This window comes from Micromonospora avicenniae (assembly GCF_900156065.1).
In the GTDB taxonomy this organism is placed as follows: domain Bacteria; phylum Actinomycetota; class Actinomycetes; order Mycobacteriales; family Micromonosporaceae; genus Micromonospora; species Micromonospora avicenniae.
Map to the genome: position 1 here is coordinate 1 of NZ_FTNF01000011.1, position 55458 is coordinate 55458.

Below are 55458 nucleotides of genomic sequence, written 5' to 3' on the forward strand. Positions count from 1 at the left end.
CGCCCGCATCCGCAGCGAACGACAACGACGATGGGGCCAACCCACTACCCGAGCGGCCTGACCAACACCGTCAACGTTCGTGGTCACGGCACTAGCCCGTTGTCGGGAGAGTCAGTCGAGCGAGCTAGCTGATGAGCCATCATCAGCGAGACCGAACCGTCGCAGAGCTTCCGCGCTGGCTCGGTCGCCAGCTGCTTCCCGCATCCTGGCCAGCTCCGGCAGCGCGCGGGTGTCGCCGTGGTCGGCTGCCTGGATGGCCAGTGCCTCGGCGCCGGCTCGATCGCCGGCCTGCTCCCGCAGCAAGGCCAGGTGGACCACGTCACGCAGCTCACGGGCCGGCCCGGCCGGCAGGTCAACCTTCGCGACCTGCCGCGGTCTCCGCTTCCGGCGCGTCTCGTCGGCATTCATCGCCGCTCAGCATCCCGCATCCGGTCCAGACCGTGCATCCGTCGGCACTCACCGCGACTGAAGTGGATCTTCCCGAGCTGCCTCAGGTTCAAGGAAGCCGGCGCCGGCCCACAAGACGTTCCGGGATTGAGGAGCATCCGATGCCAGAGCGGCAGCGCAACCCCGACGACAACCTCGCACCAACCTGACCGCCGCCGTCGTCGGCGGCGTGATCTCCGGCATCGTCCGGGCCATCACCGACCGGCTCATCCAACTCATCGACTACACCGGCGATTGATCGCCGCGGGCGACCACTCGGAGCCCGCCCAAGTGCCCACCGGTGCCGAGCGGTTGACAGTACAAGCTGTCGACCGCTGGCGGGCGCTTTGGGCTCAGGGCAACAAGCAGCCCTGCAGATGTGCGTACTGAAAAGTTGAGCGGCGAGGACCCCGGCGGAACGGCCCGTCCGAGAGATTTCACAGCCCAGGTCAGAGGCGCTGGCTACTGAAAACCTCAGAGAGAACCGACACCAGTACAGCCAACACGACATCTATGGACAGAAGATTATCAATGTCTTGCGGCGATTAGGGCGATCGCGGTCGGGAACGCCGCCGTCACGCACGGCAGGCCGTCCTGCTCTCCCGCGACCACCCATCTACACCTCGGGCAGCCCCACGTAGTTCTCGGCGAGGCTCGTGGCGTAGGCGGGGGAGGCGACCACATATCGCAACGTCGCGGCCTGCAGCTTCGTCTCGTACGGGTCGTCCTTCTCCAGCCGGTGCAGCATCGAGGTCATCCACCAGGAGAAGTGCTGCGCCCGCCACACGCGGCGCAACGCGGCGGCCGAGTAGTCCTCCAGCAGGTCGGTCCGGTGTTGTGCGTACCAGGCGGCGAAGGCGTCGCCGAGCAGCGCGACGTCGGCGAGGGCCAGGTTCATGCCCTTCGCCCCGGTCGGCGGGACGATGTGCACGGCGTCGCCGGCCAGGAACAGCCGTTCCCACTGCATCGGCTCGACCACGAAGCTGCGCATCGGGGTGATCGACTTCTCCAGGATGGGCCCCTCGTTGAGCGACCAGCCCGCGACGGTCTCCAGCCGCGTACGCAGCTCCGCCCAGATCCGCTCGTCCGGCCACGCGGCGATGTCCTCGTCGGGAGCGACCTGGAGATACAGGCGGGAGATCTCGGGCGATCGGAGGCTGTAGAGGGCGAAGCCCCGCTCGTGATTGGCGTAGACGAGTTCGTCCACCGCAGGGGGAGCGGCGGCGAGCACGCCCAGCCAGGCGAACGGGTACGTCCGCTCGTAGGTCCGTAGCACCCCGTCCGGCACCGCACCGCGGCTGACGCCGTGGAACCCGTCGCAGCCGGCCACGAAGTCGCACTCCAACTGCTCGTCGCGTCCGTCGCGCCGGAAGTGGATGACCGGCGAATCCGAGTCGAGACCGGCCAGGCGTACGGCCTCGGCCTCGAAGAGGATCGAACCGCCGGCCGCGAGGCGGGCCGCGATGAGGTCCTTGACCACCTCCTGCTGCCCGTAGACGGTGATCGCGCGCCCGGTGAGCTCCGTCATCGGCACCCGGTGTGACTCCCCGTCGAAGCGCAGCTCGATGCCCTCGTGCCGCATCCCCTCCCGCTGGAGTCGCTCGCCGACCCCGGCGCGGCGGAGCAGGTCCACCGAACCCTGTTCGAGAACTCCCGCGCGAACCCGGTGCTCGACGTACTCCCGGCTGCGGCACTCCAGCACCACGGACTCGATGCCGTGCAGGTGCAGCAGGTGCGACAGCATGAGTCCCGCCGGTCCCGCTCCCACGATGCCGACCTGGGTACGCATCCTTCGTGTCCTCCTCGTCCGATGTTCCGGTGCCGTCGTCGGCCGCGTGCCGTCGTTGATCGCGTGCCGTCGGGTCGCGTCCGCAACCGCGTCACACCTGCCGGTCGCGTCCGGCGGTGAGCGCCGCCACCGCCATCACCACCACCGCGACGCACAGGGCACCGAGCGGCAGCACCCAACCGCCGGAGCCGTCCCGCAGCAGCCCGACGAGCAGCGGCCCGGTCGCGCCCAGCAGGTAGCCGACGGACTGCACCGTGCCGGACAGGTCGCGGGCCGATTCCGGCGTACGGGCCCGCAGCACGAGCAGCGCCAGCGCCAGGCCGATCCCCGCGCCCTGCGCCAGCCCGCCCATCGTGGCCCAGAGCAGGTACAACGAGGGCACGCCGAGCAGCCCGAGCAGGCAGACCGCCCAGGTGGCGCAGACCAGCAGCCCGAGCCCGCGCTGGTCGCGCAATCGGGTCGCGAGCGCCGGGGCGAGCACCGCGGTGGCGATGCCGAGCAGGTTGAACAGGGCGAGGGCCCAGCCGGCGTCGGCGGCGGAGACGCCCTCGTCGCGCAGCAGCGTGGGCAGCCAGGCGAGCATCGCGTAGTAGGTAAGCGACTGCATCCCCATGAACGCGGCGAGTGCCCAGGTGACCGGGGACCGCAGCAGTGCCGTCACGTTGCGCGCGAGCGTGGGCGCGACGTGCCGCCGGCGCAGCTGAGGTAGCCAGAGGGCCGCCGCGACCGCTGCGGGCGCGCCGACCACGAGCAGGGCCCCCCGCCAGCCCCACCCGCCGTGGGCCAGTGGTGCGGTGACGGCTGCCGCGAGGGCGGCACCACCGGTCAGGGCGGCCGTCGTCAGAGCGGTCACCGAGCCCTGCCGCTGCGGGAAGTCCTGTTTGACGACGCTGGGGACCAGCACGTTCCCGACCGTGATGCCGGCGCCGATCAGCACGGTGCCGGTGATCATCGACCAGATCCCCGGTGCCGTCCGCACCAGACTGCCGACGACGATGCCGAGCATCGCCACCAGCAGCGCACGCTCGACGCCGATCCGGCCGCCGAGCAGCGCGGCGGCCGGGGAGAGCAGCCCGAAGCACAGCACCGGCAGCGTGGTGAGCAGTCCGGCCGTGGCGCCGCCCAGCCCGAGGTCGAGCCGTACGTCCGGCAGGAGCGGGGCGAGGCCGGCGATCGCCGCACGCAGGTTGAGCGCCAGCAGCACGATGCCGAGCAGGGTGAGCGGCCCGGCCGGCCGACCCGTCGGGCCGGTCCTGGCCGGGTGGTCGCCCACGTGCGACTGGCTGCGTGCCATCGTCAGGCGCCCGCCCCGCCGGCCACGGTCGTCTCCCCGTCGCCCGGCATCAGAACGGGTACCGGGTGACGTCACCCTGCACGGTCAGCCACTGGGTCTCGGTGAACGCCTCGATGTTGGCCGCCGCCCCGCCGAACCGGGAACCGGTGCCGGACGCCCCGACACCGCCGAACGGGGCCACCGCCTCATCGCCGACCGTCTGGTCGTTGATGTGCACGATCCCGCTGGGGATCCGTTCGGCCAGTGCCATCGCCTTCATCACGTCGCGGCCGAGGATGCCCAGCGACAACCCGTACTCGGTCTGCCCGGCCAGGGTCGCCGCCTCGTCCAGATCGGAGAAGGAGAGCACCGGTGCGACCGGGCCGAAGACCTCCTGGGCGTACGCCGGGGAGTCGGGGGTGACCTCGGCGAGCACCGTCGGGCGGTAGAACAGCCCGTCGTACCTGCCGCCGGCGGCGAGGCGGGCACCCGCCTCGACGCTCGCCGTGACCAGCGTGTGGATCTTGTCGCGTTGCCGCTCATCGATGATCGGTCCGAGCGCCACCTGCTCCTTGGCCGGGTCACCAACCGGCAGCCGGTCCGCCTTCTCGGCCAACTGTTCGACGTACCTCTGGGCGAGGCTCTCGTGTACCAGGTGCCGGCCGGTGGTCATGCAGATCTGCCCCTGGTGCAGGAACGACCCCCAGGCACCGGCTGAGACGGCGAGGTCCAGATCGGCGTCATCGAGCACGATCAGCGCCGAGTTGCCGCCGAGTTCCAGGTGCGCCCGCTTGAGGTTACGGGCGGCGGCCTCGCCGACCCGGCGGCCGGCGGCGGTCGAACCGGTGAAGCTCACCACCCGTACGTGGGGGTCCGCCACCAGCGCCTCGCCCGCGTCGGCCGCGCCGGGCAGGACGTGCAGCAACCCCGCGGGCAGGCCCGCCTCCTCGAAGACACGCGCGATCGAGACACCCCCGGAGACGGCGGTACGGGCGTCCGGCTTGAGCACCACGGCATTGCCAAGGGCCAGCGCCGGGGCGACGGAACGGATCGCCAGCACCAGCGGGAAGTTGAACGGCGCGATGACGCCGACCACACCGACCGGCAACCGGCGCGCCAGGCTCAGCCGCGGCTGCGCACTGGCGAGGATCTCGCCCAGCGGCCGCGACGCGAGCGCGGCCGCCTCGTAGCACTCCTGCGCCGCGGTGTCGGTCTCGACGCCGGCCTTCGGCGGGATGGACCCGGCCTCGCGCACGAGCCAGTCGACGATCCCGGCGGCGTGCTGTGCGAACAACTGGCCGGCCCGGCGCAGCACGGCGGCGCGCTCCAGATAGCTGGTCGCGGCCCAGCCGCGTTGCGCCTCAGCTGCCCGGGCGCAGGCCCGCGCCACGTCGCCGGCGTTCGCCACACCGATCCGGCCGATCTCCTCCCGATTCGCGGGCGCGAGCACGGCCCGGGTGCCGCCGGCCGCCTCCACCCAGCCGTCGCTGTAGAGCATGCCCTGCCACGTCGCCGTGTCGAGCAGTGTCATGGCGGTCCTCTCGGGTAGGGCGCGCTGCGGCGCCGAAGGGGTCAGGGTTCGAAACCTCGTTCGATGCGGACCGGCACGTCGAGCAGGAGCGGCTCGATGCGATCCGGAAGCGTCGGGACGACCTCGTCGAGGACCGCCAGGAGGTCCGCGTGATCGCTCACCCGACGGGCCGGGCAGCCGAGGGCCTGAGCCAGGCCGTGCACCGACACGTCGTCGAAGGCGGGCCAGGGGGCCTTCCCGCCGGCCCGATCGGCGAGCCGGTCCATGACCGCGTACCGGCCGTTGGAGAGCACCACGAAGAGCGCCCCGCAGCCGTACCGTGCGGCACTCCACAGGCCCTGGATGCCGTAGAGCGACGACCCGTCGCCGAGGACGGCGACGACCGGCCGAGTCGGGTCACCCATGCGCAGTCCCGCGGCGGCCGGCAGCCCGAAGCCCAGCCCGCCCATGGCCGCGCTCACGAACCCGCGCGGCTCCCGGGCGGGCAGCAGCCGGTGCAGCTCCGGCCGGGTCGAGGGGGTCTCCTCGACCAGCACGACGTCGCGGGGCAGCCGCTCGGCGAGCGCGGCGAACACGTGCCGGGCCCGCATCGGCTCGCCGGGAGCGGGCGGATCGACAGGCTCGGGACGTGCCGCGGCCACCACTTCGCCCGCCGCCCGCCGGGACGTGATCCGGTCGGCGACAGCGGCGCAGAGCGCCGCCGGGTCGGCGAGTACGGCGAGGTCAGCTCGGCTGTGGTGCAACTCGTCCGGGTCGTCGGAGACCACCGCGACGGTGAGTCCGTCCGGCACCAGCGGGCCCGGCTCGTACGGGTACTGCCGGAACGCGCCGGTGCCGACGACGAGCGCCACGTCGTGCCCGGTGAGCACGGACCGCAGCCGGGACCGGCCGGCGGGCAGATGCCCCGCGAACCGCGGATGGTCCTGGGGGAAGCCGGCGCGGGCGCCGAACGCCTCCTGCCAGACCGGTGCGCCGAGCCGCTCCACCAGCGAGACCAGCGCGTGCCAGGTAGCCCGGTCGTCGGCCCCGGCACCGACCACCACCACCGGATTCGCGGCGTCGTCGAGCAGGCCGGCCAGCTCGTCGGCGGCCGGCCCGGGCGCCGACCCGGCACGCCGTACCGTCATCGGTGCGGCCAGCCCGAGCGCCGGGTCGACAAGCGCCGACCAGTCGTCCATCGGCACCACCACGATCGCGGGGCCGCGATGCTGGACCGCCTCGTGCCACGCCCGGCGCACCGCCGCCGGCACGTCCTGCGGCAGGACCGGCTGGTTCACCCAGACCGGGTACGCCCCGGCGAGCCCGTCGAGGCGGCCGGCGAGGAACGGTTCCAGCGCCAGGTGGCGACGGTCCTGCTGGCCGACCACGACGACCAGGGGAGCCCGGTTGACCCGCGCGGTGGCGAGCGCGCCGACGGCGTTGCCGAGCCCGGCGGTGGTGTGCAGGTTGACGAACGCCGGTCGCCCCGTCGCGATCGCGTGGCCGGTGGCCATACCGACCACCGATCCCTCGTGCAGGGCGAGGACGAACTCCAGATCGTCCGGCAGGTCGGCGAGGAAGGCCACCTCCGTGGAGCCCGGGTTGGCGAAGATGCGGTGCATTCCGCACTGCCGCAGGACGTCGAGGGTGGCCTCGCGGACGCTGCTCATTCGACCACCGACGCTCCGCTGCGCTGCTTGGCCCGTTGGATCTGCTCGAACACGTGCCCGCGCAGCTCGGTGAAGCGGGTCGACGAGCGGGTGGTGAGCTGGTCCCGTTGTGCCGGCAGGTCGATGGTGACGTCGTCGAGCACCACTGTCGGCGACGACGAGAGCACTAGCACCCGCTGGCCCAGGTAGACGGCCTCGTCGATGTCGTGCGTGACGAACAGCGTGGTGACGCCGAGCCGCTGCCAAAGCGAGCGGACGAGGTCCTCCAGGTCGGCCCGGGTCTGCGCGTCGACGGCGGCGAACGGTTCGTCCATCAGCAGGATGTGCGGCTCGTACGCGATGGCCCGGGCGATGGCGACCCGCTGCTGCATGCCCCCGGAGAGCTGCCACGGGTACGCGCCGTGCACGTCGTCGAGCCCGACGGCGCTCAGCGCCTGGTGGACCAGTTCCGCCCGGCGTGCCTTCGGCAGCTTCTTCTGCTTGAGCGGTAACTCGACGTTCTTCCGGACGGTCATCCAGGGGAAGAGGCTGCGGCCGTACTCCTGGAATACCACAGCCATGCCCGGCGGCGGCCCGTCGACCGACTCGCCTTCGAGGACCACCTCGCCGGAGGTCGGCGCCAGCAGGCCGGCGATGCACTTGAGCAGCGTGGTCTTGCCGGCGCCGGACGGGCCGACCACGCAGACGAGGTCACCTCTGGCGACGGTGAAGGTCAGGTCGCGTACGGCCTCCACCGAGCGGCCGCGTCCCTCGTACACCTTGCGTACGCCGCGGACGTCCAGCAGGACGTCGGTACGCGGGCCGGCCGCTGTCCGCGTCTGGCTCATGGCACTCATCGACTCCCCCCTCGCTGCGCTTGGCGCAGGCCGAAATACCAGCTGAGGACGCGTCTTTCGAACACCCGCATGAGCGTTGCGAGCAGGAAACCGAGCAGGCCGAGCAGGAGAATGCCGGTCCACATCTCGGTGACGGCGAACGTGCGCTGGAACTGGATGATGCTGAAGCCGAGGCCGTTGCTGGCGGCGAACATCTCGCTGATGACCATGAGGATGATCCCGATCGACAGGCCCTGCCGCAGGCCGGTGACGATCTGTGGGCTCGCCGACCGGATGACCAGGTGCCACAGCCGGGCCGGCCCGCGTAGCGCGTAGCAGCGCGACGTCTCCACGAGCACCTCGTCGACGGCGCGCACGCCCTCGACGGTGTTCAGCAGGATCGGCCAGAGGCAACCGGAGAGGATGACCAGCACCTTCATGGTGTCGCCGATCCCGGCGAAGAGCATCAGCACCGGCACGAGCACCGGTGGCGGGATCGCCCGGAGGAACTCCAGCACCGGTTCGCAGAAGGCGCGCAGCCGGCGGGACGACCCGATCGCGACCCCGAGCGACACACCCAGGGCCACCGCCAGCAGGAAACCACCGAACAGGCGCAGCAGGCTCGGCAGGACGTCCACGCTCAGCCGGTCGGTGCGCAGCCACACGTCGTCGACGGCGGCGAGGATCTCCGACAGCGGTGGCAGGTAGTAGCTCTCGCTGTCGGCGGTGAGGATCCACCAGAGGGCGAGCAGGGCGGCGGGCAGCGCGAGGGCTGCCGCGACGGCGCGGGTGACGCGGCCGGCGAGTCTCAAGCGGCCACCTCCCGCCGCAGCGACGGGTGCCAGGACAGCAGCCATCGTTCCAGCCGCCGGGCCAGTAGGTTGACCGCGACGCCGAGCAGCCCGGTCACGACGACCAGCGCGTACATCCGGGCGACGGCGCCGCCGGACTGCGCCACGCCGATCTCGTTGCCCAGGCCCGGGGCGCCGATGACGAGTTCGGCGGTGATGGCCAGGATCAGCGCGACGGCGGCGGCGAGGCGGACCCCGGTGAGCACGTACGGCAGGGCGGTCGGCCAGGTGACGTGCCGGGTGCGGGCCCAGCGGCCCAGCCCGAAGGTGCGGGCGGTCTCGGTCGCGACGGGGTCGACGTCCTGCACGCCGTAGAGCACCTGGACCAGGATCTGCCAGAACGACGCGTACACGACCAGCAGCAGCACGGACCGCAGGTCGGTGCCGAAGACCAGGACCGCCAGCGGGATGAGCGCCACCGACGGGATGGGCCGGAGGAACTCGATGGTCGAGGCCGTGAACTCGCGCAGCACGGGTAGCGTGCCGATGACGAACCCGACGGTGATCCCGAGGATCACCGCGATGGACAGACCGACGAACCAGCCGCGGACGGTGTCGCCGAGGGCCGTCCAGAATCCGGCCTCCCCGGCCAGTTCGACGAGGGCCGTGCCGATCCGGCTGATCGGCGGCAGGTAGTCCGGTGAGACCAGGCCGATGCGCGGCACCGCTTCGAGCGACGCGAGGAACGCGGCGAAGCCGGCGACGCCCGGCAGGGCGTTGCCCGCGGTCAGCCGACCGGCCTTGCCGGCCCGGGAACTCCGGGCCGGCGCGGCGCGGGTGGCCGCCGACGTCACGGAAGCAGCTCCGCCACGTCGACCTTCTCGGTGACCAGACCGTCGGTGAGCATCAGGTCGGCCAGCGTCTGGACGGACTCCCGGTTGATCTGCCCCGACCAGGCCGGAAGCGTCATCTTCTCGGCGACCGCCGGGTCGATCTTCGTGTACGTCAGCAGCACCTTCCGTGCCTCGTCCGGGTGCTCCTGGGCGTACTTCAGCGACTTCTCGATCGCGGCGGTGAAGCGCTTGGTGAGGTCCGCCTTCTGCTGGATCGTCTTCTCGGTGGTGAAGTAGGCGGCGATGGTCAGGTTCGGCGCGGCGTCGACGAAGTTGGACGCGACGACCCGGGCGCCCTGGTCCTGAGCCACGGTGAAGAACGGCTCGACGATCCAGGCGGCGTCCACGCGCTTCGCGTCGACGGCCGCCGGCATGTCCGGGAACGGCAGCTCGACGAACTTGACCGACGACGGGTCGCCGCCGGCCTTGCGGATCGAGGCGCGGACCGTCGTGTCACCGATGTTCTTGAGGTTGTTGACGGCGACGGTCTTGCCGGTGAGCTGGGCCGCGGTCGTGATGGGGCTGTCCTTCGGCACCACGATCCCGCCGAAGTCCTTGCCCTGCTGGCCCGTCGAGGAGTTGCCTTCCGCGATCGCCTTGAGCGGTAGCTTCTGCGAGCGGGCGACGATGAGCGACACCACGTTGCCGAAGGCGAAGTCGAACTCGCCGCTGACCACGCCCGGTACCGCGGCGGCGCCGCCGGTGGTGTTGACCACCTCGACCTCGATGTTCTGCTCGGCGAAGAAGCCCTTCTCGATGCCGAGATGCAGGGGCGCCACGTCCACGATCGGGATGGCGCCGACCTTGACCTTGGTGGTGCCCCCGGCCTGTGCGCCGGAGCCGGCGTCGTCGGAGGTACCGCAGGCGGCGGTGGCCGTGAGCAGGGCCGCGGCGGTGATGGCGCTGATGACATGACGGCGCATGCAGGTACTCCCGCGTCCGGCGGTCCAGGTTGGACCGGGGGGTGGTGGGCCTCCGTTGCGGGGAGACCTCCGAGGGGATGTTCGCTAGCCGAACGGCTGTTCTCATCTGGAACGTTGGCACGTGACCTGCCTCACGTCAACGGGTCGTCGCGACATTTCTGTCGCCGTCCGCACGACTCGAGTCGGGTGTGGACGGTCATCGTTGACGGGAGCCGCCGGCGGGCATTACGTTCGATATAAGTACGGCAGTCCGCATAGCGAACAGCCCGGCTGTGCCCCGGATTCGCAGGAGGCGGTGAGGCCAATGGCGAAGCTCGTTTCGCTCTCCGACGGCGTCGCGGACCTGGTCCGCGACGGTGACGTGGTGGCCCTGGAAGGTTTCACGCACCTCATCCCGTTCGCCGCCGGACACGAGATCATCCGCCAGGGGCGACGCGACCTGACCCTGGTACGGATGACCCCGGACGTCATCTACGACCAGCTCATCGGCGCCGGCTGCGCCCGGCGTCTGGTCTTCTCCTGGGGCGGCAACCCCGGCGTCGGATCACTGCACCGCTTCCGGGACGCGGTGCAGAACTCCTGGCCGGGACCGCTCGAACTCGAGGAACACAGCCACGCCGGCATGGCGAACCGCTACGTGGCCGGAGCCTCCGGGCTGCCGTTCGCCGTCCTCCGCGGCTACACCGGCACCGACCTGCCCCGGCACACCACCAACATCCGCACCATCACCTGCCCCTTCACCGGGCAGACCCTCACCGCCGTTGCCGCACTGCGTCCCGACGTGACAGTCGTGCACGCGCAGCGCGCCGACCGCGCCGGCAACGTGCAGATGTGGGGCATCACCGGAGTCCAGAAGGAGGCCGTGCTCGCCGCGCACCGGTCGCTGGTCACCGTCGAGGAGATCGTCGACGAACTCGACCCCGTACCCGGGCAGGTCGTCCTGCCCGGCTGGGCGGTCACCGCGGTGGCCGAGGTGCCCGGCGGCGCCCACCCCTCCTACGCCCAGGGCTACTCCGTCCGGGACAACGCCTTCTACATCGAGTGGGACGAGATAGGCCGGGACCGGGACACCTTCCGGACCTGGATCGCACGGCACGTGCTGAAGGCCGAGGCGAGCGCGTGAGCGCCGACTACACCGCCGACGAGATGATGACCGTCGCCGCCGCCCGGCAGCTACGCGACGGCACCGCCTGCTTCGTCGGGATCGGACTACCCAGCACCGCGGCGAACCTCGCCCGCGCCAGCCACGCCCCGAACCTCGTCCTCATCTACGAATCCGGTTGCCTGGGCGCGAAACCGGACCGGTTACCGCTGTCCATCGGCGACGGCGTCCTGGCCGACACCGCCGACGCCGTGGTCTCCGTGCCGGAGGTGTTCAACTACTGGTTGCAGCCCGGGCGGATCGACGTCGGGTTCCTCGGCGCCGCGCAGCTCGACCGGTACGGCAACCTCAACACCACGGTCATCGGCGGCGACTACGACGACCCGGGGGTCCGGCTCCCCGGCGCCGGCGGTGCCCCGGAGATCGCCGCCTCCTGCGGTGAGGTCGTCGTGATCGTCCGACAGAACCCGCGGACGTTCGTCGAACGCGTCGACTTCGTCACCTCCTTCGGCTACGGCAGCGGGCCGGGGGAGCGGAGACGACTCGGGTTGCCCGGCGCGGGCCCCCGCGTCGTCATCACCGACCTCGGCGTACTCGAACCCGATCCGGTCACCTGCGAGCTGACCCTGACCCGCCTGCACCCCGGCGTGACCGTGGAGCAGGTACGGGCGGCCACCGGCTGGGACCTCGCCGTCGCCGAGCGGTTGACCACGGGCGAGCCGCCGACCCGGCGCGAACTGACAGTGCTGCGGGCGCTGGAGGCGACCAAGCGGGCAGCCGGATGAGGAGGAACATGACCCAGGACACCGCCGACCAGACCGGCAACGGCCTGGTCCTGCCGCGGTACCGGCGCGACGACGTCGACGCGCACCCGCCCCTGCTCAGCCCCGGCTACAAGTCGACGGCCGTGCGCGCGCCCCGGCAGCCGCTGATCTACCTGCCGCACCGGCTGACCGAGATCACCGGTCCGCTGCTCGGCGAGGGGCGGCTCGGCGAGCTCGACCACGACCTGACCCGCCAGCACGACGGCGAGCCGCAGGGCCAGCGGATCATCGTGCACGGCCGGGTCCTCGACGGCGACGGCCGACCGGTGCCACACACACTGGTCGAGATCTGGCAGACGAACGCCGCCGGCCGTTACCGCCACGCGGTGGACAACTGGCCGGCGCCGCTCGACCCCAACTTCGACGGGGTCGGCCGGGCCCTGACCGATGAGCGGGGGCACTACCGGTTCGTCACCGTGCAACCGGGCGCCTACCCGTGGAAGAACCACGACAACGCCTGGCGGCCGGCCCACATCCACTTCTCGCTGTTCGGCCGCGCGTTCACCCAACGACTGGTGACCCAGATGTACTTCCCGGGTGACCCGCTCTTCTTCCAGGACCCGATCTTCAACTCGGTCCGCGACCCGAAGGCCCGCGAGCGGATGATCGCCCGGTACGACCACGCCGGCACCGTACCCGAGTGGGCGCTGGCGTACGAGTTCGACATCGTGCTGCGTGGCCGGGAGAGCACCCCCTTCGAGGACGAGGACGACGATGAGTGAACGGCTGGGCGTCACCCCCGCGCAGACGGTAGGGCCGTTCCTGCACCTCGGCCTGCGCTGGCCGGACGGCCCGTACGTCGTACCCGAGGGCACGCCTGGCGCGTTCTGGATCCGCGGCCAGGTCTTCGACGGCGCCGGAGCACCGGTGGTCGACGCGCTGGTGGAGAGCTGGCAGGCCGATCCCGACGGCCGCTTCGACCACCCCGACGACCCCCGCGGCGCCCGGCCGCCCGCGGTGCCGGGCTTCCGCGGATTCGGACGCAGCGAGACCGACGCGCACGGCAGGTACGCCCTGCTGACCGTCAAGCCGGGACCGCTGCCCGACCCGGACGGAGCGATCGAGGCACCGCACCTGACGCTGTCCGTCTTCGCGCGTGGACTCCTGCACCGCGTCGTCACCCGGCTGTACTTTCCGCATGATCCGGCGAACGCCGGCGACCCGGTGCTGCGCAGCGTCGACGCGGAACGGCGCGGCACGCTGCTCGCCGGCCCCGCGCCGGACGGGTTCCGGTTCGACATCCGTTTGCAGGGCGAGAATGAAACAGTCTTCTTCGCGGTCTGACACGCTGCTCGGCGGGCTCTCCGGCGCACCGGACGTCGACACGGAACTCACCGACACGTCCCTGCTGCAGGCGATGCTCGACGCGGAGGCCGCGCTCGCCCGCGCCGCGGCCGACTGCGGCGTCCTGCCCGCGCCGGCCGCCCAGGCGATCGTCGCCCACTGCCGCGCCGACCGGTACGACCCCACGTCGCTCGGCCGGGCGGCCGACGCCACCGGCAACCCGGTGGTGCCGCTGGTACGCGAGCTGACCGCCGCCGTGCCCGAGCACGCCCGACCCTGGGTGCATCTCGGGGCGACGAGCCAGGACATCCTCGACACCGCACTGGTCCTGGTCACCAGGCGGGCGACCGAGCCGCTGCTGCGTCACCTCGACGCCGCCGCCGACGCAGCGGCCCGGCTCGCCGACACCCACCGCGCCACGGTGCTGGTCGCCCGGACGCTCGGGCAGCAGGCGGCGCCCACCACGTTCGGGCTCAAGGCCGCCGGCTGGCTGGTCGAGCTGCTCGAGGTGCGGGCCGGGTTGCTCCGCGCCCGGGCGACGCTGCCGGCGCAGCTAGGCGGCGCGGTCGGCACGCTGGCAGCGCTGGGATCCGCCGGTCCGGCGGTGTCCGAGCGGTACGCGGAGCACCTCGGTCTCGCCGCGAGCCCGCTGCCCTGGCACACCCGCCGCCAGCCCATCCTCGACCAGGCCGCCGCCATCGGTGGGCTCCTCGCGGGCACCGGCAAGGTCGCGGTGGACGTCGGCCTGCTCGCCCGGACCGAGGTGGGTGAGGTGGCCGAGGGCGGGCCCGGACGGGGCGGCTCGTCGGCGATGCCGCACAAGCGCAACCCGGTCGACTCGGTCCTCGTCACCGCCGCGGCGCGGCGCGGCCCGGGGCTCGTCGCGACCCTGTTCACCGCCGCGCTTCAGGAACACGAACGGGCGGCGGGCGACTGGCACGCCGAGTGGGAACCGCTGCTGGACCTGCTGCACCTGGCCGGCGGCGCCGCCGCCCGGTGCGCCCGGATGCTGGACGGGCTGCAGGTTCGCCCCGAGCGGATGCGGGCGAACCTCGACGCGACCGGCGGCCTCGTGCTGGCCGAGGCCGTCGCCGCGCGCCTGGCGCCCACCCTCGGCCGCGGTGCGGCGCGTGACCTCGTCGCCCGCGCCGCGACCCGGCCCGGGTTCCGCGACGCGCTGCTCACCGATCCGGACATCCGCGCCCACCTGTCCCGGCCGGAGATCGACGAGGCCCTCGACCCGTACGGTTGGCTCGGGTCGGCCGACCGCTTCGTCGACCGCGCCCTCGCGGCCCACCGCGGGACGCTGCCGTGAGCAGCCGACTGAACATCACAGTGGACGGACCGGCCGATGCCCCCGCGCTCCTGCTCGGCGGCTCGCTCGGCACCACCTGCGCCATGTGGGCGCCGCAGCTGGCCGCGCTCGCCGAGCGGTTCCGGGTCATCCGTTACGACCACCTGGGCCACGGCCGCTCGGCGGTGCCGGCCGGTCCGTACACGATGGACCTGCTCGGCCGGGAGCTGCTGCGCCTCCTGGACGACCTCGGAGCCGCGCGCGTCGACTACGCGGGTCTGTCCCTCGGCGGCATGGTCGGCATGTGGTTCGCCGCGCACGCGCCCGACCGGCTGCGGCGGCTGGTGCTGCTCTGCACGTCCGCGTCGCTCGGCCCGGCTCGGGGATGGCGTGACCGGGCGGCGACGGTACGCGCCGAAGGCGTCGCGGCGATCGCCGACGTGGTGGTCGCCCGCTGGTTCACGCCCGCCTACGCGGCGACCCGACCGGACGTCGTCGCCGCGCATCGGGCGATGCTCGCCGCCACGCCCGCCGACGGCTACGCGGCGTGCTGCGAGGCGATCGCCGCGATGGACCTACGGGACGACCTGCACAAGATCGAGGCGCCGACGTTGGTGCTCGCCGGAGCCGACGACCCGGCCACGCCGGTCGAACACGCCCGCGTGATCGTCGAGCGGATCCCTCAGGCGCGGCTGGCCATTGTCGAACGCGCGGCGCACCTGGCCAACGTCGAGCAACCCGAGCAGGTGTCCCGGCTGATGTTGGAGCACTTCGACGAGGAGTGGTGAACTGTGGACGACCGCGATCGGCACGAGGCAGGCATGACGGTACGCCGGCAGGTGCTGGGCGACGCGCACGTCGACCGGGCGATCGCCGGCACCGACGAGTTCACCGCCGACTTCCAGGACCTCATCACCCGCTACGCCTGGGGGGAGATCTGGACCCGGCCCGGCCTCGACCGGCGTACCCGCAGCTGCGTCACGCTCGCCGTGCTCGCGACCCTGCACCACGACGAGGAACTCGCCATGCACGTACGTGCCGCGCTGCGGAACGGGTTGACGCCGGAGGAGGTCAGTGAGGTCCTGCTCCAGGTCGGTGTTTACGCTGGCGTACCAGCGGCGAACCGGGCTTTCAAGGTTGCCCGGGAGACCCTGCGGCAGGAGGAAAAGTGAGCGCTTCTCGACCTCCCCTCGCCGCCCGTCCGACCGCGAGTGCGGAAGCGGTGCGCGCGGTCCAGGCCGAAGCGGGGGCGGTGTCCGAGGAGACGGCACGATCTCCGGAGTTCGTCCAGTCGCTGGAACGAGGGCTCGCCGTCATCCGGGCCTTCGACGCCGAGCATCCCCAGCTCACGCTCAGCGATGTGGCCCGCACGACCGGGCTGACCCGGGCCGCCGCGCGCCGGTTCCTGCTCACCCTCGTCGAGTTGGGGTACGTGCACACCGACGGCCGGCTCTTCTCGCTGCGGCCCCGGATCCTCGAACTCGGGTACGCCTACCTGTCGAGCCTGAGTCTTCCCGAGGTCGCGCAGCCCCACATGGAGGCGCTGGTCGCGCAGGTCCACGAATCCTGCTCGGTGTCCGTGCTCGACGGCGGCGAGGTGGTCTACGTCGCCCGCGTCCCCACGAAGCGGATCATGACGGTGGGGATCAACGTCGGCACGCGTTTTCCCGCGTACGCCACGTCCATGGGGCGGGTACTGCTCGCCGCCCAACCGGCGGACTGGCTGGACGACTACCTCGCCGAGGCGGAACTGCGGCCGCTGACCCGCCGTACCGTCACCGACCCGGCGAAGCTGCGCACCGTGCTGAAGAAGATCGCCGCGCAGGGGTACGCGATCGTCGACCAGGAACTCGAGGAGGGCCTTCGTTCCCTGGCCGCGCCGATCCGCGGTGACAACGGGTCGGTGATCGCCGCCGTGAACGTCTCGGCCCACGCCAGCCGCGGCTCGTCCGAGACGATCCGCAAGGAGTTGCTGCCGCCGCTGCTCGCGACCGCCGAGCGCATCGAGGAGGACCTGCGCGCCGGGCCCAACCGGTAGGAGCTGATGGTCCGACCTCGGCCGCCTCTACTGATCCGACCGGTGTCACCGGCCGGACTGTTCGGTGCCCGGCGTCCGCGACGCCGTGTGGTACGCGGTCAGGGCCTCGCGATTGTCCGGCAGGCCGTACTCCGCGACGAGCATGGCGACATTGCCGAAGTCCTGCCCGTCGATGAGCCATGGCTCGGGGGAGTGGCTCAGCACCTCGACGAGCCGACGTTGCCGGGAGGTCAGGGCCGCGGCCGGTGTCCCCGGCGGCAACGTTCCGTCCGGGAACGCCAGTCGCAGTGCCTCGCCCAGCACGGTCAGCGACTGGTCGCCGCTGACGGCGGGCAGCCGGGCGGTCAGCGCGTCGAAGGCGCGGTCGGCGTGCCGGGGGCCGAGGTGCCGCAGGGCGAGGCCCGCGTACCCGCTGAGGTCGCCGCCGAGGAACGGCACCCAACCGCCGTCCGTCGGGTCCTCCCCGGCTGCAGCCGGCGGCGCGGCGGTCCACGTCATCAACTCCTCGACCGTCGTGGGGTCGGCCTTCGGGCCCAGCACCCGGGCCCGTCCGATCGCGGTGGCCCAGCGGATCAACGGGCTCGGGTCGGTCAGCAACCGGTCGTCGGGCGCGGCGCCGAGCAGCCCGGAGGCGACGAGCATGGTGGCCAGCTCGGCCGGCCGTGTCCCCGCGCCGGCTGTCCGTGCGGCTTCCGTGGCGCGGGCCAGTGGGGGCAGGCTGCCGGCGGCCTCCTCTGGGAACCAGGCGACGGCGTACGCCGCCGCGACCCGCAACCACGGATCGGGGTCGCCCAGCAGGCGGCGGAAGAGTGGCACCCCGGCCCGCGCTGCGTCGTAGACCGCCAGGTCGATGTACGCCCACAGCCGGCCCCGGTCGGCCGGGTCGAGGGACTCGACGTACGCGTACTTGACGTACTCCTTGGCGGCCTCGTCCGCGCCGGTCCAGGGTGCGGGCTTGGCAGCGAGCAGTTCCCGCCCGCCCTCGGCGGCGCGGCGGTACGAATCGACCGGGAAGCCGTCCGGCAGGACGTTCTCGTCGTGTCCGATGGCGAGTGAGGTCACCAGGGCGAGCACCGAGGGCCGGTCCGGGGTGGCCGGGTCGGCGAGCAGTTCCAGCAGGAACGGCACCGCGTAGGCGCTCGCCTCGTACCGGCTGCCCTGGTGGAAGACGTTGGTGTAGAGGGTGCCGAGAGCGTCGTCGCGGGTCGCCGGGTCGCTCGATCGCAGGGCGCGGAGCAGGTCGGGTACGTCGTCGGCCGCCCCGTAGGCGTGCCCGAGCCGCTGCCACCGGATGTCGTCGAGTCCGTCGAGCATGTTCCATGTTCTCCCACCGCCTCCGGCCGGGCGGCGGCAGGATGGGTCGAACCGGAACCGGCCGGTCGGCGACCAGCTCTGGACTTGCCGGTCCAATTTTGTCGCGCCACAGTTTGCTCCGGCGGTCCGGACCGGGCCGACCACGAATCTGGCGGACAAGGCAACTGGAGTACCAGACGATGCACTACTACCTGCTCGGCCGGTCCGGGCTGCGCGTCAGCCGGCTCGCCCTCGGCACCATGAACTTCGGCACCGCGGGCTTCCATGCCGCGTACGGCAAGACCGAGGCCGAGGCCGAGCCGATCTTCCGGCGCTACCTGGAGGCGGGCGGCAACTTCGTCGACACGGCCGACTTCTACACCGCCGGTGAGAGCGAGCGGATCCTCGGCCGACTGATCACCTCCGCCGGGGTGCGGGACCGACTGGTGCTGACCAGCAAGTTCACCAACAGCACCGATCCCGGCGACCCCAACGCCAGCGGCAACGGCCGCAAACACATGATCCGTGCCCTGGAGGCGTCGCTGCGCCGACTCGGCACCGACTACCTGGACCTGTACCTGCTGCACACCTGGGACCGGATCACCCCGGTCGAGGAGGTCGTGCGGACCTTCGACGACCTGGTACGCGCCGGCAAGATCCGCTACGCCGGCCTGTCCGACGTACCGGCGTGGTACGCCGCCCGGGCGCAGAGCTACGCCGATGCGCACGGCCTGACCCCGATGATCAACCTGCAACTGCCGTACTCCCTGATCTCGCGCGGGATCGAGCCGGAATACCTGCCGATGGCGCAGTCCCTGGGCCTGGGCCTCACGGCGTGGAGCCCCATCGGCGGCGGGCTGCTCACCGGCAAGTACCGGCGGACGGCGGACGGCCTGGCGGGCGCGGGACGACTCGGCACGGACGGTGCGAACGGCCGCCCGGTCAGCGACCGCGACTGGCGGGTGATCGACGCGCTCGACGGCGTCGCCACCGAGCTGGGCCGGAGCATGGCCCAGGTGGCCATCAACTGGGTGGCCACCCAGCCCGCCGTCGGCTCGGTGATCATCGGGGCGAGCAGCCCGGAGCAGGTGGACGGCAACGTGGCCGCGCTCGACTTCGAGATTCCGCGGGAGTTGCGCGACCGGCTCGAGCAGGCCAGTGCCGAGCCGCTGCCGGCGCCGTACTCGATGTTCACGCCGGAGTACCAGTCCTGGGTTGTGAGCCCGGGTCTGGGCATCGGTGACAAACCGGCCGGGTACGCCCCGCCGATCATCAACGGCGCCGCCCTGCCGGTCGGCTGACGACCCGTCCCGCGGTGGGTGCCGCCCAGCGCGGGACGGCACCCACCGCCGTGGGCGATACCGTTGAACCGCACGACCCGAGGAGGCCTCATGACGCGCTCGCTGACCAGCAAGGGCGAGGCGACCCGAGCACGGATCGTCGCCGGCGCGGCCATCGAGGTACGTGAGCGCGGGGTGGACGAGGTCCGCCTCGAGGATGTGATGGCCCGCACCGCCACCAGTAAGAGCCAGCTCTTCCACTACTTCCCGGGCGGTAAGGAGGAACTCCTGCTCGCGGTGGCCGAGCATGAGGCCGACCAGGTGCTCGCCGACCAGCAGCCGATGCTCGGAGACCTGACGTCCTGGGCGGCCTGGCAGGCGTGGCGTGATCGGGTGATCTCGCGCTACCAGGAGCAGGGCGACACCTGCCCGCTCAACGGTCTGCTCGGCCAGGCGGGTCGCCGCGCACCGGCCGCCCGGGCGGTGCTCGTCGGGCTGATGCAGCGTTGGCAGGATGCGATCGCCGCCGGGATCCGGCACATGCAGTCGACCGGCGAGATGACCGCGGACGTGGACGCCGGACGCGCGGCTGCAGCCATGTTGGCCGGCGTCCAGGGTGGCGTCGTGCTGTTGCTCTCGACCGGAAGGGTCGACCATCTCGAGGCCGCCCTCGACCTCGCCATCGACGGTCTCCGGCGGCCGCAGTCCCCCGGGTGACCGCACCCCGCCCACCCGAGACGATCAGTCGCCCTGCTGCTGGTCGGGAGCGACGGACGGCCACAGCGTGGCCACCACGCGTTCGGGGAGTCCCTCGATCGACTCTCCGGCATAGAACGCGGCGAAGTAGCTACCGAAGCACATCAACGCGATGGCGCGGGTGTCGATGTCGGCTCTGACCGCGCGTCGCTCCCGCAGCTGCATCAGTACCTCCTCGACAAGGGCGACGCGGGGTTCGACGGCGTGCTCGCGCAGGATCTCCAGCAGGTCCGGAGTGCGGCGCGCCTCGCCGGCGAAGTTGCCCATCAGCACCATCGCGTCCGGGTTGAAGTCGCCGGGATCGAGCCGGCGGACAGCCTCCACGAGCGCGTCGCGCGGCGCCAGCTCCGTGAGGTCGACGGTGTGCATGTCGCGCTGCTTGCGGAAGCCGTAGTCGAGCGCGTCGACCACCAGGTCGAACTTGTTCTTCCAGCGGCGATAGAGCGTGGGTCGGGTCACCTTGGCGTCGGCGACGATGTCACCGATCGTCATCCTCGAGTAGCCGTCCCGCACGAGGCGCTCCCGGGTGGCCAGGATGATCGCCTCGTCGATGGCGGCGTCCCGGGGCCGGCCGCCGGGGTGCGCGCGATCGCCCCGGCTCGTTGCACTGTCCCGGTCCGGTTCGCCCTCTGGTCGGGTTCGAGCCATGGTTCACCTCGTGGGCAGCGACTGCCGTCGCGCGGCGCAGATTACGTTACAGGTGGTGACTGTAACACAAAGCACCAGCGCGGCGGGGTCGCCGGAGTGGGCGTGCGGATCATGGCAAGTTACAGTCAAGTGCTGTAACGAAACGTGTTGAGCCGCATCGACCGGCTCCCCAAGGCAAGGGGCTGACGTGGAACCGAGCAATTCCGTCCTGCACTGGTTCGACTTCATCTGCCCGTTCTGCTACGTGGGGCAACAGCGCAACGAGATCCTCGAACGACGCGGCCTGGAGGTCGTACACCTGCCGTTCCAGATCCACCCCGAGATCCCCGACGGGGGCGTCGAGGCCGGGCCGCGAACCGGACCGATGTATGAGGCGCTCGAACGTGAAGCAGCGGAAGCCGGCCTGCCGTTGAACTGGCCGCGACGGCTGCCCAACACCCGGAAGGCGCTGACGGCGGCCGAATGGATCCGCCGCAGCCGGCCGGACGTGTCGGGGGACTTCAACCGGGCGTTGTTCGCCGCGCGCTTCGAGCTCGGCGAGGACATCGGTGACCGGGCGGTCGTGGAGCGGCACGCCGCCGAGGTCGGAGTCGATCTCGACGCGCTGCGGTCCGCGTTGGACGACGGCAGCGCACTGGCCTTCCTCGCGGAGTCCGAGTCCTTGGGCGCGCGCCTCGGCGTTCGAGCGACACCGACCTGGCTCATCGCGGGCGAGTTGGTGTCCGGCCTTCTCCCGCGGGAGGAGTTCGAACGGCTCGCCGAGAAGGCGACGCCCCGTGGATGACGCCGCCAACCCGGTCACCTGACCGGACGGGCTACGCGGAAGACCTGGTGAAGGAGAGGAGACGTCGATGGACGTGAACAATGCGCCCGAGTTGAAGGTGGTGCCACCCGGCGGTGGTGAGTCGGTCGACATCCCGGGGTTCGGCGCTGTCTTCAAGCTCTACAGCCGCGACAACGGTGGCCGGGTGGCCATCGTGGAGCATCCGTTCGCCGTGGGCACGATCACCATGCCGCACCGCCACACGCGCGAGGACGAGCACTCCATCGTCCTCGAAGGTGAGATCGGGTTCCGGTCCGACGGCGACGAGGTCGTCCTCGGGCCTGGGGGCTACATCACCAAACCACGCGGCCAGATGCACGCGATGTGGAACGCGGGCGGCGTGCCCGGACGCATCATCGAGGTGATCACACCAGGCGGCTTCGAGAGCTACTTCCGGGAACTCAGCGAGCTGTTCACCTCCGTGAAACCGGCGGCCGGCGTGAGCATCCGCGAGACGCCCGAGTTCGGCGAACTCGCCACGAAGTACGGCCTGACCTACGGCACGCCCGACTGGCTCGACGGCATCGTCGCGCGGTACGGACTGCGCCACCCGCTCGGGCGGGCCGGCTGACCGACGCACCCCAGCGGGGGTGGCGCACGCAGTCCGTGCCGCGCGAGGTCGCGACGGGCCGGGCGATCGACACCGCCGGGGTGGTTTCGGGGCAGTGGGCCGGTGTGCCGCCGGGGAACGTGGGTACCAAGCCGCGTTGGCTGTGAGCAGCGGGGAGGACACCATGGCAGGCGCGGCTTCTTCTGATCAACCCGCCCGGGGCGGCCGGACAGGCAACCCCGCCGGGCGCTTCGCGGACGAGATCGCCGAGGTCGTCCGCGACGAGATGGGCGCTGTGCGCCGCCAGCTCACCGAGGCCGCCCGGCCGGCCGGCACCGGCATCGCCCTGCTCGCGGCGGCCGGCGGCTGTCTCATCCTGGGGGTGGGCGCCGCGTCGACCACCGTGCTGCGCATGCTGGAGACGTTCCTGCCCCGGCGTCTGGCCGTCGCCGGGCTGGCATCCGGCTACCTCGCCGCGGCCGCCGTACTGGGGCGGCTCGGACTGCAGCAGTTGAGCGCGGCGGGCGACAACTCGGCCCGGGTCGCCGACGAGGTGCGCGAAGCCGTCTCCGCGACGGCCGGTGCGGTGGTGCCCGCCGGTTCCGCGGCCGCCCGCCAGGCGCTGGGAGGCGGGCGCGGCCCCGAGTCCGACGGACGGAACGAGGTGTGACGTTGCCGGACAAACATGAGCAGGCCGAACAGATGCGTGACGACGTGCCGTCGACTGTCGCCCGCAGCGACGACAAGGCGGTGCGCACGTACAAGAAGACGCTGGAGTCGGCCGAGGAGACCTACGGCGACGGGGAGCGGGCGCACCGTACGGCGTACGCCTCGCTGAAGCACACCCACGAGAAGGTGGGCGACCACTGGGAGCCCAAGGAGCGCCCCGGGCCCTCGGATCCGCAGGCGGAGCTGGGCACGCCGGCGTCCCGGGAGCGCGGTCGCCCGACCGCCGGGGGTGTGAACGCCAACGCGAGCAAGGCGCATCTCGAGGACGTCGCTCGCCGGGTGGGCATCGAGGACCCGCAGGACCTGGAGAAGGACGACCTGGTCCAGGCGATCGAGAAGGCAAACGCCCGGGCCACCGCGCGCGCCCGGAAGCGGTGAGAACGTCCGGGCCTCGCCCGGTCAGGCCGGTGGCCAGTTCCGCAACGCGGTGTCGGCCACTTGCTGCAGCTCCTCGCAGGTCGCGCCGCTGGCTGCCTGGACTGCGACGCCGTTGGCGATGGTCATGACGTAGCGGGCGATCTTCTCCGGATCGGCGCCGGCGGGCAGGTCGCCCTCCGCGACGGCCTGCCGGAACCGGTCACGCAGTAGCGCCTGGCCGTGGGCGCGCCACTCCGCGAGGAAGTCACGGGCGGTGCGCCCGGTCTCGCCGGCGGCCAGCGCGCCCTGGACGCCGAGGCAGCCCGCCGGGAGTCCGGGCAGGGTGTTGGCGCGGGCGGCGCCGGCGAGGAAGGCCATGGCCACCTCGCGGGCGGTTGGCGCTCGTAGTGCTTCGGCGACGTAGCCGCCGGGGCCCTGCTCGTAGTGCTTCAGCGCCTTGCGGAACAGCTCCTCCTTGTTTCCGTAGGCCGCGTACAGGCTCTTGCGGGAGATGCCCATGGCCTCGGTCAGGTCGGTGAGGCTGCACCGGCACCCCCACGAAGGAGTGGCTCGGCGTTCCGCCGTCCGGTGCCTCGTTCAAGATCGTCGAGTACGCCATCTACAAGGTTCGTGACGGTCGGTTCTCCCAGATGACGAACCTGCACGACTCGGCCGAGATGCTCCGGCAGTTGACTGCCTGACCGCTGAGGGGATCTGGGGTAGATCGGCAGAAACCACGAGCGGGGGCACCGGCGGCGGTGTCCCAGCTGGTGGTGGCGCCGAGCATCGTCGGCGGTCGGTCTGACGCTCGTCGTCGCCGGTCGCGCGGCGTACTGTTGGTCGCCACGAATACGTGCATTCTTGCATGTTTCGCTGCGGGGGAGGGGTGGGGAGCCGTGAAGCGAGGCGCTGCCCGCTGGGCGCGTCGAGGGCTGGTGGCCCTCGCCATGATCGTCGTTACTCTCGCCGGGGTGACCGGCGGCACCATGCTCGGCGGCCGGGTCACCGGGGACGTCGGACCACTGCGAGTGCAGTTCCAGCTCAGCCCGTCGACCAACGGCGGCAGCGAGATCGCCGTGCCACCGCTCGGCTCGCTCTTCCTGGACAGCCACTCCGGACCGGCCCGGCTCACCGCCCGCCTCGACTCGCTCGACCAGAAGCGCGCCGAGGCGCTGATCCACGAACCGGGCGGGCTGGCCGCGGCCGGGGCCTCCGCGCCGGCCGACATCCGCGACGCCCTGCTCCGGCTGGGCCTGCGCACGATCGCGGTGTCCGTCCTGGTCACCATGCTGCTCGCGGCACTGACCTTCCGTTCCACCCGCCGGACGGCCTGGGCGGGGACCCTCGCGCTCGCCGTCACCGGCGGCGCCCTCGGCGCGGCCGCGCTCACCGTACGACCCAGCGCCGTCGCCGAGCCACGCTACGAAGGACTCCTGGTCAACGCGCCCGCGCTGGTCGGCGACGCCCGCCGGATCGCCGACGACTACACCCGCTACGCCGACCAACTGCAACGACTCGTCGGAAACGTCAGCAAGCTCTACGGCACCATGTCCAGCCTGCCCGTGTACGAGGCGGCGCCGGACACCATCCGGATCCTGCACGTCTCCGACCTGCACCTCAACCCGTCCGTCTGGCCCGTGATCAAGACCGTGGTCGAGCAGTTCGACATCGACCTCGTGATCGACACCGGCGACATCACCGACTGGGGCAGCGAGCCGGAGACGTCGTACGTGTCGATGATCGGCCAGCTCAAGGTGCCCTACGTCTACATCCGCGGCAACCACGACTCGCCCCGTACCGCGCAGGCCGTCGCCGGGCAGCCGAACGCCGTGGTCCTGGACGACTCGATCACCAGTGTCTCGGGCGTACGCATCGCCGGGATCGGCGATCCCCGGTTCACGCCGGACAAGCAGGACCAGGAAGCCGGCCCGTGGGAGGAGGGGCCGACGAGCCTGCCGGGCTCCGGCCTGCGACTCGCCGACACCATCCGGGCCGCCGGCGTCCCGGTCGACATCGCCCTGGTGCACGACCCGGCGTCCGCCGAGCCGCTCGCCGGGACGGCGCCGCTGATCCTCGCCGGGCACACCCACCAGCGGGAGGTCCGCATGCTGCCCGGCCCCGGCGGCGGACCCGGCAGCCGGCTCGCGGTGCAGGGCTCCACCGGCGGAGCGGGCCTGCGTGGCCTGGAGGGCGAGGAGCCCACACCGCTGGCCATGTCCGTGCTCTACCTGGGTCAGAACCACCGTCTCGAGGCGTACGACGACATCCGGGTCGGTGGCACCGGCCTGGCTCAGGTGAGCCTGAACCGGCAGGTGATCGACCCGGACGTCGCGGCGGACACGGGTGGCGCCGGCGCCGGCGAAGCGACCCCGGCCGCACCCCCGCCGTCGCCGGATCGCCCGAGCCCGGTGCCCGTCGGCCGCTGACCACGTGTCCGCCGCGCCCAGTTGAATCGGGTGCGGCGGCGCGGGCACCCGCGCCAGGGCGGTCCCCGCTGCGCGGTCAGGCGCCGAGCAGCCGCCGGATCTCCGGGGCAGCCGGATGGCGCGGCGCCACGGCGAGGAACCGGCGCAGCGTTTCCGGCGCGTCCCCCGGGCGGGTGCTGCGTTGCGCGAGCCCGAGCACCAGCAGCCCGTCCGGCGAGTCGGGCGAGCGCGCCAGTACCTCCCGTACCGTCCGTTCCGCACCGGCGGCGTCGCCCGCGCGTAGCAGCGCGAAGGCGAGCCGGAGTTGAACGCCGTCGTCCGGGCGGTCCCGCAACGCCTCCCGGTACAGCTCGGCGGCGGCGTCGTACCGCTGGTCACGCTCAAGATCGCGGGCCAGCTGGAGGGTGACGGCGACCGGGTCCGCAGGGCGCCCCTGCGGCTGCGCGTCGTCCAGGCGGTCGGCGGCGAGCGCCACCGCGGCCACCAGCACCATCACCCCGGCGCAGGACACCCACCAGACACGTTGGGCGGCCGTGCCGCCCCGAGCGCGGCCGGCCGCGGCCGCGACGGGTCGCCGGTGCCGCGACGGACGCAGCGTGCGTACGGCGGCGGCGCCGGCGCCCAGCAGAGCCAGCGCCGGTACGGCCCAGAGCAGCAGCGACAGCCCCCGGGCCGGCGGATCGGCGAGCACGTCGTCGCCGTAGCGCTCGACGAACCAACGGCGAATCTCCGCCGGGCTGCGTCCCTGGGCCAGTTGCTCGGCCACCGCCTCTCGCATCGCCGCAGCGATCGGCGACTGCGAGTCGGCCACCGACTCGCCCTGGCAGGCCGGGCAGCGCAGCCCTTGCGTCACCGTGCGGACCGGGTCGGCGTCCCGGGCCGGCGCCGACGAGCGGAGCAGTCCCGCGACCGCTGCGGCGACCAGTGCCGCGACCACCAGCGCGCCGAGCAGCCGCCGCCAGCTCATGCCGGCTCCAGCAGCGGTGCCACCCGCTGATCGAGCCAGCGCCGGGTGACCACTCCCTGCTGACGGGCGACGATCCGCCCGTCCCGGTCCACCACGAAGGTCTCGGGGACTCCGCGTACGCCCCACCTGACGGCCTGGGTGCCGTCCGGGTCCGGCAGCACGGTGAGGCCCGTCGTCCCGGTCTCGGCCAGCAGCGTCCGCACCGCCTCCGGTCCGTCGCGCAGGTTCAGCCCGACGACCCGCAGCCCGTGCGGGGACCAGCGACGCGCGGTGTCGGCGAGCAGCGGCAGCTCGTCGCGGCACGGCCCGCACCAGGAGGCGAAGACGTTCACCAGGACCACCTCTCCGCGTGCCTCGGTGAGGTCGAACCGTCCGCCGTCGAGCGTGGCGCCGTCCAGCGCCGGCGCCGAGGTCGGGCCGCCGGCCGCTCCGCTGGGCGGGGCCGTGCCGGTGTGCAGCCCGGCCGCCAGCACGACGGCGACCGCGACCACCAGCAGCAGCACGGTCGCCCTGCCGACCGGCAGCCGGCGCAGTCGGCCGGCCGTCATGCCGTGACCTGCACGGCGGCGGGCGGGGCGGCCGGAGCCGACGGTGGTGTCCGCCGCCGGATCCGCCGCACGCTCGTGGCGAACCCCAGGAGTCCACCGCCGACGATCAGCGCCGCGCCGCACCAGAGGACGCCCACCAGCGGGTTCACCGCGAGCCGCACTGTCGCGGTGCTGCCGTCCGCCGCGACGGAGAGCAGCGTGACGTAGGTGTCACGCCGAAGGCCCGTGGCTATCCACGGAACGGTGACCGCGGTGTCCCGCGCGGTGTCGTACCAGAGTCGCGGAGCGACGCTGTGCTCGGCGCCGTCGCCGGTCAGTGCCAGCCGGGCCTGCACCGCCATCCGCCCGTTGCCCGCCGACCGCTCGACCGCCAGCAGCCGTACCGACACGTCCGACACCCGTACCACCTCTCCGGTGCGCACGGTCCGCTCCTGGGCCCGGCCGTACGCCGAGGATCCCGCGACGCCCAGCGCGACCAGTGCGAGGCCGGCGTGCGCCAGCAGGGCCGCCAGGCGTACCGTCCGCGCGCCCCGGCGGCGGCGCAAGAGCGATCCGAGTTGTCCGGCCAGACCGGTCAGGGTGAACGCCGCCGCCCCGAACGCGACAAGTGCGGGCACACCCGGCCGGCTGAGCAGGCCCACCGCCGCCGCGGTCACCGACCCGGCGACCGCGGGCAGTACCAGCTGCCGGGCCGCCGCCCGGTCACCGGCCCGCCGCACGGCCGGGGCGACTCCGGCGAGCAGAAGCACCACGATCGCCAGCGGGACCGCCGTGCGGTGGTAGTAGCCGGGACCGACGCTCGAGCGGGCACCGGTCAGCGGCTCGGTGAGCAGTGGGAGGACGGTGCCGATCAGCACGACCGCGGCGATCGTCACCAGCAGCACGCCGTTGACCAGGACGGCCGTGGCGCGGGACAGCAGGGGAGTGCGGCCCGGAGCGGGCGGCAACGGGTCGCGCCGGCCGGCGAGCAGCGTCGATGCCAGGACCGCCAGCAGCACGAGACCGAGCAGCAGCGGGCCGAGTGGGGATTCGGTGAACGCGTGCACGCTGGCGACCGCGCCGGAGCGGGTGAGGAACGTGCCCAGCAGCACCAGCAGGAAGCTGGCGCAGGCGAGGACGGAATTCCACCGAGCACGCCGGAGGGCACCCGACAGCATGGTGTGCAGGAATGCAGTCGCGGTCAGCCAGGGCATCAGGGAGGCGTTCTCCACCGGGTCCCACGCCCAGTAGCCACCCCAGCCGAGCACCGCGTACGACCACCAGGCGCCCATCGCGATCCCGGCGGTCAGCGCCGACCAGGCGGCCAGGGTCCACGGGCGGGCGATGCGGAGCCAGTCCCGGCCTTCGGGCCCGGCCAGCGGGGCGGCCAGGGCGAGGGCGAACGGCACGACCAGGCCGAGGTAGCCGAGGTAGAGCAGGGGCGGGTGCACGCCCATCGCCGGGTGCTGCTGGAGCAGGGGGTTCGGTCCGGGGCCGTCGACCGGCGCCGGGTGCACCGACCGGAACGGGTTCGCCGCGAGCGCCGACAGGGCGAAGAAGAACGTCGTCACCACGCCGACGACCGCCATCGCGTACGCGTGCAGCCGGGGCGGGTGTCGCCGGCGGGCCAGCAGCGCGGCGTATCCGCAGAGCACCAGCAACCACAGCAGCAGCGAACCGTCGAGTGCCGACCAGAGACTGGTGACCGTGTCGTAGCCGGACACGTGCCGCCCGCCGTTCTCGGCGACGAAGCGGACGCTGAAGTCGTGTCGGAGCAGGGCCGTCTCCAGCACCGCGCACGCCAGGGCGGCGGCCAGCAGGGTCACCCCGGTGGCCACCCGCGCCTGCCGCGCGGATCTGCCGAGCAGCGCGACCCGCAGCCAGAGCGGAACGGTGAGCGAGGCGCTGATCAGCCCGGCGGTCAGGCTGGCGGTGCCCAGGTCACCGAGCATCCGACGACTCCGCCTCGGCCGGCCGGTACTCGTTGCCGTGCCGGACCTCCACGTGGTCCGCGCGAAACACGCCGTCGGTGGAGAGGTGGCCTTCGACGACGGCGCTCTCACCCTCGCGGAACGTCTCCGGTGGGACACCGCGCTGGTACACCATGATCTCGTGTCCCGCCTCGGCCAAGTTGAACACCACCAGGTCGCCCTCGCGACGCAGCGAGCCGGGCACCACATCGCCGCCGAGCCGTACGCGCTCCCGCGCCACCTCCGGATCGGCCAGCACCTCGCCCGGCGTCCGGTAGTAGGTGAGGGTGTCCTGTAAGGCGCTGGTGACCAGCAGGCCCCCACCGGCGAGCAGCACGCCGATCAGCGCGATTCGGCCGGGTCGCCGGATCATCCGACCCGGGCCGGGGCGCGCCGGGCCGGGTCGGCGGGCGCGGCCGCCGGCACGGACCGCCGGCGTTCCAGCCGGACCACCCGGTGTAGCAGGACGCAGAGCGCGACGACGCTGGCCGCCGCCACGGCGAGCAGCAGCGCGAGGCCCATCCGTGGATCGATCGGCGGGCGTTCCGGGGCGAGCATCGTGGCCTGCTGGTGCAGCGACCGCCACCAGAGCACCGAGAAGTGCACCACGGGGACCAGCAGGAAGCCGGCCACGCCGAGCACGGCCGCCGGCCGGGCCACCGCACGGTCTCCGTCGTGGCCGCCGGTGTGTTCGGTCAGCATCCTTCGCAGCGCCAGGTAGCCGGTGTAGGTCAGCAGCAGGAGCGCCGTGCTGACCAACCGGGGATCCCAGGCCCACCAGGTGCCCCAGACCAGGTGCCCCCAGTAGGACCCGGTGCCGATGGCGAGGGCGGTCAGCACGACACCGATCTCGGCGCCGGCCCGGGCGAAGTGGTCCCAGCGCGGGTCGGCGCCGATCAGGTACGCCACGCTGGCCGCCAGCACGACTCCGAACGCGAGGTACGCCACCCACGCGGCCGGCACGTGCAGGTACATGAGTCGTTGTGCCGGACCCTGCGCGGCGTCGGCCGGGGCCAGGAACCCACCGGCGAGAGCTGCGGCCGCGGACAGCCCGCCGCCCGTCCACGCCAGCGTGCGCCGGCCGGCAGCTCCGCCGCGAGTGTCGAGGGCGAGGTCCACGGTGGTCGCTCGCATGATCTCCCTGTCCGCGCCGTCGGCGCTTGCCCCGTTCCTGCGTGCCGACTCTATTCCGGGCAAATGGTCTATTCATCGTATTTGCCTATATGAGGCGTAAGAGGGGATGAGCTGATTAGGGTCGGTGCCGGTGGACAGAGCGCACGACCTCGAGCATCCCGGGCGACGCCGGCCGAGCCGGCGCGTCGGCCCGGCGCTGGTGGTCGCCGCAGTGCTGACACTCGCCGGATGTTCGGGCGGCTCGCCCTCCACGCTCGACCCGGGCGGTACGGGCGCCGCCCGGATCGCCGACCTGTGGTGGGTCCTCTTCTGGATCTCCGCAGCGGTCTTCGCCGAGGTCATGGTGCTCCTGGTGTGGGCGCTGGTGTTCCGCCGGGGCCGCGACACCCGGGTGCGGCACGGTCAACCGCTTCGGTTCGTCGCGATCGCCGGCGCCGGGGTGCCGCTGGTGATCCTGGTGGTGGTCTACGCCCTCGGGCTCCGCGACCTGGCCGCGCTCGGCGCCGGACCCGGACGGGACGCACCCACCATCGAGGTCACCGGCCACAAGTGGTGGTGGGAGGTACGAGTGCCGGGCATCGACGGCGCCACCGCGAACGAGCTGCACATTCCGGTCGGGGAACGGGTCCGGGTGCGGCTGCGCACAGCGGACGTCCTGCACAGCTTCTGGGTGCCGCAACTGATGCCGAAGACCGACCTGATCGCGGGCGAGATGCGTGAGACCTGGCTGCACGCCGAGCGGGCGGGCACCTACCGCGGGCAGTGCGCCGAGTACTGCGGTACCCAGCACGCGCACATGGCGCTCCAGGTGATCGCCGAACCGCGCTCACAGTTCGAGGCCTGGTTGGCCCGCCTCGCGGCGCCGGCGCGCCAACCGACTACCGAAGCGGAGCGGCGCGGGCAGCAGGCCTTCGTCCAGGGCAGTTGCGCCGGCTGTCACGCGATCCGCGGCACCGGCGCCGACGCCCGGGTCGGGCCGGACCTGTCCGACGTCGGCTCGCGCTGGAGCATCGGCGCCGGTGCCGTGCCCAACGACGCCGGACACCTGGGCGGGTGGATCGTGAACCCGCAGACCGTCAAGCCCGGCAGCTACATGCCGCCGCAACCGGTCGACGCGCAACGACTGCCCGACCTCATCGCCTACCTGCGGTCACTCGAGTAGAGCGGGAGGTAGGACATGTCCACGACCACCGCGCCGTCACCCGGCGCCGGCCAGGAGGACCTGGCCCGCCTCGAAGCGCACTGGGGGGAGCGGGCCTCGCTGCGCTCCTGGTTCAGCACGGTCGACCACAAGCGGATCGGGCGGCGCTACCTGGTCACCGCCTCGCTGTTCTTCGTCCTGGCCGGGACAAGCGCGCTGGCCATGCGCACCCAGCTCGCCCGGCCCGAGTCGAACCTGCTCTCCCCGGAGGAGTACAACCAGCTGTTCACCATGCACGGCACGGCGATGATCTTCCTGTTCGCCACCCCGATGTTGTTCGGCTTCGGCAACTACCTCGTCCCGCTGATGATCGGTTCGCGGGACATGGCGTTCCCGAAGTTGAACGCGTTCGGCTACTGGGTGTTCCTCTTCGCCGGGCTGTTCATGTGGGCGAGTCTGCCCTTCGGCGCGGCGCCCAACGGGGGGTGGTTCGCGTACGTGCCGTTGACCGACGACCGGAACACCCCTGGGCTGCACATGGACGTGTACACCCTGGGATTGCTCTTCCTCGGCATCGCCACCACCGCGGGCTCGATCAACTTCATCGTCACCGCGCTCAAGCTGCGGGCGCCCGGCATGTCCCTCAACCGCGTCCCGCTCTTCGTCTGGGCGATCGTCGCGACCGCCTTCATGGTGATCTTCGCGTTGCCGGCGCTGAATCTCGACAACGCCATGCTCTTCCTCGACCGCCGGTTCGGCACCCACTTCTTCGACCCGGAGGCCGCCGGCAACGTGCTGCTCTGGCAGCACCTGTTCTGGATCTTCGGCCACCCGGACGTGTACATCATCGTCATGCCGGCGCTCGGGATCGTCTCGGCGGTGCTGCCCGCCTTCACCCGCCGCGGCGTGGTCGGCTACGTCCTGATCGTGCTCGCCATCGTGTCCATCGCGATCATCTCGTTCGGCGTCTGGGTGCACCACATGTTCGCCACCGGCCTGCCGCACCTGTCCTACAGCTTCTTCAGCGCCGCCAGCACGATCATCACGATCCCCTCGGGCATCCAGATATTCGCCTGGCTGGCTACCATGATGCTCGGCCGCCTGGTCGTGCGGGTGCCGCTGCTGTTCCTCGTCGGGTTCATCGTGACCTTCGTGCTCGGCGGTCTCACCGGCGCCATGTTCGCGCTGACCGCCTTCGACCAGCAGGTCACCGACTCGTACTTCGTGGTCGCCCACTTCCACTACGTGCTCATCGGCGGCGCGGTGTTCCCGATCCTCGCCGCCATCTACTACTGGCTGCCGAAGATGACCGGACGGATGTACCACGAAGGGCTCGGCAAGTGGGCGTTCTGGCTGTTCTTCACGGGCATGCAGGTCGCCTTCTTCCCGATGCACCTATCCGGCCTGTTCGGCATGCCCCGCCGGGTCTACACCTACCGCGACGAGCCCGGCTGGGACGTGTGGAACATGGTGAGCACCATCGGGGCGTACATCCTGGCCGTCGGCCTGCTGCTCGTGCTGATCGGCGTGGTGCACGCCATCCGTCGTGGCCGTCCCGCACCACCCGACCCGTGGTGCGGCGACACCCTGGAATGGTCCACCGAGTCACCGCCGAGACCGTACAACTTCCCGGTCCTGCCGCAGGTGCACAGCCTGCACCCCACCTGGGACCAGCCGAGCCGGTCCTCCATGGCCGAGGATGCCACCCCGGACCGGATCCTCGCCGACGGCCGCCGGACGTTGTTCACCAGCGAACTCGACGGCCGCCGCGAACGCGTGGTGGAGATGCCCGAGGCGTCCCTGCAACCACTGCTGCTCGCCCTGGCCATGCTCGTGTTCTTCACCGCGATGCTGTTCGCCTGGTACCCGTTCGCCGTGGCGGCGGCCGTCGCGGTGGCCGTGATCATCGCTTGGTGGCTGTGGCCGCCGCGGCGTCCCGAAGAGGAACTGGGGGTGGCCCGATGAGCGGGCACCGCGCGGGTGAGCCACGTGCCGGCACCGATCGCGGGGAGTGGCCCGGATGAGCAGTCGCAACCTCGCCGCGGCCACCAGCACCGAGGCGCTGACCACCGAACTGCCGGTCGGCCGCTCCACCGGGTGGTGGGGCATGGTCATGTTCGTCACCACCGAGGCGACCCTGTTCGCGTGCCTGCTCGGCAGCTACTTCTACCTGCGCTTCCAGCACGGCGGCGAATGGCCACCCGGCGGCATCGCGCAACCCAAGCTGCTACGCCCGTTGGTGATGACCGCCGTGCTGTTGCCCAGCAGCCTGCCGATGATCTGGGCGGATCGCGGCATCCGCCGCGGCTCCCGCCGGCGGCTGCGGTACGGCCTGGTCGCCACCATCCTGCTCGGAACCACCTTCCTGGTCCTGCAGGCCACCGAGTACGCCGAACTGTTCCACGAGTTCACCCTCACCACGAACGCCTACGGCTCGCTCTTCTTCGTCATCACCGGATTCCACGGCCTGCACGTGCTCATCGGGCTCACCATGCTGAGCTGGCTGCTCGCCGCCGCCCTGCGCGGCGGCAGCTTCGGCGCCCACCGCCACGACCGGGTCCGCAACGCCGCCATCTACTGGCACTTCGTCGACGCGGTCTGGGCCGCCATCCTGTTCACCATCTACCTCTCGCCGAGGCTGTGACGTGAGCGCGCAACCCGGCCCGCGTACCCGCCTCGCCGGTGGGCTGCTGCTCTGGTACGCGGTGCTGGGCGGCGCGCTCGCGTGGGCGATCCACCTGATGCTGGCCTGGGGCATCGACGAACTCACCTGCGCCAGCGGCTCGGATCGCATCGGGGCGGTACCGCTGCGGGTGGTCGTCGCGCTCGCCGTGGTCGTGCCGGCGCTCGCCACCGTCGGAGCGCTCCTCGCCGCCGCGCTCGCCTGGCGACGGACCGCCCACACCCGATCCGACGGGATCGCCGAAGGGACCCTCGGCCGCACCCGGCTGCTCGCCGCCCTCGGCCTCTGGGCGAACCTGCTGTTCCTGGCCATCATCCTGCTGGGTGGCGTCGCGTTGCTGGTGTTCCCGCCATGCCAGCGATGAACGCGGCCGGCTCCGTCCAGGCCGGGCTGCTCACCATCCTGCTCGCCGTGGCAGTCGCCCTGCTGGCCGCCGGCTACGGCCGGGGTGTCCACGAGTTGTGGGCGCGTCGGGGGGCCGGGGAGGTGCTGCCGGGCTGGCGGGTCGTCGCCTTCGGCGGTGGCGTGCTGGTCGTGCTCGCCGCCGACAGCGGTCCGCTGGCCGGGTTGGCGCAGCGGTCCTTCGCGGGCCACATGACCCAGCACATGGTGCTGCTGCTGGTGGCCGGCCCGCTGCTCGCCGCCGGTGCCGCCGGGTTGCCGCTCAGCCTGGCCTGCCCGGTCCGGCTGCGCCGACGGCTGGCCCGGCTCCGGTCCGCCCGCGGCACCCGCTGGCTGCGCCGGCCGGTGAACACCGCAGTGGTGGCCGGCGCGGTGCAGACGCTGGTGCTGTGGGTCTGGCATCTGCCAGCGCCGTACGTCGCGGCGCTGGACCGGCCCGTCGTGCACGCCCTGGAACACGTCTGTTTCGTCGCCGGATCCTGGCTGCTCTGGGCGCCGATCCTCGGCGTGACCCGGCACCGGCTGCCCGGACCTGTCGCGATGCTGCTGCTGGTCGCAACGATGCTGCCGGCCTCCGCGCTGGGCGCCGTCCTCACGTTCGCGCCACGGCCGGTCTACCCGCTCCGGGCGCTCGGCCCCGAGCCACTCGCCGACCAGCAGCTCGCCGGCCTGCTCATGTGGGCGCCGATGGACGTGGCCGTCCTCGTCGCGGCGTTGACGGTGTTCCTGCGCTGGCTGCTGCGGCTGCAGCGGCAACATCCGGACGCAGTGGGTCCGACCGAGCCGGCCGGGCCCGCGGCCGCAGCCCGAACCGAGGGAGTGCTGCGATGACCAAACCCCCGCGTGCCCGGTGGCTCGCCCTGCTGGTGCCGGTGGCGGTGCTCGCCGTCACCTCCTGCGCTCGCGCCGACCGCCCGCCGCCCCCGGAGATCCGTGCCGGTCAACCGGACCGCGGAGCCGCCCTGATCACCCAGTACGGCTGCGGCTCCTGCCACACCATTCCCGGCATCGACCGCGCCGACGGGCTGGTCGGGCCGCCGCTGACCCGGTTCGGCGCGCGCTCGTACATCGCTGGGGAGCTGGTGAACAACGCCGACAACCTTCAGCACTGGATCGCCGACCCGCAGGCTGTCGAGCCGGGAACCGCCATGCCGGATCTCGGCGTCACCCCGATCGACGCGCAGGACATCGCCGCCTATCTCTACACCCTGGACTGACCGGATGCAGCAGCACGCCTCGATCGGTGCGGCGCAACGGCACCGGCCCCGCCGGATCCTCGCCGTCGGAACGGCTCTGGTGCTCGCCGCCGGGCCGGCGCCGTTGGCCGCCCAGCCCGATCCCGACTCGACACCGACGGCCGCGTCCCCCTCCGCGGCGTCCCCCTCCGCGGCGTCCGCCTCCGCCGCGCCCGCCTCCGCCGCGCCCGCCGGGCAGCGTGGCGCGGAGCTGTACCGGCAGCACTGCGCGAGCTGCCACGGCGAGCAGGGCCAGGGCAGTCAACGCGGCCCCTCCCTGGTCGGCGTCGGCCCCGCCTCGGTGGACTTCCAGGTCGGCACCGGCCGGATGCCCATCCCGGACGAGATGCCGCAGCCCCGACGCGACGAGCCGGTCTTCTCGGCCGACGAGATCGCCGCGCTGGTCGACCACGTGGCGAGCTTCGGCGGGGGCGGGCCGCAAGTCCCCCGGGTCGTCCCCGGCGACCTCCCGGCCGGGCGGGAGATCTTCGCCGCCAACTGCGCGCCCTGTCACGGCGCCACCGGCGCGGGCGCGGCACTGACCGACGGCCGCGACGCCCCACCCCTGTACGAGGCCTCGGCCGTGCAGATCGCCGAGGCGGTGCGGGTCGGGCCCGGGCTCATGCCGGTGTTTCCCAGCCAGGTGCTCACCGATCAGCAGGTCGACGACCTCACCACGTACGTGCGGCGGCTGCAGGGCGAGCGGCTGGACCGGGGCGGAAACCCGCTGGGCCGGCTCGGCCCGCTCGTCGAGGGTCTGGTCGCCTGGATCGCCACCCTCGGGCTGCTCGTCGCGGCGGCCCGCTGGCTGGGCAAAAGGGCGGAGGAATGAGCAGGCGCCCGCCGGTGACGCCCGCCCCGCCAGGGGTGAACCGCCGTATCGTGTGCTCCTTCCTGGTCAGCGCCGCCGGCGCGACCGGCTTCGCGGTCACGTACGGCCTCGGTGGACAGACACAGTGGGAGGGCGTCTGCCTCGCCGTCGCCTTCGCCGGACTGGCGAGCGGCCTCGCCATCTGGGGAAGGCGACTGGTGCCGACCGGCGGCTACGTCGAGGAACACGAGGGGCTCACGCCGCCACTGGGGGAGCAGGCGATGGCCGGCGACGCGCTCGCGGCGCCGGACAGCCCGATCCGTCGTCGCGGCCTGCTCGGTGCGCTCGCGCTCGCGTTGACCGCGCTCGGCGCCGCGGCCCTGTTCCCGCTCCGCTCGCTGCTGCCGTGGGACCGCACCCGCCCGGTCGAGGCGCTCAAGGACACCCCGTGGCGACCCGGCGTCCGGCTGGTCACGGCCGACGGTAGACCGCTGCGCCCCGCGGACGTACCCACCGGGACGGTGGTCGCGGTCTTCCCCGAGGGTGACCTCGATGCGGGGGACGCGCCCGCGTTCGCGGTCCGCCTGCAACCGGAGCGCTTCACCCGTCCTCCCGCCGGCGGTCACCTCGACGGGCTGGTCGTCCACTCCCTGCTCTGCACCCACGCCGGCTGCCCGGTCCGGCTCTACCTGCACGGGACCGGCCGGGTGCTCTGCCCCTGCCACCAGTCGTCCTTCGACCTGTTCGCCGGGGCCGAGCCCGTCGCCGGCCCGGCCGCCCGGCCACTGCCCGGTCTGCCGATCGAGGTGGGCCCGGACGGGTTCCTGCGCGCCACCGCGGACTTCACCGCGCCGCCCGGCGCCGGCTTCTGGAGCCGGCCATGATCCTCGATCGGCTCGCACGCGGGGTCGACGACCGGCTGCGGCTCTCCCCGATCACCCGGAAGGCACTCGCGAAGGTCTTTCCGGACCACTGGTCGTTCATGCTCGGCGAGATCGCCCTCTACTCGTTCATCGCTCTGATCCTCACCGGCGTCTACCTCACCTTCTTCTTCGAGGCCAGCTCCGCCGACCGGGTCTACCACGGCTCGTACGCGCCGCTGGACGGCAGCACCACCTCCGCCGCGTACGCCTCCACGGTCCGGTTGAGCTGGGACGTCCGGGCAGGGCTGCTGATCCGGCAGACCCACCACTGGGCTGCCGTGGTCTTCGTCGCCGCGATCGTCGTGCACCTGATCCGGATCTTCTTCACCGGCGCGTTCCGCAAGCCCCGGGAGCTCAACTGGCTGGTCGGGGTCACCATGCTGACCCTCGCCCTGGCCAACGGCTTCACCGGCTACTCGATGCCCGACGACCTGCTCTCCGGCATGGGACTGCGGATCATCGTCTCGGTCGTGGAGTCGATCCCGGTGGTCGGAGCCTGGCTGGCGTTCCTCGCACTCGGCGGCGAGTTCCCCTCCGACGAGATGATCCCGCGGCTGTTCGTCAGCCACGTGCTGCTGGTACCCGCGGTGCTGGTCGCCCTGATCAGCGTGCACCTGGCGATGGTCGTACGGCAGAAGCACAGCCAGTTCCCCGGCCCGGGACGCACCGAGCACAACGTGGTCGGCTCCCGGTTCTGGCCCAGCTACACCCTGCGGTCACTGGCGCTGTTCGCCTGGGTGGTGGCGGTGCTCTTCGCGCTCGGCGGGCTGGTGCAGATCAACCCGGTCTGGCTCTACGGCCCGTTCTCGCCGGCCGAGGCCACCTCACCCGCCCAGCCCGACTGGTATGTGACCTGGGGCGACGGCGCGCTTCGGCTCTTCCCCGCGTGGGAGTTGCGCATCGGCGGGTACCTGGTGCCGTCACCGTTCATTCCCGGCGTGGTGATCGGCGGCGTCACGTTCCTGGCCCTGTACGCCTGGCCGTTCCTCGAACGGCTGCGCACCCGCGACCGCCGGCAGCACCACCTGCTGGACCGTCCCCGCGACCATCCGGTCCGGATGGGCGTCGGAGTCGCCGCGCTCACCTTCTACGCGGTGCTGGTCGTCGCGGCGGGCGACGACATCATCGCCCGGCTGCTGCGGGTGTCCGTCTACGACGTGCTCTCGGTGCTGCGCGTCGTGGTGCTCGTCCTGCCGTTGCTCACCGGGACGCTGGCGTTCCTGCTGGCCAGGGCCCTCAGCCACGGCGACGCCGCCCGCCTCGGCGAGCTGACCCGCGCCGACCTGGCGAAGGCGCGGGACGTGCACCGGCCGCCCGCCGGTCACCGTGCCCGGAAGACAGCGGAGGTGGACGAGCCGGAGCGGCCGGCCCGGGACCGCCCCGGCGAGCGGATCGAGCTGTGGCCGGAGGGCGAGGTGTGGCGCTGGCGCTACCGGGACGCCCCGGGTGGGGTCGCGATCCTGGGCAACCGGGCGGCGTCGACCGAGCAGGAGGCGGCCTCCGCCGCCCAACTCGCCTACCCCGGTGTCGACCGGGTCGTCGTACCGGGCCCGCCGGCCCGGCCGCCGGGCAAGGTCCGTGCCGTGCTGCGCCGCGGGGCCAACGCTGCCATGGGCGTCTCACTGCTGGTCGCGGCGCTACGGCAGCGGCGGGCACGCCGGAGCGGATCCGACCGGCCCGGCGAGCCGCCGCGCTGACCGCCCTCGCCGGTGCTCACGCCACCAGCCGCTGCTCGGCGAGCTCGGTGAGGCGTACCGTGCACAGGCCGCCGCGTTCCGCCTTCACCTCGGTCACCGTGAGCTGCGTGCCGGGCGCGAGGATGAACTCCTCCTCACCGGTGAACGCCGAGAACCGGCGGATGCCGACGGCCCGCGCGGGGGTCACCTCGAACAGCGTCCGCTTGCCGCGGTCGCCGAGGAACGCCCGAGCCACACCGAGCTTCGCCGTGCAGGACGAGACGCCCCACCACGTCACGGTGCGACCGAGCGGGTACTGGGCCCGCAGGTCCAGCGACACCCCGCGCCACAGCGGCTCGCGGCGGACCGGGAGCCGCGACACGGCCGAGAACAGCAGGCGCAGGTACGGCAGGTACGGCACGACCCGGCTGCGGTCCGGGTCGCGCAGCGCAGCGTTGATCTGCCGGTAGAACGTCGACTCGCACGTGTAGAGGTACAGCGCGGCGACCTCGTCGGCGGACAGACCGTCGACCGCATCTCCGGCGCGCTCCTCGCCGAACTGGTACGACTGCGTCACCTGCCAGTCGAGCCCGGGCAGGAGTTTCGCGACCGGGGCGACCGCCTCCCGGAAGTCCATCAGCGGGGTGTCGAACACGCCGGTGATCGCCGGTAGGACGAGGCCCTCGTCCTTGACGCTGGCGAGCCGGTCGAGGTAGAGCTTGTGCAGCTCCATGGTGGAGGCGATGAACGCGCCCATCCGGTCGGCAGTGCCCGCGTCCGCGCCACCGGAATGCGCCACCGCCGCGCTCCAACCCTCGCTGGGCAACCAGTCGACCTCGTCGGCCCCGAGCGCCCGCAAGGCGTCGTTCACCTCGGCGAAGTGGTCGCCGTCGCAGAAGATGTCGCCCTGCGCCGCCGGGTTGGGGTGGTCGATGTGCCGCACCTGCACCGCTGGGTACTTCTTCTCGAGGCGGAGCACGATCTTCTTCAGGTTGCGGGCGTGCGCCCCCCACCACGCGAACACCACGCCACGGTCGGCCTCGTCGGCGTTCTGTTTGGCGCGCAGGATCTCCTCGACGACCTTCTCGACGACCGGCTGCCAGAACGCGGTGTGACTCGCCGTGGCCAGCGCGCCGTCGCTGCTGGCGGTCAGCGCCGCGTTCAGCAGCAGTACGCCCTGCGTGAGCATCGCCTGGAACCACTCCGGTGGGGGCACCACGTCGTGCTCGCGCAGGAGGGCCCGGAGGTCGGCGATCGGCGTCTTCTTGGGGATGCCGTGCTTCCACATCGCCGCGGCCTTGATGATGCAGCGGATGCTCACGACCCTGCCGAACTGGCTGTCCGACCAGTCGTGGAAGGTGTTGTCGAACATCGCGATGCCGGTGGCGCTCTCCGGGCGTGGGTACGGGTTCTGCCCGAAGACGACCACCTTCCACTTCTCCGGTGGATTGGGCTTGAGCGCCTGGAAGGTCAGTTCCCGAACGGGCACGACGTGCGGGCCGCGGCTCGGACCGATGAAGGTGGCGGCGGCCGGCTGCGCCTCGATGACCGGTTTCAGCAACGGCAGCCACGGCTCGCCGCCGCCGGTGAACAGCCCGGCGAGGGCGAGCGGGTCGTTCGGGTCGGACGGGGTGGGACTGTTGGTGTCGCTCATCGTCGGGCTCCGAGGGGTGGGGGTCGTACCGGCGCGGCACGGATGATCACGGCGCGGGCATTGTGCCGTACGGCACCGACAGCCGACGAGCCCGACGCCCGGGCGGTTCTCGCGGCAGCTGATCGTTCGCCATCCATGCGCCGTCCACTGTGTCGGTGGGGGGCGTTATCTTGATCCACGTCGCTGATCCCCCCGTTCGACCTTGGAGTCCCCCATGCCCCTCGAAACCGGGAAACCGCTGCTCAAGGTGGTCCTGACCGACGTCAACGCGAAGGTGGTGCAAGCCTGGCAGGCCGCGTTCGCCGACACCCCGGAGGTGGAGATCCACGAGGGTTCGATCCTGACCCGGCGCGTCGACGCCTGGGTCAGCCCGACGAACTCTCGAGGGCTGATGGACGGCGGGGTCGACGCGGTCATCAAGCGGCACCTCGGGGCGGGCATCCAACTGCGTGTGCAGCGGGCGATCCGTGACCAGTTCGGTGGGTCGCTGCCGGTGGGCAGTGCGGTGTGCGTGCCGTCCGGGGCGACCAACCCGAAGTTCCTGATCTCGACGCCGACCATGGAGCAGTCGGCGCAGAACGTGAGCGAGACGTTGAACGTCGCGCTGGCGTGCGCCGCCGCGTTCCAGGCCGTGCATGTGCGGAACGCCGAGAGCCCGGGCAGCATCAGGTCGGTGGCGCTGGTGGGCCTGGGCGCGGCGACCGGCCGGGTGCCGGCGCGGGTCTGCGCCAACCTGATGTGGACCGGCTACACCCTCTTCAACGACCACCACTTCACCGACTACGACGAACTGCGGCAGACGATCCACGCTCAGCTGCACGACATCGACAGCCAGCCGGAGGACGTGCGGGTGCGCATCGAGCCGCCGACCCGCACCCGCGGCTGACGACGGCGCCGCCACGGTTCGTCGACGCGCCGGGAACGAGCGGCAGGCCCGACCCGGCGCGCCGGACTGCTACCCGACCGGGCGGAAGTGGTGCCGCACCGCGTAGCGGAAGACGGCCTCACCGAGCGCGGCACCGTCGACGTCCGCGCTGCGGAAGTGCACGCCGCCCCAGACCCGCGCACCGATGAGCTCGTCGAGCGCCTGGGAGAAGCTGGTGAAGTGCCGGGTCGTGCCGGAGTCCACGCTGGATCCGCTGAACGTCACGTCGTCCGTGCCGAAGAAGTGCCGGTACAGCGACATCCGGGCGCCGGTGCCGCAGGCGTGACCGGACGGGTACTCGGGGAAGGGCGGTGTGACGAGCAGCGGCGTCCAGTCCGGGTCCGCCGCCGTCCGAGGGTTGCCGTCGCTGCCGGCCTGCTGGATCGCGGTGACCGGACGCCAGTAGCTCCAGTACTCCTTCTGACTGAAGCAGGCAACGCCCGAGTCGGCCACGATGAGGTCGGTCATCGCGAAGAAGCGCGCGGTCTGCAGGGTGTCCAACCGTTGGGTGGTGGCGAGCTGACGTTTGATCTCCCAGGAGGCGGATCGCCGGTCGTGCCACCAGAGCGCGGCCTCGGTCTGATCCTGGGTGCGTACCGTGCTCGACGCCGCGCCCACCTGCTCGACCTCGGCTACCTCACGGGCGTACGCCTTGCTGGTCACCGGCGGCGGGCCGGGCGTGCGGAACAGCGACGCGCGGGGCAGCAGGAACGGACGCATGTGCCCCGTCCATGCCCCCTGGGACAGGAACAGCGGCGGCGTGGGACGCCAATCACCGGGCTCGGCGCCGACCGTCCACTGCTGGTCGCCGTACGCTCCGTCGTCCTGCCGTGCGGCGACCATCGCGGCGGCGGCCCGGGTCCCGACCCTGACGCCGCCCTGCTTCGGTGGGCCCTCGGGGATCACGCTGAGCGCTTCGTCGTACTCGGTCCGGAGCCGTTCCTGCTGGGCGGGGAAGAGAGCGGCGAGCACGCCGTGCGCGGCGGCGGCGACGGCCGCGTCCACCGACTCGCTGCCCCGGGCCGCCGGCGCGACCAGGTATGGCTGGTACGGCGTCCCCGCGATGGCGTTCACCGCGTCGTAGACGGCGCCGTTCACCATCGCGAAGCTGCGTACCTGCTCGTTCGGCTGCTGCGCCGCGACGTCCCAGATCGCCGTCTGCGCCCGCAGGTCCCAGGCGACGACGGGATTGGTCGTGCCGCTGCCGGAGGCCCTGGCCGCGGCGGCCGCCACCGGCATCGTGGCCATGGTCGCGACCAGCACGCCGAGCGCGAGGGCTGCGGTGGTGGTGCGGGACCAGAGTTTCCGGAGTGCCGGACGGTTGCTCGACATGGGTCCCCCGACGTTGATCAGCGGGCGGTGTGGCCGACGACGGGCGATCGCCGAGCGCGGGCAGCGCCGGATAATCAATCGACGATTGTGAACGTTAGCACGAGTTGCGCCATTGGTGTTCCCGGTGCCGTACGCCCACTCAGGGCACCGGCTCAGGACGCTCACCGACGGTGTCGCCGGGCAACGGCTCAGCCGGTGACGGCGGCTCCTTGACCGGGCCGCGGGCGATGATCGCCTGCTGGAGCGGGGTGTGCCGCAGCAGCCCGGAGTAGAAAACGACCGCCAGGCCGAAGTTCACCACCACCGCGTACGCCGTCTCCGCGACGTTGAACGCGGTGTCCGCCTCGACGGCGACCAGCCACGCCTCGAGGAAGGTCTTCACGGCCGACACGAGGAGCAGCACGAGGCCCTTGCGGAACGCTGACCAGGACGTACGCATGAACAGCGCCGCGACCAGCGGGAGCACGAAGGTCAGCGCCAACGACAGCACGCCGGCCAGGTTGGGGGCGAAGAGGTAGGTGGGCAGTTCGGGCAGGATGACGGAGTCCATCTTTCCTCCCTCGGGGCGAGAGGTTGTGCGCAAGATGGTCCCCGGCCCACCGTCTCTGTAGCGTCACGAAGCCGGGCCGGGACAGGCCGCCATGGCCCGCGGGACGGAAGACGACCGCCGGGCGGGACCGTCAACGCGGTGAGCGGGCGCCGCCGGCCTGTCGTCGTCGCTGCCGCGGGGCCTGGTCCTGACCCGACGGCAGCGGGCGTTCGATGCGGGTCGGGTTGCCGCGTACGAGTTCGTCGTGGATCCGCCACCGGTCGGTGAGCAGCTCACGCCGGTCGGCCTCGTCGCCGTCCTCGATGCGCTGCCGCAGCCGCTGAATGGCGATGCGACGGTTGAGGTTGAAGTGGCGCTCGGTGTCGACCACGACGACGAGGCCGGTGGGGCGGTGGGTGGCCCGTACGGCCGTGCTGGCCTTGTTCCGGTGCTGGCCGCCCGGGCCACCGGTCCGGCAGGCGACGACGTCGACGTCTGCCTCCGCGAACGTCGTCGTCGGGACGTCGAGCCGGCAAGGCCGGGCGACGACGTACCAGTTCTTGCGACCGGTGCTCGCCCGGTAAGGGCTGGGTGCCTGCCAGCACAGCGTGCCGGTCCACGAGGCGGCGAACTCCTCGGCCCCGCCGCCGTCGATCCGGATCAACGCGGACCGGTGGGTGTCGGGTCGCTCGCCGGGTACGGTCTCGACCCGCCGGGTCGGCAGGCCCCGCCGGGCGGCGTCGGCCTCCAGGCGGCCCAGCAGCCGGGTGAGCGCCCAGGCGCACTCCTGCGGGCCGCGGCCGGCGGAGAGGAGCAGGTGGACGCTCATCCGCGCCGCCGCCCACGGTGGCCGGCCCGGCGGTCGGACCGCGCCGCCGGGTCGGGCTCCGGCGTCTTGTAGGTCACCAGCGGGATGGTGGTGGCGACGGGGGTGGCCAGGTCGTGCTCGACGAGGTCGGCGACGACCCGCTCGATGCGCTTGTACGCCGAGGGCGCCTCCTCGAAGAGCAGCTGCCGTTCACCGCACACCACCACCGAGCCGACCGGGGTGCGGCGCAGCTCCTCGACCGTGTGCTTGGCCCGGCCGCGGCGCAGCGCGTCGGCACGGGACATCTTGCGGCCCGCGCCGTGGGCCACCGAGTGGTTGGCCTCTGGGCCGGCGTGCGCGGCCACCAGGTAGGACGGGGTGCCGCGGGTGCCGGCGATCAGCACGTCGCGGCCGTCACCCGGCGCCGCGCCCTTGCGGTGCAGGTACCGCCCATCGCGGATCTCGACGAGGTTGTGGCACTCGTCAACGACCGGTTCGGTGGGTTCGGCGCCCAGCGCGTGGGCGACTCGGGCGGCGAGCAGTCGCCGGTTGAGTGATCCCCACCGCACGGCCTCGTCGTGCGAGGTCAGGTAGGCGGCGACGTCGGCGGCCGGGCCGGCGCCGTGGACCTCGGTGTGCGCGCGCAGGATCCGCTCGCCGAGCCCGCGGGAGCCGCTGTGCACGACGAGCACGAGATCTCCGGTGGCGAGCCCGAGACGGGCCGCGTGGTCCGGCTCGAAGACCGTACCGACCCGCGCCAGCTCGACGAAGTGGTTGCCCCGGCCGACCGTCCCGAGACCGTCGAGATGGCCGGCGGGAATCTCGCCCGCCACCACCGCCCAGGCCGGGTCGTCGGCGTCCCGCTCCGGGTCCAGCGGCTGGTCGAGGTCGGGAAACCGGGTGGCGAGCTTCTCGGGTACGGCCCGCTTGAGTTTGATCGGGAACACCGCGATGCCGCAACCGATGTCGGAGCCCACCAGGAACGGATACAGCACGGTGGACGACATGGCAGCGCCGATGGGCGCGCCCTTGCCCGGATGCAGGTCCGGCATGCCGGCTACGTGGATCATGCCGTCGAGCGCGGCCACCTGCTGGCACTCCCGGAGCGCATCCGACTCGATCCAGCTCTCGGGCGAGGCGAACACGGTGACGGTGGCGGGGGCGGACGGTGGAAGGGGGCCCGAAGGGGAGGCGTGCAGAGACAAGGACGCTCACTTTTCGCTGAGAGGGGGAGCGGGCGGACGACCGTACGGCGCCGGTCGTGTCACGGCGCCTCGGGGAGACTTGGCTGCTGTCCGTCAGTACCTCATGGGCACCACCTTCGTGGAACCCGTCGATCTCGGCAATCGAATTTCGACCCGGTGGTGGGGACGGCCGCTGCCGGCTCCTGGGGCGGACACCGAACCGCCTTGGAGCGGACAGCAGCGCGTCACTTGAGATTCCGGAGGCGAACGTCCGCGGTTCATCGACGGTCGCGAAAGTACCGGCCATGACAAGGCTGAGCCGTCGCATGTTCGTCCTCGGTGGACTGTCCGCCGCGGGCGCCGCGTTGGCACCCGCGGCGGGTGCCCGAGCCGCGGTGCCGTACCCCTTCAAACTCGGTGTCGCGTCGGGTGATCCGGCGCCGGACAGCGTCGTCCTCTGGACCCGACTGGCGCCCTCGCCGCTGAACGCCGACGGGCAGGGCGGTATGGCGAACGCGGACGTGACAGTCGAATGGCAGGTGTCGACCAGTTCGAGCTTCTCCTCGCTGGTCGCCTCCGGCTCCGTCGTCGCCCGCTACGCCGACGCGCACTCGGTGCACATCGTCGCCGGCGGGCTCGCCGCCGACTCCGACTACTACTACCGGTTCCGGGCCCAGGGCCACATCTCCCCGGTCGGCCGCACGCGTAGCACCCCGGCGCCGGGCACCTTCGGCCGCGACCTGGTGATGGCCTTCGCCTCCTGTGCCCACTACGAGTCGGGCTACTACACGGCCTACCGTCGGCTGGCCGAGGACAGCCCGGGCCTGGTCCTGCACCTCGGCGACTACATCTACGAAGGCGGCACCAACACGTCCGCCGTACGACAGCACGTCGGCGGTGAGATCGTGTCGCTGGCGGACTACCGCCGCCGCTACGCCCTCTACAAGTCCGACCCGGATCTGCAGGCGGCGCACGCGGCGGCGCCCTGGCTCGTGGTGCCGGACGACCACGAGGTGGAGAACAACTACGCCAACATGGTCCGTGCCGACAGCAGCCCGGTGCTGACCACCGCGCAGTGGACCGCCCGGCGCACCGCGGCGTACCGGGCCTACTACGAGAACATGCCCCTGCGGCCGACCTCAACGCCGTCCGGCAACAGCATCCCGCTGTACCGGCGTATCCGGTGGGGGCAGCTCGCCACCTTCCACATGCTCGACACCCGGCAGTTCCGGGACGACCAGGCGTGCGGCGACGGCTGGAAGGTCTGCGCGGACGCCGATCTGGCCGCGCGGTCGCTGACCGGCGCGGCCCAGGAGACGTGGCTGCTCGACGGGCTGGCGCAGCGCTACGCCACCTGGGACATCCTCGGGCAACAGGTGTTCTTCGCCCGCCAGCTCGACGCGAACGGGGCGGCGAACATGGACGCCTGGGATGGCTACCGTGCCTCCCGCGCCCGGATCCAGACCGGATGGCAGCAGCGCGGTGTACGCAACCCGGTGGTCCTCACCGGCGACGTGCACAACTCCTGGGCGAACGAGCTCAAGGCCGACTACGCCAACCCGTCGTCGGCCACGATCGGCACCGAGCTGGTCTGCACCTCGGTCACCTCGGGCGGTAACGGCAGCGCCGGCACCACCATCCCGAACGCGGCGGCCAACCCGCACCTGAAGTTCTACTCGAACCGCCGCGGCTACGTCCGTACCACGATCAGCCGCAGCCAGATCCGAGCGGACTTCCGCGCGGTGGACACGGTGACCGAACACGGCGCGGCGGCTGCCACGGTCCGCTCGTTCGTCATCCTCGACGGCCAGCCCGGCCTGCAGGCCGGCTAGGAGGAGAGAACATGTCGATGTCTGCCTTGACCTCGCTGCTCGTCGCGCCCGTGTTGGCGCTACCCGGTGCGGCCGGCGTCGTCCCCGCTGCGGCACACACCAGCGCGCCCGTCGCGATGAGCGCCGAGGCTGTCACCTGGACCACGGCGAACAGCGCCTCCGCCGGCGACCAGGACCTGTCCGCCGTCGCCATGAACCGCAACGGCCAGGTGGCGGTGGTCTGGGAGGACGACCGGGACAGCGCCACCCCCGAGGACGACACGCACAGCGAGATCTACCTGCGCATGTTCCGCGACGGCACGCCGGTGTACGAGGTGAAACTGTCCGGCGGCGGCACCAGCGGCGCCGCCTGGCGGCACATCAGCCCGGATGTCGGGCTCGACGACCGGGGCAACGCGGTGGTGGCCTGGGCGGCCGACGGCGACGGCAACGGCGTCTACAACATCCAGTACCGGGTGGTGTCGCCCGCCGGCGCGGTACTCGGCTCGGGCCAGGCCAACGCGAGCGACGCCGGGCAGCAGATCTGGCCGAAGGTGGCCGTCGACCCGGACGGCGCACCCAACAACGCCGCCGCGGTCGGGTTCACCGTGGTCTGGGAAGACGTACAGGGAACCGCCCCTGCCACCGTCCGGGCCGCCGGGTTCACCGCCGCCACGACCAAGGCCTACGAGGTGACGGCGTCCCAGACGACGGGCACGCACCACCGTCCCGACGTGGCGGTGTCCGGGTCCGGCGAGGCGCTCGTGGTCTGGGACGAGGATGCCGACGCGAACGGCTCGTACAACATCGGGCTGGCCCGGTTGGCGCGATCCAACGGGCCCGTGGTGCTGTCCCGGCGAACGGCCAACGCGCAGAGCGGCGGGCAGCAGCAGCGCGCCTCGGTCGCGGCGAACTTCGCAGGTGACTTCACGGTGGCGTGGGAATCCGATCACACCGGCACCCGGGGCGTCTGGGAGCGCTCATTCACCGCCGCCGGCACCGCACGGCACGCCGAGGTCCAGGTCTCCACCGGCACCGGAGCAACCGCACCCGGCGTCGGTATCGACGACCAGGACGACGTCGTCGTGGGATGGACGGTCGGGGGCGCCGACCCGGACGTCTGGGCTCGCGGCCTGAATCCGGACGGTACGACCACCGGACGGCTACCGGCCCAGGCGTTGAGCCAGACCACGACCGGTCGGCAGGACCAGATGGTGGTCGCCGCTTCGCCGTGGGGCGAGGTGAGCGTCTGCTACACCGACGACAACGACGGGAACTCCTTCAACCAGGTGCTGCTCGGCCTGGGCGCGACGAACTCCACCTGGCAGATGTCCGCGGCGGAGCTGCGTCGGCTGAAGTCGCGAGCCGCAGCCGCGGCGCGCTGACCGTACGGACGCAGCGGACCGGCTCGGTGACCTGCGCCGGGAACCAGGTCACCGAGCCGGTCGATCCCAGCCGGGTTTCGGCCGATCGGCAGCTCCGCGCACCGGGTGGAGACCCGGTCGGGGGGACAAGTCGGTGGGTTACCGCGCCTCGCACGAACACCGGGTTCACCGGGCGTTAGAGTACTGAGCCGCCCTTGGCATCGCCTTCGGTCCTTCCTGGCGGGCCGGCCCGACGGCGGCTGCGGCTGTCGCCGTGCCGACCTTGAGGTCCGCCCCGTCGACGCGGCGAACCCGGGCGCGCCGGTCATCTGATCACCGATCAGTCGTCGACGGAATGAGAGGCTCATGGCTCCCTTTGATGCGTCCGAACTCCGCGAAGGCTCACGCCGGCGAGCCGCCGACCGTCCCCGCGGTCCGGAACTGACCAGCGTGGAAGACGTCGAGGGGCCGAACGGTCTGCGGCTGCGCCACTACCGCCCGGCGGAGCGGGCGCGGCCGCAGGTGGTGTTCGCGCACGGCGGTGGCTTCGTCCTGGGTGACCTTGACACCCATGACCGCCTCTGCCGGCGCCTCGCCGACGCCTGTGACGTGGAGGTGCTGGCCGTCGACTACCGGCGCGCGCCCGAACACCGCTATCCCGCCGCCATCGACGACGTGGTCGCGGCGCTGCGCTGGGCCCGGCCCGCCGCGGTCGCCGGCGACAGCGCCGGTGGCTACCTGGCAACCATGGCCTGCCTTCGGCTGCGGGACGCGGGCGAGCAGCTGCCCGCCGCGCAGATCCTGTTCTTTCCCAACACCGACCTGACACTCTCGCAGCCGAGCGTCGTCGAAGAGGGCTCCGGTCACGCGTTGGACACCGACTTCCTCACCTGGGCCGTCGAGCAGTGGACGCCCGAGGCCACCGACAGGGCCGCCGCCAGCCCGCTGCTGACGCCCGACCTGCACGGCATGCCGGACACGATCATCGTGACCGCCGAGCACGATGCTCTGCGCGACGAGGGAAACGCCTACGCCCGTCGGCTCGCCGAGGCCGGGGTGCGCGTACTGCACCGCCAGGAGCCCGGCCTGGAGCACAACTTCGTCCAGCAGGATGCGACCTCCCCGGAAGCCGCCGCCGCCGACGACCGGGTGTTCGCGGACATCAGGACCCTGCTTCAGCTCTGAGCCGGGCAGCCCCGCAGTCCGAATGCTCGGGCGCCCGTTCGGCGGATCGACTCCGCAGGCCGACGCGTCTCTCCCTGACCAGCCGCCGGACCCGCCGTTCTGCCGGTAATGTGCCGATATGCCGACGTCCGGCATCTGGTGCCCTGGGCGTCCAGCCGGTGTCGTCGCCGGCCACAGGGGGGAGCGCCGTGACCGAGCGGCAGCAACCGGGCGTGCCCGAGACCGGACCGGCGGCGCGGCCGTTGGGGGCCACCAGCGCGGCCGCGCGCGACAGTGTGCGACTCGCGCTGGTCATCGGCGCGCTGGGGGTGGTGTTCGGCGACATCGGCACCAGCCCGATCTACGCGATGCAGACGGTGTTCAACCCGAGCGATCCGCATCCCGTCCCGATCAGCACGCAGAACGTGTTCGGGGTGGTTTCACTGGTGTTCTGGACCGTGATGATCATCGTCACCGTCACCTACGTGCTGCTGGCGTTGCGCGCCGACAACGACGGTGAGGGCGGCATCATGGCCCTCATCACCCTGCTGCGCCGCAACGTACGACGTGGTGGGCCAGCCGTGCCGGTGCTCGTGGCGCTCGGCATCTTCGGCGCCGCGCTGTTCTTCGGCGACAGCATGATCACTCCGGCGATCTCCGTGCTCTCCGCCGTGGAGGGTCTCAAGGTCGTCGAACCGTCGCTGGCGGAGCTCGTCCTGCCCATCACCGTGGTGATCATCGCGGCGCTGTTCGTCGCGCAGCGCCGAGGGAGCGCGGCGGTCGGTCGCCTCTTCGGGCCCATCATGATCGTCTGGTTCGTCACCGTCGCCGCCTGCGGAGTGCGGGGCATCACCCAGCATCCGGACATCCTCAAGGCGCTCTCGCCGACCTACGCGTTGGGGTTCCTGGCCGGCCGCTTCGAGGTCGCGTTCTTCGCCCTCGCGGCCATCGTGCTCGCCGTCACCGGCGCCGAGGCGCTCTACGCCGACCTGGGGCACTTCGGTCGTCGGTCGATAACCCGAGCCTGGCTCGCCCTGGTGTTCCCCGCGTTGACGTTGTGCTATCTCGGCCAGGGCGCGTTGATCCTCAAGGACCCGAGCAACATCAGCGGACCATTCTTCCTGCTCGCGCCCGACTGGGGTCGGCTGCCGCTGACCCTGCTCGCCACCGTCGCGACCGTCATCGCCTCCCAATCCGTGATCACCGGTGCCTTCTCGGTCGCCTCGCAGGCCGCGGAACTGGGCTACCTCCCCCGGCTTCGGATCCTGCACACCTCGGAATCCACTGTCGGCCAGGTCTACGTGCCGTGGGTCAACTGGCTGCTGATGGTCGCGGTGCTCACCCTGGTCCTCGCCTACGGCAGCTCGGCGGGGCTCGCCTTCGCGTACGGCATGGCGGTGACCGCGACGATCACGATCAGCACCTTCCTCCTGTTCTATCTCGGCCGCTGGAAGTGGAAGGTCCCACTGTGGCTGCTCGGCCTGGGCGCGGTGCCGCTGCTGGTGTGGGACCTGCTGCTGCTGGGGGCGAACGCGACCAAGCTGCTGCACGGTGCGTGGGTGCCACTGCTGATCGGCCTCGCCGCGTTCACCATCATGACGACGTGGAAACGCGGACGCGAGATCGTCACCTCGGAACGCCAGCGACACGAGGGCTCGCTGCGTGAATTCGTCGACGATCTACGCAGCGACGGCAAGCTCGCCCGGCGTGTTCCCGGAACGGCCATCTTCCTCAACCGCGGCAAGGAGACCGTGCCGCTCGCGATGCGCGCCAACGTCGAGCACAACCACGTACGCCACGAGCACGTGGTGATCCTCTCGATCGAGACCAAGCCGGTGCCCCGGGTCTCCGTGGACCAGCGGATCGTCGTCGACGACCTCGGCTACTCCGACGACGGCATCACCCATGTGAGCGCCTACTTCGGCTATATGGAGACCCCGGACGTGCCCGAGATGCTGAAGCGGCTGAACGCCAGTGACGTCGAGGGGCGGATCGAGGCCGACGAGGCGTCCTACTTCCTGTCGAAGATCGAGCTGCGCGCCGGCGGCCGGCCGACCATGCCACGCTGGCGCAAGCGGCTGTTCATCACGACCTCGTTCATCACCGCCGACGCCGCCGAACACTTCTGCCTGCCACGCGATCGCACGGTCATCATGGGTTCGTACATCGAGGTGTAGCCGCAGGCCGGGCCGGGAGCTCGCAGATCGGCCGACAGGTCGATGTCGGAGCGAGCGGTGCCGGATGCAGTGCCTACCGGATCCCGGATCTTCCTCTCATGACCGATGAAGGTTAGGCTACCCTAACTTTGATCGGCGCCGTTCCGACCCAGAGAGGCACCATGACCGAGACCCTGCCCATCGCGCCCTGGCGTGTCTTCACCGTCGAGGTCCGGGCCGTGCACCGGCTGAGCCCGTCGTTCGTGCGGGTAACGTTCACCGGCCCCGACCTCGACCGGTTCGCCGACAACGGCTGGGACCAGCGGATCAAACTGGCGCTGCCGTTGCCCGGCCAGCGCGGGGTACGGCTGCCGGACGGTCCCGACTGGTACGCGCAATGGCGAGCCCTGTCCGAGGAACAGCGCAACCCCGTCCGCACCTACACCGTGCGGGCCGTCCGTCCACACCTGGCCGAGGTCGACATCGACCTGGTCCTGCACGGCGACGGCGGCCCGGCCACTCGATGGGCACGGCGGGCCCGGCCGGGCGACGAGATCGCGCTCGTCGGCCCGGACGCCGGCTACCCCGGTGACCACGGCGGCATCGAGTTCCGGTTGCCGTCGACCGGTCGACTGCTGCTCGCCGGGGACGAGACCGCCGCGCCGGCGATCGCCGCGATCCTTGAGCGCCTCCCGCTGGACGCGTCCGGCCGGGCGCTCATCGAGGTGCCAGAGGCCGCGGACACGCTCCCACTGGTGACGCCACCCGGTGTCGAGCTGACCTGGCTACCGCGCGGCTCCGGCGGGTACGGCAGCCTTCTCGTCCCAGCCGTCGCCGCGGCCACCGGCGACCTGATCACCGCTTCCGCCGAGCCCGCCACCGGCCCGGACGACGACGTCGACGTGGACACCGAGATCCTCTGGGAGGTGCCCGCCGAGGCGCCCTCGTCGCCGCTGTACGCGTGGCTGGCCGGGGAGGCGGGGGTCATCCGCACGTTGCGCCGGCACCTGGTGGGGGAGCGGGGCCTCGACCGGCGCGCGGTCGCGTTCATGGGCTACTGGCGGCTCGGGCGCGCCGACGTCGCGTGACGTGACAGGTGTCCTGTCCGTCGAACCGGGGGCAGGACAGGCGGCGCACCGCGTCCACCCGGGCCACGGACTCCCGGGCCGCCGCGTCGGCCCGCCGGGCCGGAGCTCAGGCGCGTACGGCCGGCGTGTCCACGAGGTGCTCGGCGATGAACCAGGCCTGCAACTCGTTGGTGCGAATCACGTTCGACACCAGCAGATCGTTGCTGCCGTCGTCACCGGCTTCGGCGACCCGGGCTGCCGCGTCGTGCGCGTCCGTCAGGATCGTCTCGTGCGTCTCGAGCAAGCGGGACAGCATCCCGGGAACCTCCTCGACGCCGTCGGGCGGCCGGGGAACCCGGGTCAGCTCGGCTACGTGTCGCGGGTCGCCGACCGCGACGCCGCCGAGCGTCTGTACCCGTTCGGCCAGCATGTCGACCAGTTCGAGCTGCTCGTCGGCGTGTTTGTCGAGCAGGAGATGCAGCTGGTAGAACGTGTGCCCCCGCATGAGCCAGTGGTACTTCTTGTACAGCGCGTGCAGGATGCGGGTGTCGGCGAGGACGCGGTTCAACCGTTCGCACGAGTACAACCGCGCCTCGTACGCGAGGGCGACCGGCAGCTGCCGGACGGTACCGAAGGCCTGAATCTCCCGCCCGTGCTGATGTAGGCGGGGTTGGCTGTCCGCGGTGTTCGGCTGTCCGGTCACGTCGCCTCCTCGATGCTCATCGGCCCGCCCTGCTGCGCAAATGCCCGGCGAGACCGCGCCGGCGGGTCCACCCGCACCCGTCATCGTCCACAGGACTTCGGCACGGTCCCGGCCCGGCGCGTCGATCGTCACGAGGACGCGCCGGGCCGGCCGCGGTATGAGAGCGATGGACGATCCACGGTGCGGGTGGCCGCGCGAAGGTGGCTGACGCAGGGCAGACATCGGCTCTGCCAACACTCTCGCGGTTCGGGTCCCGTCGGGGCGCTGCCCGCGCCCTGTCACTCGTCCGGGCTACCGGTGAACAGCCGAGCGTCAGCACGGCCATCTCAACGGCTTCCTGGTACCGAGTGCCGGATCCTGGCCCGGTCAGCCGGGGACCGGATCCGGTCGCCGGGACGATGAGCGGGTCGGCGGATCGGCCGTTGCCGGCTGAACGAAAGTGCTTCAATCCGGCGAAGGATGTCCAAGCCTGCTAAGACGACCAGGCGCACCGTCGAGGAGCCCGGGATGCAGTTGACCGCCGCTGACAACCACGCCGAAGGGCTGCGGGACGCTGGGTGCGTTGAAGGCCGGCTTCGCCGTAGCGGGCGCGGCGGCCATCGCGTACGCCGCCTACTGCGGTAACCGGATCGGTCGCCTCGCCGAGGAGGCTCACCGGCGCGGTGAGAGGGTCGAGGTCCGCGACGCGCACTGCCGACCGCGGAGACTCCCGCCGAGATCGCGGCCTGGCAGCGGAGACAACGGCTGGTGCAGTTCCTGGTGCCGGTGCTGGCCGGCGCGAACATCGCCTGCGGCTCGTACCTGGTGCAGTCGTACCGGATGGGAGCGACCGGCAGGGGAGTGCTCCGCCGGCTACTGCCGGAATGAGCGAAGACTCACCGGCGCTCCCGGAGGCGCGTCGGTCGCCGGCAGGAACTACAGGTCCGCGCACCCCGTCTCGTCGGGCAGCAGCGGACGCGGCGCCACCTGCCACACCTGCCCCGCACTGCTCCAGCGCACGGCGGCGTCGGCGGTGCCGGCCGCCCGCCGCGCGATGTCGAGGTCGGAACCCCGCAGCACGAGGCAGGTGGAACCGGCTGACGTCGCGCCCAGCGGCTCGCCGGCCAGGGCCGGCAACGGCCACGGCCGGGCCGGTTCCGCCGGATCGGCGGGGGTGGCCACGATCGCGACGGCGGTCGGCTCGTACGGCACCGGCGGTCCGTCGGCGTGCCGGGCGAGCGCCGCCAGCAGCCGCGCGGCCGCCGGGTCGGCTCGGTCCAGCGTGACGCTGTGCCGCCCGCCGGCCCTGCCGACGGTCACCTGGACGACGGGCCCGTCCGGGATGTCCGCCGCGGGTCCGTCCGGCAACGCGGTGGCCGCACCGTACAGCTCGCGTACCCCGTCCGGCGCGACGGTGTCCTCGTGCAGCTGCGGCCACCCCTGTGAGGGCCCGTCCGAAGCGCTGATCAGACGGCCGTCACCGAACAGGGAGTAGCGCGGGGGCACGGCCGCCACGCCACCGGGTGGCAGCATGCCGGGCAGCTCGCTCAGGCGCAGCACCAGTGTCGTCGCGCCTGGCGGTGGCGGTGACCCGCCGCCACCGCTTTCGCCGCAGCCCGCCACGGCCGTCATCGCGGCGAGCGCCGCCAGCAGGGCAAGCAGTCGGTGCATCTGTCGCCTCCCGGGTCGGGTCAACGCCGGTCGGACGCGACGGCGTGAGCACTGGTTCCGTGTAATTCGGGACGGATCGCGTACGGCTCCCGGACAGCGGTCCGGGAGCGCCGCGACGGGCGCTCCCGGACCGGTCGGAGATGTAGCG

55 protein-coding genes are annotated in these 55458 nt (G+C 72.1%); 31 read left to right on the top strand and 24 right to left on the bottom strand.

All coding sequences use genetic code 11. From position 1 onward, the window contains the following. Positions 1–111 precede the first annotated feature (111 nt). From BXA10_RS17695 to BXA10_RS17735, 9 genes are all read right to left on the bottom strand, one after another. A complete protein-coding gene (locus BXA10_RS17695) occupies positions 112–408 on the bottom strand; it encodes a hypothetical protein (RefSeq protein ID WP_076471501.1) in 297 nt (98 codons plus the stop codon). A 634-nt stretch (positions 409–1042) separates the two neighbouring features. Beyond that, on the bottom strand, positions 1043–2215 hold the full coding sequence (gene pobA / locus BXA10_RS17700) for a 4-hydroxybenzoate 3-monooxygenase (RefSeq protein WP_076471502.1): 1173 nt from the start codon (positions 2213–2215) through the stop codon (positions 1043–1045). 91 nt (positions 2216–2306) lie between these two features. Next, the gene (locus BXA10_RS17705) at positions 2307–3509 is read right to left on the bottom strand and encodes an MFS transporter (protein WP_084752922.1); all 1203 of its coding nucleotides are present in this window, start codon (positions 3507–3509) and stop codon (positions 2307–2309) included. Between the two features lie 49 nt (positions 3510–3558). Then, positions 3559–5019 carry a benzaldehyde dehydrogenase gene (locus tag BXA10_RS17710; protein WP_076471503.1) on the bottom strand — a complete coding sequence of 487 codons (1461 nt, stop codon included), beginning with the start codon at positions 5017–5019 and terminating at the stop codon, positions 3559–3561. Between the two features lie 41 nt (positions 5020–5060). Then, positions 5061–6668, bottom strand: coding sequence for a thiamine pyrophosphate-dependent enzyme (locus tag BXA10_RS17715; protein ID WP_076471504.1), 1608 nt, complete (start codon positions 6666–6668; stop codon positions 5061–5063). Then, on the bottom strand, positions 6665–7495 hold the full coding sequence (locus tag BXA10_RS17720) for an ABC transporter ATP-binding protein (protein WP_076471505.1): 831 nt from the start codon (positions 7493–7495) through the stop codon (positions 6665–6667). The genes BXA10_RS17715 and BXA10_RS17720 overlap by 4 nt, the downstream gene beginning before the upstream one ends. Positions 7496–7500: 5 nt before the next feature. Continuing rightward, the gene (locus BXA10_RS17725) at positions 7501–8295 is read right to left on the bottom strand and encodes an ABC transporter permease (RefSeq protein ID WP_076471506.1); all 795 of its coding nucleotides are present in this window, start codon (positions 8293–8295) and stop codon (positions 7501–7503) included. Then, entirely contained in the window at positions 8292–9128 is an 837-nt protein-coding gene (locus tag BXA10_RS17730) for an ABC transporter permease (RefSeq protein ID WP_084752927.1), read from the bottom strand. Before BXA10_RS17730 ends, BXA10_RS17725 begins: the two co-directional genes overlap by 4 nt. Further along, entirely contained in the window at positions 9125–10090 is a 966-nt protein-coding gene (locus BXA10_RS17735) for an ABC transporter substrate-binding protein (protein ID WP_076471507.1), read from the bottom strand. Before BXA10_RS17735 ends, BXA10_RS17730 begins: the two co-directional genes overlap by 4 nt. A 304-nt stretch (positions 10091–10394) precedes the next feature. Between BXA10_RS17735 and BXA10_RS17740 the strand changes: the two genes are divergently transcribed. The 8 genes from BXA10_RS17740 to BXA10_RS17775 are packed head-to-tail and all read left to right on the top strand — an operon-like array spanning position 10395 to position 16632. Further along, on the top strand, positions 10395–11213 hold the full coding sequence (locus BXA10_RS17740; RefSeq protein ID WP_076471508.1) for a CoA transferase subunit A: 819 nt from the start codon (positions 10395–10397) through the stop codon (positions 11211–11213). After that, a complete protein-coding gene (locus BXA10_RS17745) occupies positions 11210–11977 on the top strand; it encodes a CoA-transferase subunit beta (protein WP_076471509.1) in 768 nt (255 codons plus the stop codon). Before BXA10_RS17740 ends, BXA10_RS17745 begins: the two co-directional genes overlap by 4 nt. Positions 11978–11985: 8 nt before the next feature. Continuing rightward, positions 11986–12738 (top strand): protocatechuate 3,4-dioxygenase subunit beta, encoded by a 753-nt coding sequence (gene pcaH, locus BXA10_RS17750; protein ID WP_076471510.1) that lies wholly within the window; start codon positions 11986–11988, stop codon positions 12736–12738. Beyond that, positions 12731–13300, top strand: a complete 570-nt coding sequence (pcaG, locus tag BXA10_RS17755) for a protocatechuate 3,4-dioxygenase subunit alpha (RefSeq protein ID WP_076471511.1) — start codon at positions 12731–12733, stop codon at positions 13298–13300. Before pcaH ends, pcaG begins: the two co-directional genes overlap by 8 nt. Next, on the top strand, positions 13275–14615 hold the full coding sequence (gene pcaB, locus BXA10_RS17760; RefSeq protein ID WP_084752929.1) for a 3-carboxy-cis,cis-muconate cycloisomerase: 1341 nt from the start codon (positions 13275–13277) through the stop codon (positions 14613–14615). Before pcaG ends, pcaB begins: the two co-directional genes overlap by 26 nt. Next, entirely contained in the window at positions 14612–15382 is a 771-nt protein-coding gene (gene pcaD / locus BXA10_RS17765; protein WP_076471512.1) for a 3-oxoadipate enol-lactonase, read from the top strand. Before pcaB ends, pcaD begins: the two co-directional genes overlap by 4 nt. Before the next feature lie 3 nt (positions 15383–15385). After that, positions 15386–15766, top strand: a complete 381-nt coding sequence (gene pcaC, locus BXA10_RS17770; RefSeq protein WP_076471513.1) for a 4-carboxymuconolactone decarboxylase — start codon at positions 15386–15388, stop codon at positions 15764–15766. Further along, positions 15763–16632, top strand: coding sequence for an IclR family transcriptional regulator (locus tag BXA10_RS17775; RefSeq protein WP_245828299.1), 870 nt, complete (start codon positions 15763–15765; stop codon positions 16630–16632). Before pcaC ends, BXA10_RS17775 begins: the two co-directional genes overlap by 4 nt. A 45-nt stretch (positions 16633–16677) precedes the next feature. Here the strand turns inward: BXA10_RS17775 and BXA10_RS17780 are convergent, their stop codons facing one another. Next, positions 16678–17946, bottom strand: a complete 1269-nt coding sequence (locus BXA10_RS17780) for an RNA-binding protein (protein WP_076471515.1) — start codon at positions 17944–17946, stop codon at positions 16678–16680. A gap of 179 nt (positions 17947–18125) precedes the next feature. Between BXA10_RS17780 and BXA10_RS17785 the strand changes: the two genes are divergently transcribed. Further along, positions 18126–19226, top strand: coding sequence for an aldo/keto reductase (locus BXA10_RS17785; protein WP_076471516.1), 1101 nt, complete (start codon positions 18126–18128; stop codon positions 19224–19226). Positions 19227–19316: 90 nt separating this feature from the next. Beyond that, a complete protein-coding gene (locus BXA10_RS17790; protein WP_076471517.1) occupies positions 19317–19922 on the top strand; it encodes a TetR/AcrR family transcriptional regulator in 606 nt (201 codons plus the stop codon). Between the two features lie 24 nt (positions 19923–19946). Here BXA10_RS17790 and BXA10_RS17795 read toward each other — a convergent pair whose 3' ends face one another. Further along, positions 19947–20609 (bottom strand): TetR/AcrR family transcriptional regulator, encoded by a 663-nt coding sequence (locus tag BXA10_RS17795; RefSeq protein WP_076471518.1) that lies wholly within the window; start codon positions 20607–20609, stop codon positions 19947–19949. Positions 20610–20796: 187 nt separating this feature from the next. On the opposite strand from BXA10_RS17795, the gene BXA10_RS17800 reads away from it, so the two are divergent. From BXA10_RS17800 to BXA10_RS17815, 4 genes are all read left to right on the top strand, one after another. Beyond that, the gene (locus BXA10_RS17800) at positions 20797–21393 is read left to right on the top strand and encodes a DsbA family oxidoreductase (protein ID WP_076471519.1); all 597 of its coding nucleotides are present in this window, start codon (positions 20797–20799) and stop codon (positions 21391–21393) included. A 67-nt stretch (positions 21394–21460) separates the two neighbouring features. Beyond that, positions 21461–22003, top strand: coding sequence for a cupin domain-containing protein (locus tag BXA10_RS17805; protein WP_076471520.1), 543 nt, complete (start codon positions 21461–21463; stop codon positions 22001–22003). A gap of 142 nt (positions 22004–22145) precedes the next feature. Beyond that, entirely contained in the window at positions 22146–22652 is a 507-nt protein-coding gene (locus BXA10_RS17810) for a phage holin family protein (protein WP_076471521.1), read from the top strand. A 32-nt stretch (positions 22653–22684) separates the two neighbouring features. Then, positions 22685–23089, top strand: a complete 405-nt coding sequence (locus BXA10_RS17815) for a ChaB family protein (protein WP_076471663.1) — start codon at positions 22685–22687, stop codon at positions 23087–23089. A gap of 21 nt (positions 23090–23110) precedes the next feature. On the opposite strand, the gene BXA10_RS17820 is transcribed toward BXA10_RS17815, so the two are convergent. Then, positions 23111–23587, bottom strand: a complete 477-nt coding sequence (locus BXA10_RS17820; RefSeq protein WP_217696792.1) for a TetR/AcrR family transcriptional regulator — start codon at positions 23585–23587, stop codon at positions 23111–23113. 83 nt (positions 23588–23670) lie between these two features. Between BXA10_RS17820 and BXA10_RS32725 the strand changes: the two genes are divergently transcribed. Beyond that, positions 23671–23769 (top strand): hypothetical protein, encoded by a 99-nt coding sequence (locus tag BXA10_RS32725; protein WP_084752990.1) that lies wholly within the window; start codon positions 23671–23673, stop codon positions 23767–23769. Between the two features lie 156 nt (positions 23770–23925). Further along, positions 23926–25494 carry a metallophosphoesterase family protein gene (locus BXA10_RS17830; RefSeq protein WP_425436086.1) on the top strand — a complete coding sequence of 523 codons (1569 nt, stop codon included), beginning with the start codon at positions 23926–23928 and terminating at the stop codon, positions 25492–25494. A gap of 76 nt (positions 25495–25570) precedes the next feature. On the opposite strand, the gene BXA10_RS17835 is transcribed toward BXA10_RS17830, so the two are convergent. The 5 genes from BXA10_RS17835 to ccsA are packed head-to-tail and all read right to left on the bottom strand — an operon-like array spanning position 25571 to position 30092. Then, positions 25571–26461, bottom strand: coding sequence for a cytochrome c-type biogenesis protein CcmH (locus BXA10_RS17835; RefSeq protein WP_076471523.1), 891 nt, complete (start codon positions 26459–26461; stop codon positions 25571–25573). Next, a complete protein-coding gene (locus tag BXA10_RS17840; protein WP_076471524.1) occupies positions 26458–27009 on the bottom strand; it encodes a TlpA family protein disulfide reductase in 552 nt (183 codons plus the stop codon). Before BXA10_RS17840 ends, BXA10_RS17835 begins: the two co-directional genes overlap by 4 nt. After that, a complete protein-coding gene (locus tag BXA10_RS17845; protein WP_084752932.1) occupies positions 27006–28940 on the bottom strand; it encodes a cytochrome c-type biogenesis CcmF C-terminal domain-containing protein in 1935 nt (644 codons plus the stop codon). The genes BXA10_RS17840 and BXA10_RS17845 overlap by 4 nt, the downstream gene beginning before the upstream one ends. After that, positions 28930–29331, bottom strand: a complete 402-nt coding sequence (locus BXA10_RS17850) for a cytochrome c maturation protein CcmE (protein ID WP_076471525.1) — start codon at positions 29329–29331, stop codon at positions 28930–28932. Before BXA10_RS17850 ends, BXA10_RS17845 begins: the two co-directional genes overlap by 11 nt. Then, complete coding sequence (ccsA, locus tag BXA10_RS17855; protein ID WP_076471526.1) at positions 29328–30092, bottom strand: cytochrome c biogenesis protein CcsA; 765 nt, start codon at positions 30090–30092, stop codon at positions 29328–29330. The genes BXA10_RS17850 and ccsA overlap by 4 nt, the downstream gene beginning before the upstream one ends. A 130-nt stretch (positions 30093–30222) precedes the next feature. Between ccsA and coxB the strand changes: the two genes are divergently transcribed. Genes coxB through qcrB form a run of 9 tightly spaced genes read left to right on the top strand, consistent with a single transcriptional unit; the run spans position 30223 to position 38984 of the window. Continuing rightward, positions 30223–31254, top strand: coding sequence for a cytochrome c oxidase subunit II (coxB, locus tag BXA10_RS17860; protein ID WP_175649236.1), 1032 nt, complete (start codon positions 30223–30225; stop codon positions 31252–31254). Positions 31255–31269: 15 nt separating this feature from the next. Further along, positions 31270–33198: a cytochrome c oxidase subunit I gene (ctaD, locus tag BXA10_RS17865; RefSeq protein WP_076471528.1), complete on the top strand. Its 1929-nt coding sequence runs from the start codon at positions 31270–31272 to the stop codon at positions 33196–33198. 55 nt (positions 33199–33253) lie between these two features. Next, the gene (locus BXA10_RS17870) at positions 33254–33877 is read left to right on the top strand and encodes a cytochrome c oxidase subunit 3 (RefSeq protein WP_076471665.1); all 624 of its coding nucleotides are present in this window, start codon (positions 33254–33256) and stop codon (positions 33875–33877) included. Between the two features lies 1 nt (position 33878). After that, positions 33879–34280: a hypothetical protein gene (locus BXA10_RS17875; RefSeq protein WP_076471529.1), complete on the top strand. Its 402-nt coding sequence runs from the start codon at positions 33879–33881 to the stop codon at positions 34278–34280. After that, complete coding sequence (locus tag BXA10_RS17880) at positions 34268–35149, top strand: cytochrome c oxidase assembly protein (RefSeq protein WP_084752942.1); 882 nt, start codon at positions 34268–34270, stop codon at positions 35147–35149. Before BXA10_RS17875 ends, BXA10_RS17880 begins: the two co-directional genes overlap by 13 nt. Beyond that, a complete protein-coding gene (locus BXA10_RS17885) occupies positions 35146–35535 on the top strand; it encodes a c-type cytochrome (RefSeq protein ID WP_076471531.1) in 390 nt (129 codons plus the stop codon). The genes BXA10_RS17880 and BXA10_RS17885 overlap by 4 nt, the downstream gene beginning before the upstream one ends. A gap of 4 nt (positions 35536–35539) precedes the next feature. After that, a complete protein-coding gene (qcrC, locus tag BXA10_RS17890) occupies positions 35540–36385 on the top strand; it encodes a cytochrome bc1 complex diheme cytochrome c subunit (protein ID WP_076471532.1) in 846 nt (281 codons plus the stop codon). Beyond that, positions 36382–37248 carry a QcrA and Rieske domain-containing protein gene (locus tag BXA10_RS17895; protein ID WP_084752945.1) on the top strand — a complete coding sequence of 289 codons (867 nt, stop codon included), beginning with the start codon at positions 36382–36384 and terminating at the stop codon, positions 37246–37248. The genes qcrC and BXA10_RS17895 overlap by 4 nt, the downstream gene beginning before the upstream one ends. Then, a complete protein-coding gene (gene qcrB / locus BXA10_RS17900; protein ID WP_076471534.1) occupies positions 37245–38984 on the top strand; it encodes a cytochrome bc1 complex cytochrome b subunit in 1740 nt (579 codons plus the stop codon). The genes BXA10_RS17895 and qcrB overlap by 4 nt, the downstream gene beginning before the upstream one ends. Before the next feature lie 16 nt (positions 38985–39000). On the opposite strand, the gene BXA10_RS17905 is transcribed toward qcrB, so the two are convergent. Next, the gene (locus tag BXA10_RS17905) at positions 39001–40617 is read right to left on the bottom strand and encodes an ADP-ribosyltransferase domain-containing protein (protein WP_076471535.1); all 1617 of its coding nucleotides are present in this window, start codon (positions 40615–40617) and stop codon (positions 39001–39003) included. Between the two features lie 214 nt (positions 40618–40831). Between BXA10_RS17905 and BXA10_RS17910 the strand changes: the two genes are divergently transcribed. Beyond that, positions 40832–41503, top strand: a complete 672-nt coding sequence (locus tag BXA10_RS17910) for a macro domain-containing protein (RefSeq protein ID WP_076471536.1) — start codon at positions 40832–40834, stop codon at positions 41501–41503. Between the two features lie 69 nt (positions 41504–41572). Here BXA10_RS17910 and BXA10_RS17915 read toward each other — a convergent pair whose 3' ends face one another. From BXA10_RS17915 to BXA10_RS17930, 4 genes are all read right to left on the bottom strand, one after another. Beyond that, the gene (locus BXA10_RS17915) at positions 41573–42874 is read right to left on the bottom strand and encodes a vanadium-dependent haloperoxidase (protein ID WP_217696793.1); all 1302 of its coding nucleotides are present in this window, start codon (positions 42872–42874) and stop codon (positions 41573–41575) included. 139 nt (positions 42875–43013) lie between these two features. Continuing rightward, positions 43014–43424, bottom strand: coding sequence for a hypothetical protein (locus BXA10_RS17920; RefSeq protein ID WP_076471537.1), 411 nt, complete (start codon positions 43422–43424; stop codon positions 43014–43016). A gap of 130 nt (positions 43425–43554) precedes the next feature. Beyond that, complete coding sequence (gene prfH, locus BXA10_RS17925) at positions 43555–44232, bottom strand: peptide chain release factor H (RefSeq protein ID WP_076471538.1); 678 nt, start codon at positions 44230–44232, stop codon at positions 43555–43557. After that, positions 44229–45410 (bottom strand): RNA ligase RtcB family protein, encoded by a 1182-nt coding sequence (locus tag BXA10_RS17930; RefSeq protein ID WP_425436087.1) that lies wholly within the window; start codon positions 45408–45410, stop codon positions 44229–44231. Before BXA10_RS17930 ends, prfH begins: the two co-directional genes overlap by 4 nt. Before the next feature lie 290 nt (positions 45411–45700). Here BXA10_RS17930 and BXA10_RS17935 point away from each other — a divergent pair, with 290 nt between their 5' ends. From BXA10_RS17935 to BXA10_RS17955, 5 genes are all read left to right on the top strand, one after another. Beyond that, positions 45701–47227 (top strand): alkaline phosphatase D family protein, encoded by a 1527-nt coding sequence (locus BXA10_RS17935; RefSeq protein ID WP_076471540.1) that lies wholly within the window; start codon positions 45701–45703, stop codon positions 47225–47227. Between the two features lie 11 nt (positions 47228–47238). Further along, on the top strand, positions 47239–48591 hold the full coding sequence (locus BXA10_RS17940; RefSeq protein ID WP_245828300.1) for a hypothetical protein: 1353 nt from the start codon (positions 47239–47241) through the stop codon (positions 48589–48591). Positions 48592–48936: 345 nt separating this feature from the next. After that, the gene (locus tag BXA10_RS17945; protein WP_084752947.1) at positions 48937–49755 is read left to right on the top strand and encodes an alpha/beta hydrolase; all 819 of its coding nucleotides are present in this window, start codon (positions 48937–48939) and stop codon (positions 49753–49755) included. 188 nt (positions 49756–49943) lie between these two features. Further along, positions 49944–51911, top strand: coding sequence for a potassium transporter Kup (locus BXA10_RS17950; RefSeq protein WP_076471541.1), 1968 nt, complete (start codon positions 49944–49946; stop codon positions 51909–51911). Positions 51912–52072: 161 nt separating this feature from the next. After that, positions 52073–52978 carry a siderophore-interacting protein gene (locus BXA10_RS17955; RefSeq protein WP_076471542.1) on the top strand — a complete coding sequence of 302 codons (906 nt, stop codon included), beginning with the start codon at positions 52073–52075 and terminating at the stop codon, positions 52976–52978. A gap of 106 nt (positions 52979–53084) precedes the next feature. On the opposite strand, the gene BXA10_RS17960 is transcribed toward BXA10_RS17955, so the two are convergent. Beyond that, positions 53085–53660, bottom strand: a complete 576-nt coding sequence (locus BXA10_RS17960) for a Dps family protein (RefSeq protein ID WP_076471543.1) — start codon at positions 53658–53660, stop codon at positions 53085–53087. Positions 53661–54575: 915 nt separating this feature from the next. Then, on the bottom strand, positions 54576–55310 hold the full coding sequence (locus tag BXA10_RS17965; RefSeq protein WP_076471544.1) for a hypothetical protein: 735 nt from the start codon (positions 55308–55310) through the stop codon (positions 54576–54578). Between the last annotated feature and the right edge of the window lie 148 nt (positions 55311–55458).

What these genes read in the sequence shown, in the direction of transcription:
- BXA10_RS17740 (WP_076471508.1), top strand. Translation starts at nt 10,395, where the DNA reads ATGGCGAAGCTCGTTTCGCTCTCCGACGGCGTCGCGGACCTGGTCCGC.
- BXA10_RS17905 (WP_076471535.1), bottom strand. Translation starts at nt 40,617, where the DNA reads ATGAGCGACACCAACAGTCCCACCCCGTCCGACCCGAACGACCCGCTC.
- BXA10_RS17935 (WP_076471540.1), top strand. Translation starts at nt 45,701, where the DNA reads ATGACAAGGCTGAGCCGTCGCATGTTCGTCCTCGGTGGACTGTCCGCC.
- ccsA (WP_076471526.1), bottom strand. Translation starts at nt 30,092, where the DNA reads ATGCGAGCGACCACCGTGGACCTCGCCCTCGACACTCGCGGCGGAGCT.
- BXA10_RS17955 (WP_076471542.1), top strand. Translation starts at nt 52,073, where the DNA reads ATGACCGAGACCCTGCCCATCGCGCCCTGGCGTGTCTTCACCGTCGAG.
- BXA10_RS17895 (WP_084752945.1), top strand. Translation starts at nt 36,382, where the DNA reads ATGAGCAGGCGCCCGCCGGTGACGCCCGCCCCGCCAGGGGTGAACCGC.
- BXA10_RS17840 (WP_076471524.1), bottom strand. Translation starts at nt 27,009, where the DNA reads ATGACGGCCGGCCGACTGCGCCGGCTGCCGGTCGGCAGGGCGACCGTG.
- BXA10_RS17785 (WP_076471516.1), top strand. Translation starts at nt 18,126, where the DNA reads ATGCACTACTACCTGCTCGGCCGGTCCGGGCTGCGCGTCAGCCGGCTC.
- BXA10_RS17705 (WP_084752922.1), bottom strand. Translation starts at nt 3,509, where the DNA reads ATGGCACGCAGCCAGTCGCACGTGGGCGACCACCCGGCCAGGACCGGC.
- BXA10_RS17715 (WP_076471504.1), bottom strand. Translation starts at nt 6,668, where the DNA reads ATGAGCAGCGTCCGCGAGGCCACCCTCGACGTCCTGCGGCAGTGCGGA.
- BXA10_RS17790 (WP_076471517.1), top strand. Translation starts at nt 19,317, where the DNA reads ATGACGCGCTCGCTGACCAGCAAGGGCGAGGCGACCCGAGCACGGATC.
- BXA10_RS17850 (WP_076471525.1), bottom strand. Translation starts at nt 29,331, where the DNA reads ATGATCCGGCGACCCGGCCGAATCGCGCTGATCGGCGTGCTGCTCGCC.
- BXA10_RS17880 (WP_084752942.1), top strand. Translation starts at nt 34,268, where the DNA reads ATGCCAGCGATGAACGCGGCCGGCTCCGTCCAGGCCGGGCTGCTCACC.
- BXA10_RS17805 (WP_076471520.1), top strand. Translation starts at nt 21,461, where the DNA reads ATGGACGTGAACAATGCGCCCGAGTTGAAGGTGGTGCCACCCGGCGGT.
- qcrB (WP_076471534.1), top strand. Translation starts at nt 37,245, where the DNA reads ATGATCCTCGATCGGCTCGCACGCGGGGTCGACGACCGGCTGCGGCTC.
- pcaB (WP_084752929.1), top strand. Translation starts at nt 13,275, where the DNA reads ATGAAACAGTCTTCTTCGCGGTCTGACACGCTGCTCGGCGGGCTCTCC.
- BXA10_RS17885 (WP_076471531.1), top strand. Translation starts at nt 35,146, where the DNA reads ATGACCAAACCCCCGCGTGCCCGGTGGCTCGCCCTGCTGGTGCCGGTG.
- BXA10_RS17695 (WP_076471501.1), bottom strand. Translation starts at nt 408, where the DNA reads ATGAATGCCGACGAGACGCGCCGGAAGCGGAGACCGCGGCAGGTCGCG.
- prfH (WP_076471538.1), bottom strand. Translation starts at nt 44,232, where the DNA reads ATGAGCGTCCACCTGCTCCTCTCCGCCGGCCGCGGCCCGCAGGAGTGC.
- BXA10_RS17780 (WP_076471515.1), bottom strand. Translation starts at nt 17,946, where the DNA reads ATGCTCGACGGACTCGACGACATCCGGTGGCAGCGGCTCGGGCACGCC.
- BXA10_RS17720 (WP_076471505.1), bottom strand. Translation starts at nt 7,495, where the DNA reads ATGAGCCAGACGCGGACAGCGGCCGGCCCGCGTACCGACGTCCTGCTG.
- BXA10_RS17940 (WP_245828300.1), top strand. Translation starts at nt 47,239, where the DNA reads ATGTCGATGTCTGCCTTGACCTCGCTGCTCGTCGCGCCCGTGTTGGCG.
- pcaH (WP_076471510.1), top strand. Translation starts at nt 11,986, where the DNA reads ATGACCCAGGACACCGCCGACCAGACCGGCAACGGCCTGGTCCTGCCG.
- BXA10_RS17845 (WP_084752932.1), bottom strand. Translation starts at nt 28,940, where the DNA reads ATGCTCGGTGACCTGGGCACCGCCAGCCTGACCGCCGGGCTGATCAGC.
- ctaD (WP_076471528.1), top strand. Translation starts at nt 31,270, where the DNA reads ATGTCCACGACCACCGCGCCGTCACCCGGCGCCGGCCAGGAGGACCTG.
- BXA10_RS17835 (WP_076471523.1), bottom strand. Translation starts at nt 26,461, where the DNA reads ATGAGCTGGCGGCGGCTGCTCGGCGCGCTGGTGGTCGCGGCACTGGTC.
- pobA (WP_076471502.1), bottom strand. Translation starts at nt 2,215, where the DNA reads ATGCGTACCCAGGTCGGCATCGTGGGAGCGGGACCGGCGGGACTCATG.
- BXA10_RS17945 (WP_084752947.1), top strand. Translation starts at nt 48,937, where the DNA reads ATGGCTCCCTTTGATGCGTCCGAACTCCGCGAAGGCTCACGCCGGCGA.
- BXA10_RS17820 (WP_217696792.1), bottom strand. Translation starts at nt 23,587, where the DNA reads ATGGGCATCTCCCGCAAGAGCCTGTACGCGGCCTACGGAAACAAGGAG.
- BXA10_RS17795 (WP_076471518.1), bottom strand. Translation starts at nt 20,609, where the DNA reads ATGGCTCGAACCCGACCAGAGGGCGAACCGGACCGGGACAGTGCAACG.
- BXA10_RS17915 (WP_217696793.1), bottom strand. Translation starts at nt 42,874, where the DNA reads ATGTCGAGCAACCGTCCGGCACTCCGGAAACTCTGGTCCCGCACCACC.
- pcaG (WP_076471511.1), top strand. Translation starts at nt 12,731, where the DNA reads ATGAGTGAACGGCTGGGCGTCACCCCCGCGCAGACGGTAGGGCCGTTC.
- BXA10_RS17735 (WP_076471507.1), bottom strand. Translation starts at nt 10,090, where the DNA reads ATGCGCCGTCATGTCATCAGCGCCATCACCGCCGCGGCCCTGCTCACG.
- BXA10_RS17910 (WP_076471536.1), top strand. Translation starts at nt 40,832, where the DNA reads ATGCCCCTCGAAACCGGGAAACCGCTGCTCAAGGTGGTCCTGACCGAC.
- BXA10_RS17870 (WP_076471665.1), top strand. Translation starts at nt 33,254, where the DNA reads ATGAGCAGTCGCAACCTCGCCGCGGCCACCAGCACCGAGGCGCTGACC.
- BXA10_RS17920 (WP_076471537.1), bottom strand. Translation starts at nt 43,424, where the DNA reads ATGGACTCCGTCATCCTGCCCGAACTGCCCACCTACCTCTTCGCCCCC.
- BXA10_RS17965 (WP_076471544.1), bottom strand. Translation starts at nt 55,310, where the DNA reads ATGCACCGACTGCTTGCCCTGCTGGCGGCGCTCGCCGCGATGACGGCC.
- BXA10_RS17710 (WP_076471503.1), bottom strand. Translation starts at nt 5,019, where the DNA reads ATGACACTGCTCGACACGGCGACGTGGCAGGGCATGCTCTACAGCGAC.
- BXA10_RS17815 (WP_076471663.1), top strand. Translation starts at nt 22,685, where the DNA reads ATGCGTGACGACGTGCCGTCGACTGTCGCCCGCAGCGACGACAAGGCG.
- qcrC (WP_076471532.1), top strand. Translation starts at nt 35,540, where the DNA reads ATGCAGCAGCACGCCTCGATCGGTGCGGCGCAACGGCACCGGCCCCGC.